At 66.0% G+C, this 56,842-nt stretch carries 49 protein-coding genes (2 of these 49 only partly in view); 25 read left to right on the top strand and 24 right to left on the bottom strand.

Annotated elements, in window-relative coordinates; genetic code table 11:
- The 6 genes from AC2EAL_RS06190 to AC2EAL_RS06165 all read left to right on the top strand — a co-directional run.
- Positions 1-738: the 3' portion of a KpsF/GutQ family sugar-phosphate isomerase gene (locus tag AC2EAL_RS06190; RefSeq protein WP_484723292.1), read on the top strand. The gene continues 225 nt to the left of window position 1, outside the view; 738 of the gene's 963 nt are visible here — the last part of the coding sequence; its start codon lies off the left edge, out of view; the stop codon is at positions 736-738.
- Entirely contained in the window at positions 735-1,343 is a 609-nt protein-coding gene (gene lptC / locus AC2EAL_RS06185) for an LPS export ABC transporter periplasmic protein LptC (RefSeq protein WP_484723291.1), read from the top strand. The genes AC2EAL_RS06190 and lptC overlap by 4 nt, the downstream gene beginning before the upstream one ends.
- Positions 1,344-1,365: 22 nt before the next feature.
- Positions 1,366-1,851 carry an LptA/OstA family protein gene (locus tag AC2EAL_RS06180; protein WP_484723290.1) on the top strand — a complete coding sequence of 162 codons (486 nt, stop codon included), beginning with the start codon at positions 1,366-1,368 and terminating at the stop codon, positions 1,849-1,851.
- Positions 1,851-2,624, top strand: coding sequence for an LPS export ABC transporter ATP-binding protein (lptB, locus tag AC2EAL_RS06175; protein WP_484723289.1), 774 nt, complete (start codon positions 1,851-1,853; stop codon positions 2,622-2,624). Before AC2EAL_RS06180 ends, lptB begins: the two co-directional genes overlap by 1 nt.
- A 227-nt stretch (positions 2,625-2,851) precedes the next feature.
- On the top strand, positions 2,852-3,427 hold the full coding sequence (hpf, locus tag AC2EAL_RS06170) for a ribosome hibernation-promoting factor, HPF/YfiA family (protein ID WP_484723288.1): 576 nt from the start codon (positions 2,852-2,854) through the stop codon (positions 3,425-3,427).
- A gap of 33 nt (positions 3,428-3,460) precedes the next feature.
- Positions 3,461-3,925 (top strand): PTS sugar transporter subunit IIA, encoded by a 465-nt coding sequence (locus AC2EAL_RS06165; protein ID WP_137109794.1) that lies wholly within the window; start codon positions 3,461-3,463, stop codon positions 3,923-3,925.
- A 154-nt stretch (positions 3,926-4,079) separates the two neighbouring features.
- Here the strand turns inward: AC2EAL_RS06165 and AC2EAL_RS06160 are convergent, their stop codons facing one another.
- From AC2EAL_RS06160 to cysQ, 7 genes are all read right to left on the bottom strand, one after another.
- Positions 4,080-5,468, bottom strand: coding sequence for a nodulation protein NodH (locus AC2EAL_RS06160; RefSeq protein ID WP_484723287.1), 1,389 nt, complete (start codon positions 5,466-5,468; stop codon positions 4,080-4,082).
- Entirely contained in the window at positions 5,469-7,166 is a 1,698-nt protein-coding gene (locus AC2EAL_RS06155) for a DUF5927 domain-containing protein (protein ID WP_484723286.1), read from the bottom strand. It lies immediately after the preceding gene.
- Positions 7,163-8,173, bottom strand: coding sequence for a glycosyltransferase family 2 protein (locus AC2EAL_RS06150; protein WP_484723285.1), 1,011 nt, complete (start codon positions 8,171-8,173; stop codon positions 7,163-7,165). Before AC2EAL_RS06150 ends, AC2EAL_RS06155 begins: the two co-directional genes overlap by 4 nt.
- 31 nt (positions 8,174-8,204) lie before the next feature.
- Entirely contained in the window at positions 8,205-9,296 is a 1,092-nt protein-coding gene (locus tag AC2EAL_RS06145; RefSeq protein ID WP_484723284.1) for a glycosyltransferase family 2 protein, read from the bottom strand.
- 2 nt (positions 9,297-9,298) lie between these two features.
- Positions 9,299-10,195 (bottom strand): UTP--glucose-1-phosphate uridylyltransferase GalU, encoded by an 897-nt coding sequence (gene galU, locus AC2EAL_RS06140; RefSeq protein WP_484723283.1) that lies wholly within the window; start codon positions 10,193-10,195, stop codon positions 9,299-9,301.
- A gap of 176 nt (positions 10,196-10,371) precedes the next feature.
- Complete coding sequence (locus AC2EAL_RS06135) at positions 10,372-11,163, bottom strand: 3-deoxy-manno-octulosonate cytidylyltransferase (protein ID WP_484723282.1); 792 nt, start codon at positions 11,161-11,163, stop codon at positions 10,372-10,374.
- Complete coding sequence (gene cysQ / locus AC2EAL_RS06130) at positions 11,160-11,948, bottom strand: 3'(2'),5'-bisphosphate nucleotidase CysQ (RefSeq protein WP_484723281.1); 789 nt, start codon at positions 11,946-11,948, stop codon at positions 11,160-11,162. The genes AC2EAL_RS06135 and cysQ overlap by 4 nt, the downstream gene beginning before the upstream one ends.
- A gap of 110 nt (positions 11,949-12,058) precedes the next feature.
- Between cysQ and AC2EAL_RS06125 the strand changes: the two genes are divergently transcribed.
- The gene (locus tag AC2EAL_RS06125) at positions 12,059-12,883 is read left to right on the top strand and encodes an ABC transporter permease (protein WP_484723280.1); all 825 of its coding nucleotides are present in this window, start codon (positions 12,059-12,061) and stop codon (positions 12,881-12,883) included.
- Between the two features lie 90 nt (positions 12,884-12,973).
- On the opposite strand, the gene AC2EAL_RS06120 is transcribed toward AC2EAL_RS06125, so the two are convergent.
- From AC2EAL_RS06120 to ytfQ, 5 genes are all read right to left on the bottom strand, one after another.
- Complete coding sequence (locus AC2EAL_RS06120; protein WP_484723279.1) at positions 12,974-13,696, bottom strand: FadR/GntR family transcriptional regulator; 723 nt, start codon at positions 13,694-13,696, stop codon at positions 12,974-12,976.
- A gap of 34 nt (positions 13,697-13,730) precedes the next feature.
- Positions 13,731-14,690 carry a galactofuranose ABC transporter, permease protein YjfF gene (yjfF, locus tag AC2EAL_RS06115; RefSeq protein ID WP_484723278.1) on the bottom strand — a complete coding sequence of 320 codons (960 nt, stop codon included), beginning with the start codon at positions 14,688-14,690 and terminating at the stop codon, positions 13,731-13,733.
- The gene (locus AC2EAL_RS06110; protein ID WP_484723277.1) at positions 14,687-15,727 is read right to left on the bottom strand and encodes an ABC transporter permease; all 1,041 of its coding nucleotides are present in this window, start codon (positions 15,725-15,727) and stop codon (positions 14,687-14,689) included. Before AC2EAL_RS06110 ends, yjfF begins: the two co-directional genes overlap by 4 nt.
- Positions 15,724-17,244 (bottom strand): sugar ABC transporter ATP-binding protein, encoded by a 1,521-nt coding sequence (locus tag AC2EAL_RS06105; protein ID WP_484723276.1) that lies wholly within the window; start codon positions 17,242-17,244, stop codon positions 15,724-15,726. The genes AC2EAL_RS06110 and AC2EAL_RS06105 overlap by 4 nt, the downstream gene beginning before the upstream one ends.
- A 107-nt stretch (positions 17,245-17,351) precedes the next feature.
- Entirely contained in the window at positions 17,352-18,323 is a 972-nt protein-coding gene (gene ytfQ / locus AC2EAL_RS06100; RefSeq protein WP_484723275.1) for a galactofuranose ABC transporter, galactofuranose-binding protein YtfQ, read from the bottom strand.
- Positions 18,324-18,811: 488 nt separating this feature from the next.
- Here ytfQ and dnaK point away from each other — a divergent pair, with 488 nt between their 5' ends.
- The 12 genes from dnaK (at position 18,812) to AC2EAL_RS06040 (ending at position 31,779) form a co-directional block, all read left to right on the top strand.
- Positions 18,812-20,719: a molecular chaperone DnaK gene (gene dnaK / locus AC2EAL_RS06095; RefSeq protein WP_484723274.1), complete on the top strand. Its 1,908-nt coding sequence runs from the start codon at positions 18,812-18,814 to the stop codon at positions 20,717-20,719.
- 72 nt (positions 20,720-20,791) lie between these two features.
- The gene (dnaJ, locus tag AC2EAL_RS06090; RefSeq protein WP_484723273.1) at positions 20,792-21,940 is read left to right on the top strand and encodes a molecular chaperone DnaJ; all 1,149 of its coding nucleotides are present in this window, start codon (positions 20,792-20,794) and stop codon (positions 21,938-21,940) included.
- 132 nt (positions 21,941-22,072) lie between these two features.
- The gene (radC, locus tag AC2EAL_RS06085) at positions 22,073-22,837 is read left to right on the top strand and encodes a RadC family protein (RefSeq protein ID WP_484723272.1); all 765 of its coding nucleotides are present in this window, start codon (positions 22,073-22,075) and stop codon (positions 22,835-22,837) included.
- Between the two features lie 27 nt (positions 22,838-22,864).
- On the top strand, positions 22,865-23,542 hold the full coding sequence (locus AC2EAL_RS06080) for an HAD family hydrolase (RefSeq protein WP_484723271.1): 678 nt from the start codon (positions 22,865-22,867) through the stop codon (positions 23,540-23,542).
- Positions 23,539-24,486, top strand: a complete 948-nt coding sequence (locus AC2EAL_RS06075; RefSeq protein ID WP_484723270.1) for a sugar-binding transcriptional regulator — start codon at positions 23,539-23,541, stop codon at positions 24,484-24,486. The genes AC2EAL_RS06080 and AC2EAL_RS06075 overlap by 4 nt, the downstream gene beginning before the upstream one ends.
- Positions 24,487-24,590: 104 nt before the next feature.
- On the top strand, positions 24,591-25,901 hold the full coding sequence (locus AC2EAL_RS06070; RefSeq protein ID WP_484723269.1) for an ABC transporter substrate-binding protein: 1,311 nt from the start codon (positions 24,591-24,593) through the stop codon (positions 25,899-25,901).
- A gap of 157 nt (positions 25,902-26,058) precedes the next feature.
- Positions 26,059-26,931 carry a carbohydrate ABC transporter permease gene (locus AC2EAL_RS06065; RefSeq protein ID WP_484723268.1) on the top strand — a complete coding sequence of 291 codons (873 nt, stop codon included), beginning with the start codon at positions 26,059-26,061 and terminating at the stop codon, positions 26,929-26,931.
- Between the two features lies 1 nt (position 26,932).
- Positions 26,933-27,763, top strand: coding sequence for a carbohydrate ABC transporter permease (locus AC2EAL_RS06060; protein WP_484723267.1), 831 nt, complete (start codon positions 26,933-26,935; stop codon positions 27,761-27,763).
- Between the two features lie 7 nt (positions 27,764-27,770).
- Positions 27,771-28,760: an ABC transporter ATP-binding protein gene (locus AC2EAL_RS06055; RefSeq protein WP_484723266.1), complete on the top strand. Its 990-nt coding sequence runs from the start codon at positions 27,771-27,773 to the stop codon at positions 28,758-28,760.
- Complete coding sequence (locus AC2EAL_RS06050; protein WP_484723265.1) at positions 28,757-29,521, top strand: L-iditol 2-dehydrogenase; 765 nt, start codon at positions 28,757-28,759, stop codon at positions 29,519-29,521. Before AC2EAL_RS06055 ends, AC2EAL_RS06050 begins: the two co-directional genes overlap by 4 nt.
- Positions 29,522-29,542: 21 nt before the next feature.
- Entirely contained in the window at positions 29,543-30,313 is a 771-nt protein-coding gene (locus AC2EAL_RS06045; protein WP_484723264.1) for an SDR family NAD(P)-dependent oxidoreductase, read from the top strand.
- A 26-nt stretch (positions 30,314-30,339) separates the two neighbouring features.
- Positions 30,340-31,779, top strand: coding sequence for a mannitol dehydrogenase family protein (locus AC2EAL_RS06040; protein ID WP_484723407.1), 1,440 nt, complete (start codon positions 30,340-30,342; stop codon positions 31,777-31,779).
- Here AC2EAL_RS06040 and AC2EAL_RS06035 read toward each other — a convergent pair.
- From AC2EAL_RS06035 to secA, 3 genes are all read right to left on the bottom strand, one after another.
- Positions 31,776-33,308, bottom strand: coding sequence for a phosphate ABC transporter substrate-binding/OmpA family protein (locus tag AC2EAL_RS06035; RefSeq protein ID WP_484723263.1), 1,533 nt, complete (start codon positions 33,306-33,308; stop codon positions 31,776-31,778). The genes AC2EAL_RS06040 and AC2EAL_RS06035 overlap by 4 nt on opposite strands.
- An 18-nt stretch (positions 33,309-33,326) precedes the next feature.
- A complete protein-coding gene (locus AC2EAL_RS06030) occupies positions 33,327-34,211 on the bottom strand; it encodes a hypothetical protein (RefSeq protein ID WP_484723262.1) in 885 nt (294 codons plus the stop codon).
- A gap of 189 nt (positions 34,212-34,400) precedes the next feature.
- A complete protein-coding gene (gene secA / locus AC2EAL_RS06025; protein ID WP_484723261.1) occupies positions 34,401-37,127 on the bottom strand; it encodes a preprotein translocase subunit SecA in 2,727 nt (908 codons plus the stop codon).
- Between the two features lie 186 nt (positions 37,128-37,313).
- On the opposite strand from secA, the gene AC2EAL_RS06020 reads away from it, so the two are divergent.
- From AC2EAL_RS06020 to AC2EAL_RS06005, 4 genes are all read left to right on the top strand, one after another.
- Positions 37,314-38,156: a peptidylprolyl isomerase gene (locus AC2EAL_RS06020; RefSeq protein WP_484723260.1), complete on the top strand. Its 843-nt coding sequence runs from the start codon at positions 37,314-37,316 to the stop codon at positions 38,154-38,156.
- A 23-nt stretch (positions 38,157-38,179) separates the two neighbouring features.
- Positions 38,180-39,559, top strand: a complete 1,380-nt coding sequence (gene argJ, locus AC2EAL_RS06015) for a bifunctional glutamate N-acetyltransferase/amino-acid acetyltransferase ArgJ (protein ID WP_484723259.1) — start codon at positions 38,180-38,182, stop codon at positions 39,557-39,559.
- Entirely contained in the window at positions 39,556-39,954 is a 399-nt protein-coding gene (locus AC2EAL_RS06010) for a (deoxy)nucleoside triphosphate pyrophosphohydrolase (RefSeq protein ID WP_484723258.1), read from the top strand. Before argJ ends, AC2EAL_RS06010 begins: the two co-directional genes overlap by 4 nt.
- 136 nt (positions 39,955-40,090) lie before the next feature.
- Entirely contained in the window at positions 40,091-41,623 is a 1,533-nt protein-coding gene (locus tag AC2EAL_RS06005) for a DUF2125 domain-containing protein (protein ID WP_484723257.1), read from the top strand.
- Between the two features lie 73 nt (positions 41,624-41,696).
- On the opposite strand, the gene infB is transcribed toward AC2EAL_RS06005, so the two are convergent.
- The 5 genes from infB to AC2EAL_RS05980 all read right to left on the bottom strand — a co-directional run bounded on the left by infB (position 41,697) and on the right by AC2EAL_RS05980 (position 48,011).
- On the bottom strand, positions 41,697-44,276 hold the full coding sequence (gene infB, locus AC2EAL_RS06000; protein ID WP_484723256.1) for a translation initiation factor IF-2: 2,580 nt from the start codon (positions 44,274-44,276) through the stop codon (positions 41,697-41,699).
- Positions 44,273-44,941 (bottom strand): RNA-binding protein, encoded by a 669-nt coding sequence (locus tag AC2EAL_RS05995; RefSeq protein ID WP_484723255.1) that lies wholly within the window; start codon positions 44,939-44,941, stop codon positions 44,273-44,275. The genes infB and AC2EAL_RS05995 overlap by 4 nt, the downstream gene beginning before the upstream one ends.
- 24 nt (positions 44,942-44,965) lie before the next feature.
- Complete coding sequence (nusA, locus tag AC2EAL_RS05990) at positions 44,966-46,576, bottom strand: transcription termination factor NusA (RefSeq protein ID WP_484723254.1); 1,611 nt, start codon at positions 46,574-46,576, stop codon at positions 44,966-44,968.
- 75 nt (positions 46,577-46,651) lie between these two features.
- Positions 46,652-47,257 carry a ribosome maturation factor RimP gene (gene rimP / locus AC2EAL_RS05985; RefSeq protein ID WP_484723253.1) on the bottom strand — a complete coding sequence of 202 codons (606 nt, stop codon included), beginning with the start codon at positions 47,255-47,257 and terminating at the stop codon, positions 46,652-46,654.
- A gap of 127 nt (positions 47,258-47,384) precedes the next feature.
- Positions 47,385-48,011 carry a class I SAM-dependent DNA methyltransferase gene (locus AC2EAL_RS05980; protein WP_484723252.1) on the bottom strand — a complete coding sequence of 209 codons (627 nt, stop codon included), beginning with the start codon at positions 48,009-48,011 and terminating at the stop codon, positions 47,385-47,387.
- A 162-nt stretch (positions 48,012-48,173) separates the two neighbouring features.
- Between AC2EAL_RS05980 and AC2EAL_RS05975 the strand changes: the two genes are divergently transcribed.
- Both AC2EAL_RS05975 and AC2EAL_RS05970 read left to right on the top strand, forming a co-directional pair.
- Complete coding sequence (locus AC2EAL_RS05975) at positions 48,174-49,994, top strand: autotransporter assembly complex protein TamA (protein ID WP_484723251.1); 1,821 nt, start codon at positions 48,174-48,176, stop codon at positions 49,992-49,994.
- Positions 49,994-53,518: a translocation/assembly module TamB domain-containing protein gene (locus AC2EAL_RS05970; RefSeq protein WP_484723250.1), complete on the top strand. Its 3,525-nt coding sequence runs from the start codon at positions 49,994-49,996 to the stop codon at positions 53,516-53,518. Before AC2EAL_RS05975 ends, AC2EAL_RS05970 begins: the two co-directional genes overlap by 1 nt.
- Positions 53,519-53,525: 7 nt before the next feature.
- On the opposite strand, the gene AC2EAL_RS05965 is transcribed toward AC2EAL_RS05970, so the two are convergent.
- The 4 genes from AC2EAL_RS05965 to AC2EAL_RS05950 all read right to left on the bottom strand — a co-directional run.
- Positions 53,526-53,720: a hypothetical protein gene (locus AC2EAL_RS05965; RefSeq protein WP_484723249.1), complete on the bottom strand. Its 195-nt coding sequence runs from the start codon at positions 53,718-53,720 to the stop codon at positions 53,526-53,528.
- Positions 53,721-53,890: 170 nt separating this feature from the next.
- Complete coding sequence (locus AC2EAL_RS05960; protein WP_484723248.1) at positions 53,891-54,562, bottom strand: YjbF family lipoprotein; 672 nt, start codon at positions 54,560-54,562, stop codon at positions 53,891-53,893.
- Entirely contained in the window at positions 54,559-56,658 is a 2,100-nt protein-coding gene (locus AC2EAL_RS05955) for a YjbH domain-containing protein (protein WP_484723247.1), read from the bottom strand. The genes AC2EAL_RS05960 and AC2EAL_RS05955 overlap by 4 nt, the downstream gene beginning before the upstream one ends.
- Before the next feature lie 126 nt (positions 56,659-56,784).
- On the bottom strand, positions 56,785-56,842 hold the 3' end of the coding sequence (locus AC2EAL_RS05950; RefSeq protein WP_484723246.1) for a MarR family winged helix-turn-helix transcriptional regulator. It continues 392 nt past the right edge of the window; only the last 58 of its 450 coding nucleotides appear in the window; the start codon falls outside the window, past its right edge; it ends in the stop codon at positions 56,785-56,787.

Here is a 56,842-nt window from a genome sequence, read left to right as displayed (position 1 = left end):
TTCGTCCACCCCGCCGAGGCCAGCCACGGCGATCTGGGCATGGTGGCCGAAGGCGACGTGCTGATCGTGCTGTCGAACTCGGGCGAGACGCCGGAACTGGCGGACCTTTTGGCCCATGCCAAACGCTTCGGCATTCCGCTGATCGGAATCAGCAGCCGCGACGGATCGACCCTGATGCGACAGGCGACGGTGGGGCTGGTGCTACCCGATGTGCCCGAGGCCTGCGAAAAGGGGATCGTGCCCACCACCTCGACCACGATGACGCTGGCGCTCGGCGATGCGCTGGCCATCGCGCTGATGGAACATCGCGCCTTTACGCCCGAGCATTTCCGCATGTTCCACCCCGGCGGCAAGCTGGGCGCGCGACTGCTGAAGGTGCGCGACCTGATGCATGACGACCCGCCCCTGGTCGACGCGGGCCTGGCGATGGGTGAAGTGCTGGTCGAAATCACCAAGCGCGGCTTTGGCGTCGTCGGGGTGACCGATGGCAAGGGCGATCTGACGGGGATCATCACCGACGGCGACCTGCGGCGGCATCTGGAAGGCCTGATGCTGCACAAGGCGGGCGAGGTGATGACCGCGAACCCGCGCACCATTGGTCCGGATGCACTGGCGGGCGAGGCGCTGGCCCTGATGAACGACCGCAAGATCACCTGTCTGCTGGTCACCGCCCCGGACAGCCGCAAGGCGATCGGCATCCTGCATGTGCATGACTGCCTGCGCGCGGGCGTCGCATGACCATGACCCGGGCCGACACGCATACCCGGGTGGTCGGCTGGCTGAAGGTCGCCCTGCCGCTGGCGGCGCTGGCGATCCTGTCGACCCTGTTCCTGGTCGCGCGCCGCATCGACCCCGAAGCCGCCCTGCCCTATGCCGAAGTGGATGTTCAGGACCTGGCGCGCGAGCCGCGGATGACGGCGCCGACCTATGCCGGCACAACCTCGGATGGGGCGGCGCTGACGCTCTCGGCCGACGAAGCGCGACCGGCCTCGGATGATGCCCCGGCTGTGGCGGTGGCGCTTCGGCTGGACCTTGCCACCCCGGACGGCGGCCAGACCGAACTGGTTGCAGCCGAAGCGCGGATGGACAACACCGCGCGACAGGTGGTGCTTTCGGGTGGGGTGACAGTGTCGACCTCGACCGGCTACCGGCTGGAGACGGCAGAAATCACGGCGCGGCTGGACCGCACCGGGCTGGAAAGCCGATCCCCGGTCACGGCAATGGGTCCGGCGGGCGAAATCACTGCCGACGGCATGAGCTTAAGTCAGGACAACCGGACCCCCGGGGGTTATGTTCTGGTTTTCAAGGGCAGCGTCCGGCTGATATACCAGCCGGGCAGCTGAGACGGCTGCAGAGGTTCGACGCATGGCTTTTCGGCTTGGTTTTCTGGTCCTGACCTTGACGCTGCTGGCGACTGGCGCCGGGGCACAGCAGAAGATCGCCTTTGGCGAGCTGACCCAGGACACGAGCCTGCCGGTGCAGGTGACGGCGGACCAGCTGGCGGTGAACAATGCCGACGGGACGGCGGTGTTCAGCGGCAATGTGCTGGTCGTCCAGGGCGAGATGAAGCTGGCCGCTGGTGAAGTGCGCGTCAGCTATGGGACCGAGCAGAACGACATTCGTGAGCTTGTCGCCTCGGGCGGCGTGACGGTGACCAACCTTGGCGATGCGGCCGAGGCGAAAGAGGCGGTCTATACCATCGACAGCGGGGTGATCGTGCTGTCGGGTGATGTACTGTTGACGCAGGGGCCCTCGGCGATGGCGGGGCAGAAGCTGACGATCAATCTCAAGGACGGGACCGGGGTGATGGAGGGTCGGGTGACCACGACCTTCCAGCCGGGCGGCAACTGATGGCGGTGGCGGCATCCCAACGGCCAGACCTGACCGTGACCGACGGCAGCGCCGGGCTGGTGATCCGCAGCTTGCGGAAAAGCTACAAGAAGCGGCCAGTGATCCGCGACGTCAGCATGGAACTGCGCCGGGGCGAGGTGGTGGCTTTGCTGGGGCCGAACGGGTCGGGCAAGACGACCTGTTTCTATTCGATCGCGGGCCTGGTGATGCCCGAGGGCGGTCAGGTGCTGATCGACGGCAAGGACGTAACCGCCCTGCCGATGTACCGCCGGGCGCGCCTCGGGATCGGCTACCTGCCGCAGGAGGTGTCGATCTTCCGGGGCCTGTCGGCGGAAGACAACATCCTGGCGGTGCTGGAGATCGTGCAGCCCGACCGGCACAAGCGGCGGGAACGGCTGGAGGAATTGCTGAGCGAGTTTTCCATCACCCACCTGCGGCGGACCCCGGCGCTGGCGCTGTCGGGTGGTGAGAGGCGGCGGGTGGAGATCGCGCGCTGCCTGGCGGCCGACCCGAAATACCTGCTCTTGGACGAGCCTTTCGCGGGGGTGGACCCCATCGCGGTCGGGGAAATCCGCCACCTGGTGCATGACCTGAAGGTGCGGGGGATCGGGGTTCTCATCACCGACCACAACGTCCGCGAGACGCTGGAAATCGTGGATCGCGCCTATATCCTGCATGATGGCAAGGTGCTGATGTCGGGCACCACGGACGAGGTCGTGCGCGACGAAACCGTGCGGCGGGTCTACCTGGGCGAGAACTTCCGCATCGTCTAGGCGCCTGCCCGATCTGCGGCAATCGATTCGGTTGACAACTCGCCTTCAGGTGGCGCCAAATGGCTGCAATGAGCGCGTTTCATGCCCATTCGCCCGGCTGGCTTTCTGCGGTGGCTCCACCCGGCAGAGGCAAAGTGACGCGACGTTTTTTCTGCCCGATACCGAAACGACAGACGCGCCGGGGCTGAGGCCCGGGGGCGCCCGTCAGCATGCGAAGAGGAGAGATCATGCGTTACCAGATCAGCGGAAAACAGATCGACGTTGGTGAGGCTCTTCAGACCCATGTGAAGGCGGAACTGGGCGAAGTGGTTGAGAAGTATGCCCAACGTCCGACCGAGTGTGTCGTGGTCTTTTCCCGGGTCGCGCATGAGTATGTCTGCGAGGCGGTGATCCACCTGTCGACCGGGCTGACGGCACAGGCCAAGGGCCATGCCTCCGAGATCTATGCGGCGTTCGAAAGCTGCCGCGAAAAGATGGACAAGCAGCTGCGGCGCTACAAGCGGCGGATCCGCAACCATCACAATCACCGTGCGGGACCGGTTGAATTTGGCGGTGCGGCCTCGTATATCCTCGCCGCAACCGAGGACGCCGAGGAAGCTGAGCCCGAGAGCCTGCAGCCCGTGGTCATCGCCGAGATGGAGACGAAGATCCCTTCGATCACCGTGGGCGAGGCCGTGATGCAGATGGAGCTGGCGGGTCAGAAGATGCTGGTGTTCCGGAACGAAGGCCATGGGGGCGTGAATGTGGTGTATCGTCGGGATGACGGGAACATCGGCTGGATCGACCCTCGCAACAGCAAATAACGCGTCCGCGTGACGCAGGAACAACGCCGATCCATGGAACTTTCCAAGCTAGTTGTGCCGGGTGCGGTCCGCGTCGTCGGGCAGTTCACCTCGAAGAAGCGGCTGTTTCAGGAGCTGGGCGAGATCGCGGCGCAGGCCTACGGGCTGAACGGTGCGGCAGCCATTGACGGGCTGCAGGAGCGCGAGACGCTGGGTCCGACCGGCGTGGGACATGGCATCGCCCTGCCCCACGCGCGGCTGGAGGACCTGAAGGGGATCATCGGGGTCTTCGTACGGCTGGAAAAGCCCCTGGACTATGACAGCGTCGACCGCCAGCCGGTGGACCTGGTCTTTGGCCTGTTCGCGCCGAAGGATTCCGGGGTGGACCACCTGAAGGCGCTGGCCCTGGTCAGCCGGACGATGCGGGACCAGGGTGTGGTGGCGAAGCTGCGGGCGAATTCGGACCCGGCGAAGCTGTATGCGATCCTGACCGAGGCACGGGCGCCGCAGGCAGCGTGATCCTGTCCACGGTGGACAGTCGCTGATCCTTCCGTGAAATCAACAGGTTGGTCGCGGGTGTTAGGGGTTTCTTTACCTGCGCGTTTGGGGCGGCTCGTCGTGCGCTTCGCTTCTCCTCGCTAGCGACGAGGAGACGAAGTCGAACCAGGAGCGGTCACTTGCGCCAGCGTGTGAAGCCGAAGCCCATGTAGTCGCGCTGGTAGGCCTCGGCGGCGGCGGTTTCCAGGGTTTCGTCCCAGATCGAGAGGAGCCCGGCTTCGGCGGGGTCTGCGCTGACCACCGGCGGTGCGACACCCGCCTCGGTGGCAAGGGCGGCGAGGCCTTCGGCAAGGCGGTCTTCGCGCAGCAGGTGGTCAAGCGGCTGGAACCCTGCCATCCCCTGCACCAGCGCGGTTTGGCTGGCGAGGCTGGGGTCGACGCGGGTGCCGGTCTGGCCACCGATGGCGAGGCGGCAGTAGTTCAGGAACACGAGGAAGGCGGCGCGTTCGGCCTGGGGCGTCGTAAAGGGCTCACCCGGCGGCTGCAGCTCGGCCAGGAAGCCGTTGATCAGGATGCGACGGAGGTCCGGTGCTTCGGCCAGGACGATCTTGCGGCGGAAGGCGGCATGGGCGCGCAGCAGGGGATGGCGCAGGACGGTGAAGCTGCGGTGACCGGGGTGCTTGCGCTTCCACTGGCGGAGCGTTTTCTGTTCGAACCCTTCGCTCACCTCGCCAAGGGACGCAAACCAGTCGCGGATCGCGTCCTCGGGGCCGGAGCGGATGGGGAAGAACAGAAGGCCAGCCTCGGACGCGACGGCGTTCGGCACCCCGGCCGCGCGGCGGGGTTCGAAACTGGGGGTGCGGCCAAGACCGAAGACATCCACCGCCGCAGTGGCTTCGGCCAGCGCCTCAGGGGTTTCCAGCTTGTCCTCCAAGGGCCCCGGGTTCTGCTTTTTCAGCGTGTCGTCCAGCGCCTTGAGCCGCGCCTCGACGCCGAGGAAGGCGGCAAGGCCATTGATGACGTCGACCGAGCCGAGGTCTTCGTAATCCAGGTAGAAGGCCGTCTGCCCGGTGGTCTGCAGCGCGTTGAGTATGAGGAGCTGGAAGGCCTGGATGTCCTGCAGGTGCTTGAGGAACTCGGCCACGTCAAAGCGGACCTTTGCGGTCCTCAGCCGCTTGGGGTTGGTCAGCTTCCACTGGTCGGTCGCCTGGGCGATCTTCCAGGAGACGTAGCTTTCCAACGGGTTGCGGGTCAGGATGATCTTGGCGCAGGTCGGGTCGGGCAGCACGTCATCCAGAATGCGCAGGTCGTGGTCGTGGAAAAAGCGAAAGCCCGGCAAGCCTTCGGTTTCCTCGCGCAGTTTGCGCAACAGGGGCCGGGGGTCGCGGTCACGCTCTTCCATCGTGATGCCAAAGAGCTCGGTCCGGTCCTTCTTGCCCATGATGTAGCGGTTGAAGACCTCGCCGTGGCTGTGGACGCCCGGCAGGGTGTTCAGGTTCGCCTCGAGCAGGTTCGACCCGGTGCGCATCTCGGCGAAGACGACGAAGGAGGTGAAGCGCGGCATCTAGCGGACGATCCGGGGGCGGGCGAAGCTTTGTTCGGGCTGGGCCAGTTCGGCATCCGTGGGGAAGTCGCCCATCAGGACCGGGGCCATGCCCTGGTTGCGCAGGTCCTGCAGGAAGCTGCCGAAGCCCTGCAGCTGCACAAGCTGCGGCAGGTCGGCAGCCCGATGCGCGGCGCGGGGGTTCAGAAGGTCGACCAGCTGTTCCAGCGGCTCGGCGGGGTTTTCGATGAATTCGGTCAGCGACCAGATCCGCACCCGGGCGCGGGTTTCGGGGCCGTTCAGTTCCTGGATGAACTCGGTTTCGACGGCTTGCAGGCGGGCGGCTTCGGCCCGGACCTCGGCAGCGCTTTGGCCCGAGCGCCAGAGCGGCACGGCGAAGGCGCCAGAGATCAGGAAGATCGTGGCATTGGGGTCGCTGGCGATGAAAGGGCCGATGTCCTGTTCGTCGGCGGGGCCGAACTGGAAGCACTGGGTCTCGCCCCGGGTGTTCCAGATGAGGTTCGCGAGGAAGCTTTTCGGGTTGTAGTCGCGCAAGGTCGGGCTGTCGGAGAGGCCGCCCTTGAACACGCTTTCCCCGTCGGCGAATTCGACGCGGTCGAAGGCGAAGAGGTGGCCGTGGACCCGGGCGTCGAGCGCGCGGGCGAGCCAGGGCTGGAAGTCGTGGAAGAGCTCGGCAAAGCCCGAGAAGACGCCGTAGGGCGCGGCGGACTGCGTGCCGCCACGGGCGCGGATCGGGAAGCGGCTTTGCATGTAAAGGCCGGGGCGGCCCTTGACGCGGCGCTCGACTGCCTTGGCAAAGAGGCGGTTGATCTTGCCGGGGTTCGGTTCCGCAGCGAGGGCGCGGTCGCCGTCCGGGGTCAGGAAGGTGCGGTAGAGGAGGTCGGCCTGCGGCCAGATCTTGCGGGCGAGGAAGGCGTCGGTCTGGCGCAGAAGGTGCAGGTGGTCGTCGTAGAAGGTGTAGGGCCGGCCCTGGTAGTCGAACTTCGACAGCGTCAGGGAGCGGCTTTCGATCCGGGTGGAGACCTGGCGGACCAGGCTTTGGAAGTAGCTTTCGTCGGGTATCCAGGCGCGCTTGAAGTAGCGGTCGAGCGCGGGGCGGTCGGGGTGTTCCAGGATCGCCTGCAGGGTGGGCCGTGTCAGGCACCACCACTGGCTGCCAAGGTGGGGGACGAGGCCCTTGGGGATCCGGCGGCGAAAGCGGAGAAGGCGCTGCAGGGTGACGTAGCCGTCGAAGAGCCTCCGCTGGCGTTTCCAGGCGAAGGGGAAGCGCAGGGTGAAGCGTTCCTCGTTCAACCCGCCCACGGTCCAGCCGACATCGGCGGTGGTGACGCTTTCGATGAAGTCGGTGTCAGGGTGCTGCTCCAGGTGGGCTTGCAGCGCACGGACCGGGCGGATCGGCAGGCAGGAGCCGGAGGCGAGGAGGATGTGGGAGACAGCGGGGAAGTCAGCGAGCATCCGGGTGCTGGCGTCGATCGTGGCCTGGACGATCCCGAAGGTGCCCCATTCGCAGGGGCTGCGGCGGGAAAAGCGGATGTCGGGCAGGTCGGCGAGGGCGGCGGACAGGGTGTCGAACTCGGCCTGGGGGGTGCGGGCATCGACATGGATCACCACGGGGCAGCCGTGCGAGGCCCAGTGCCGGGCCAGCTGCTCCGCACGGTCCAAGGCGGCGTGGCACAGCATGACGACCCCTAAAGTCACGCCCAGTTTCCTTTCGACATCAGGCCCAGAACCTCTAGCTGACGCCAGTTGACATACTTCTCGCTCCAATTGCACCAGAGATCGCGTTCGCGGGCGATGCCTTCGCGGTAGGCGCGGTATTCGTGGCTTTGAGCGTAGTGTTCCCCGCGCGCGAGTTCTTCGGCGGCCTTGGCAGCGAAGGTATCCAGGAACTTGGCGTGGAGAAGGACGCCCGAGGGGCGTTCGCCGCCCTGGTCGTCGTAGGTGAGGTTCAGGCCGCGCGGCAGAAGCATGTGGGTCGAGGAGACATAGGCGTAGGAGCGGTGCCATTTGACGAGGGGCGTCTTGTTCATCGCGGGCGCGTGTTTCGGGCGGTCGGCGAAGAACAGGCGCGCGCGGGGGCCGCCCTGGATCCAGAGGTTGCGGTACATCGGATTGCGGCTGATGACGTAGTTGCCGCTGTCGAAATACTGGGCGATTTCAAAGGGGTTCTGCCCCTCGCGATAGGGCTGTTCGTGCATCGCGCCCTTGGGGTACATGTCCAGCATCATGGCGCCGAAGCTTTGGGTTTCGGAGCTGTCGAGCCAGTCGGTCAGCGCTCGCAAAGGCCTTGTCTCGCAGAACGGGTAGACAAGGAATTCGTCGATATCGACGGTCAGGCACCAGCGCCCGTGGCCGTGGCTGCGCAGAAGGTGCATCAGCCAGTCCATCCCGAAGCGCGAGCGTTTGTAGCTGTGCTGGGTGGTCCAGACCGAGACGTCGGGCTGTTCGGCCAGGTATTCGCGGCTGCCGTCGTCCGAGCCGTTGTCGACGATCAGGAAGTGGTCGATGCCAAGGCGGCGGTAGTAGGTCAGGAAATACGGCAGCCGGACGCGTTCGTTGCGGACGGTGGAGAAGAGGAGGATCGGCTGCGCGGGCAGGCTGGCGGTGCGGTCGGCGACGGGCGACAGCTGGCGGCGGCGGCGGAAGGCGCGGGCAATCAGGTACTGCCGCCGGGTGCGCAACCGCAGAAGGGTCATCAGCCCCATCCCGCACCTCTGCAGCTGGCGTAACGTCCTGTCATATCCAGCCGCCCCGTGACATCAGGCCCAGTGCCTCCATCTGCCGCCAGCCGGTGTAGCGGGTCGATGCCCGCGTATGCAAGACCGGGTCGGCGGTCAGGCGGTCGTAGTAGGCGGCATACTGGCTGGCATCGGCGAAATGTTCGCCACGGGCCTTTTCCTCGGCCGAGCGGTCGGTGATTTCCGGCAGGAACTTGGTGTGGAGGAGGAGGCCGGAGGTCAGCTCTCCGCCATCCGTGGCGTAGACCTGGTTCAGGCGCGGCGGGAGGAGGGCGTGGGTGGAGTTCACATAGGCGTAGCGCCAGTGCCAGCGGACGAGGGGCGTCTTGTTCAGCGTCGGCGCGCGGCGGGGGTTTTCGGCAAAGAAGGCCCGCGCCCGGGCCCCGCCCTGGATCCAGAGGTTGCGCATCCGGGGCTGTACCTGCACCTGGTAGTTGCCGGCGTCAAACCAGGCGAGATGGTCGATGGGGTTGTCGTCGGGTGGGACTGCGCCCTGCGAGACGGGGCCTTCGGGATACATGTCGACGGTCAGCGCCCCCAGGCTGTCGCGGCCTTGGCCATCCAGCCAGCCGGTCAGCGCGGACAGGGGGCGGGTCTGCCAATAGGGGTAGATGAACAGCTCATCCGCATCCAAGGTCAGGCACCAGTGCCCGTGCCCATGCCGCAGCATCAGCCAGGTCAGCCAGTCCATGCCAAAGCGCGAGGCCTTGTAGCTGGCCCCGGTCTGCCACAGCGAAATATCAGGCTGATCGGCCAGCAAGTCCCCCGATCCATCGGTGCTGGCATTGTCGACGGCCAGGAAGTGCCGCACGCCCAGCGCGCGGTGATGGGCCAGGAAATGCGGCAGGCGGGAGCTTTCGTTCCGCAGGCAGAGGAAGCACAGGATGTCATCCGGGGCGATCTGTGCGGTCCGGTCCACCACGGGCTGTAGCTGGCGGCGCTTGCGGAAGGCGCGCAAGAGCAGCCGTTGGCGGCGGCTGCGCAGTTTCAGCGCCAGAAGCGCCCCGGCAAGGCCGGCGGGTGGATCGACAAGGTCGCCGATGGGACAGGCGTGGGGCAGGCCCCCGGAATGCGGGACCTGGGTCGCCAAGCCTATTGCGCGGCCTTCTGCATCGCGGTCAGGTCGTGCAGGAAGCCTGCGAATTCTTCCCCGAACTCGGGGCGCGACAGGCCGAACGCCACGGTCGCCTGCAGGAAACCGATCTTCGAGCCGCAGTCATAGCGCTGGCCGGCAAAGCGCAGGCCGTAGACGCCGCCCTTCTTTTTCGTTTCCTGCGCGATCGCGTCGGTCAGCTGGATTTCCCCGCCCGCGCCCTGCTTGATCTTGTTCAGGTTGGTCAGCACCTGCGGCGTCAGGATATAGCGGCCGATCACCGCCAGGTTCGACGGCGCGTCGCCCTGCTTGGGCTTCTCGACCATGCCCTTGACCTTGACGATCTGGCCCGCGTCCTCGGCAATGTCGAGAATGCCGTAGCTGGAGGTCTTCTTCGGCGCGACCTCCATGGCGGCGACCATGCAGCCGCCAGTTTCGGCATGCGCCTCGACCATCTGCTGCAGGCAGGGCTTTTCAGCGGCGATCACGTCATCGGGCAGGAGGACCGCGAAGGGTTCGTTGCCGATCAAGCGGCGGGCGCACCAGACGGCGTGGCCAAGGCCCATGGGCCGGTTCTGACGGACATAGGCGATGGCGCCCGAGTCCATGTTGGTGTCTTTCAGAATCTCCAGGAGGTCGGTCTTGTTCTTCTTCTTCAGCTCGGCCTCAAGTTCCGGGGCGTGGTCGAAGTAGTCCTCAAGCGCGGATTTGCCGCGCGAGGTCACGAAGATGAATTCCTTGATGCCGGCCGCCCGCGCCTCGTCGATGGCGTACTGGATCAGCGGGCGGTCGACGAGCGTCATGATCTCTTTCGGGATCGACTTGGTGGCAGGCAGGAACCGCGTGCCGAGCCCGGCGACCGGGAAGACTGCCTTGGTGATCTTCTTGGTTCTCATCTGACGTGTCCTTACCCTGCCGGGTCTTGTGCAATGTTTCGCCAAAAATGGGTTTCGCAGCCGATTCTGACCTTAAACGGGCAGCGCCGCGGCAATATTCGTAAACTGCACCAGTCTTGCGGCTTTCGCACCAAAAAACGACAACCTGAAGACAATCCATACCCCGGCTTGCCCGTTCAGGCTGCATTTCCGGCCAGCATCGACTCGATGATCGGCACGTCGGAGGGGTTGTTCAGCTCCCAGAACTGGCGGCCCTTGGCCTGCACCTCGACACAGAGGACGGGGCGGCCCTGTTCCAGGAAGCGAAGCTGTTCCAGGCCTTCCAGGGTTTCCAGGGGGCCGATGGGCCAGGTGGGATAGGTCTGCAGCGCGGCCGGGCGGTAGGCGTAGACGCCGACATGGTGGAAGACGGGGGTGGGTTCGTCCTGGGCGTAGTCGCGCCCGGTGTAGGGGATGACTTCCTTGGAGAAGTAGAGCGCGCGGCCACCCGCGCCGAAGACGGCGGTGGTGCCACCGACGCGGCCATGGCGGCGGTCGTTCAGGAAGCCCGCGACGGCGCGACCATCACAGCGCAGGACCGGGGTGGCGATGTCGGCCTGGGGGTCTTGGGCGAGGCCTGCGACGAGGTGTTCGACGAACCAGGCGGGGGTCAGCGGCGCGTCGCCCTGCAGGTTCACGATGACGTCGTAGCCGGGGAGCTCTTGGGCCACCTCGGCGCAGCGTTCGGTGCCGTTCCGGGCTTCGGAGGAGGTCATCACGACCTCGGCCCCGAAGGATTGGGCATGGTCGGCGATGCGGGCGTCATCGGTGGCGACGACAACGCGGTCGATCCCCTGGACGGCGGTGGCGGCCTCCCAGCTGCGGCGGATCAGGGTTTTTTCGCCGTCCGGCCCGCGCAGGGTGACAAGCGGTTTGCCGGGGTAGCGGGTGGAGGCGTAGCGGGCGGGGATGGCGATCAGGGTCTTCATTTAAGCGCCACTCCGGGGGCGTAGGCGATGAAGAAGGGGTTGTCCCAGCCGGGCTTGCCATAGGCCAAGGGCTTGTGGTCGTCGAACCGGACGACATGCCCGCCCGCGCCACGCAGGACGGCGTCCCCGGCGGCGGTGTCCCATTCCATCGTGCGGCCAAGGCGGGGGTAGAGGTCGGCCTCGCCCGTGGCGACCAGGCAGAACTTGAGGCTGGAGCCGGCGCTGGTCATGTCGCGGACGGCGAAGCGGGCGATGTAGTCGTCGGTCGCCTGGTCGCGGTGGGATTTGGAGGCCACGACCATCAGCGCGGTGTTGTCGGGGGTGGAGACCTTCAGCGGCGAAAGCGGGCCGGGTGTGGGGCCGAAGGGGCCGGTTTCCTCGACCGACTGGCCGTCGGGCAGGGTGTAGAACAGGCGGTCCTTGGCCGGGGCGTAGACCACACCGCGCAGGGGCACGCCGTCCCGGACATAGGCGATGTTCACGGTGAAATCGCCGCGGCGCTGGACGAATTCCTTGGTGCCGTCCAGCGGATCGACAATGAAGAAGGTGGAGGCGGTCAGGGCATGGCTGGCGGCCTGTTCCTCGGTGATCAGCGGCACGTCGGGGAAGGCCGCGCGGAGGCCCGCAGAGATCACGGCATCGGCGGCCTCGTCGGCCTCGGTCACCGGCGAGGCGTCTGACTTGGCGCGGACCTCAAGCTCGGGGCGGCGGTAGACTTGGAGAATCCGGTCGCCGGCCTGCAAGGCCAACTGGCGCAAAAGCGGCATCAGTTCCGCAAAATCCATGTCCGCTCCTGTGACGATTGATCATCGCTTTGCGCGCCCTTATCCTTCGTCGTCAACGGAACGGCAAGAATTCCTGTTGCAGGATGCCGCACCGAACGAGAGTGAACCGCATGTTCCGCGCCAAGAAGATCGAGCGATCATGGATAAGCCTGGGGTTTGAGACCCTGGAGCTGATCTACCATGCCGGCGTGCGCAAGATGCGCAAGACGCATCACAATGCGGTCCTGGGGCTGTTCATGGCCATCGTCCAGGCGCTGCTGATGCTTCTGGTGATGTACTTCATGATGAGCCTGTTCGGCATGCGCAAGGTCGCGGTGCGCGGCGACTTCATGCTGTACGTGATGTCGGGCGTCTTCATGTTCATGACGCATATCAAGGCGATCGGGGCGGTTTCCGGGGCCGACGGGCCGACCTCGCCGATGATGATGCATGCGCCGATGAACCCGATCATCTCGATCATGGGGGCGGCGCTGGGGTCGTTGTACCAGCAGACACTGGCCGCGGCAGTCATCCTGTTCTTCTATCACACGCTGTGGAACCCGATCACCATCGACCAGCCCGTCGGGATGCTGGGAATGTTCTTGCTGTCGTGGTTCGCTGGCATCGGGATCGGCATGGTGTTCCTGTCGGCGATGCCCTGGCAGCCCGAAGCCATCGGGATCATCCGGACGCTGTATCAGCGCGCCAACGTGATCGCCTCGGGCAAGATGGTGCTGGCCAACAATCTGGCACCGGAACGGCGCAATTGGTTCGACTGGAACCCGCTGTTCCACACCATCGACCAGGGCCGGGGGTTCATCTTCCTGAACTACACGCCGCGCTATACCCACATCGACTACGCGATCTATTTCGCGCTGGTCTGCATGATGATCGGGCTGATGGCAGAATACTTCACCCGCCAATACGCTTCGGCCAGTTGGAACAAGCGGCACTGATACGGGCCGGAAGGGGCATGGGCCCAGCCATAGCCCTGACCACGGCTTTTCCCCACGGAATGGTGTCCCGGCGATACCCCGACTGCGTCGCTATGGTTTCAAGAGTTCGGCCATCCGCGCGGCGGCCTCATCCTGGTCGCCCCGTTCTACCGCGGCGACGAGCGCCTCGTAGTCCGGCGTCCGCGCGGTGCCCAGCCCTTCGTCCGGGGCGTTCAGGTCGGGCGTGAGCTGACCCTTCACGCTGAGGGCGATGCCGAATTCCGGAATGGCCGAAGAGGCGCGGAGAAACGGGTTGCCCGACGCCTCGGCAATCACGCGATGGATCTCGAATTCGGCCAGCGCAAAGGGTTCGGGCTGGTGCAGCATCACGCTGCGCTGGTTAAGCCAGTAGTACAGCAGGCGCACATGCTCGGCCTCGCGGTGGATGGCCGCCTGGCGGGCCGCTTGCAGCTCCAGGCTTTCGCGGACCAGCCGGAAGGCGGCAAGGAAGGCGGGCGAGGGGCCGCTTTCCAGCTTCCAGGTCAGGATCTGCCGGTCGAACAGGTTCCAGCGCGACTGCGGCAACACGCGGGTGCCGACCTTGGCGCGGGCCTCGACCAGGCCCTTGGCCTCCAGCGTCTTCAGCGCCTCACGCAAGACGGTACGCGACACATCAAAGCGGGCCATCATCTCGGCATCGCCCGGCAGGCTGGAGCCGACCGGCATCGCGCCCGAGACGATGGCGCGGCCGACCTCGTTGATGACGTAGGAATGGTAGTTCCGCGCCGCTGGTCGCCCGGAGAGCGTTCGGATCAGGCTCCCGGGTTCGCTCATTGCACCTGGTCCAAGAGATTACGTTCGGCCGTGTCTAGGTTCTTCGAGGCCCGGCCCGGAAGACCAGGCGCTGCAGCACGATGAACATAAACAAAAGCACGCCGACGACAATCTTGGTCCACCAGCTGGAGAGCGTACCGTCGAAGACGATGTAGGTTTGCACCAGCCCCTGCAGCATGACCCCGATGAAGGTGCCCGCGACAAAGCCGTAGCCACCTGTCAGAAGCGTGCCGCCGATGACGACGGCGGCGATGGCGTCAAGCTCTACCCCCAGCGCGTTCAGCGAGTAGCCGGCCGAGGTATAAAGCGAGAAGACCACCCCGGCGAGACCGGCCAGGAAGCCCGACAGCGCGTAGATCAGGATCGTGGTGCGGGCGACAGGAACGCCCATCAGCGCGGCAGAGGTCTCGGAGCCGCCCAAGGCGTAGACGTTCGAGCCAAAGCGGGTGCGGTGGGCCAGAAGGATCGCCAGCGCGAAGACGACCAGCATGATGATGCCCACGACCGTCAGGCGGCCCCCGCCCGGCATCAGGATGTAGCTTTTCTGCACAGCGGTGTAGAAGGAATGTTCGATCCCGATGCTGTCCGGCGACAACACGGAGGCCCCGCCCCGCGCGAGGAACATGCCCGCGAGCGTGACGATGAAGCTTGGCACCTTCAGATAGTGGATCGCCGCCCCCATCAGCGCGCCGAAGGCGGAGGAGACGGTGAGGGCGATGGCGAAGGCGACCAGCGGGTGCAGGTTCAGCCACATGATGAGGACGGCGATCAGCACGGTGGTAAAGCCGATGACCGCGCCGACCGACAGGTCGATGCCGCCCGACAGGATCACGAAGGTCATCCCGACCGCGGCGATGCCGAGGAAGGCGTTGTCGGTCAGGAAGTTACCGAGGACGCGCGTGGACAGCATGTTCGGGTGCTGCAGGACCGCCAGCATGTAGGCGAAGAGGAAAATCAGGGCGGTCGCCAGAAGCGGGCGCAGGCTGCGGTTCATTTTTGCGCTCCGGGAAGGCGGCGGAAGAGGCGGGCAGAGAGGGGCGATTGCAGGACGAGGATCACGATGATGACGGCGGATTTGACCACGAGGTTGAATTCGGGGGAGAAGCCCGAGATCAGGATGCCGGTGTTCATCGCCTGGATGATCATCGCGCCAAGGACGGCCATGGGGATCGAGAAGCGCCCGCCCATCAGGGAGGTGCCACCGATGACGACGGCGAGGATCGCGTCAAGCTCCAGCCAGAGGCCGGCGTTGTTGGCGTCGGCTCCGCGGATGTCGCCCGCGACAATCAGGCCGGAGACAGCGGCGCAGAAGCCCGCGAAGGTGTAGACGATCAGGAGAAGCGCACCCGCCGACAGCCCCGCGAAGCGCGCGGCGGAGCGGTTGACCCCCACGGCCTCGATCAGAAGGCCAAGGGCGGTACGGCGGACGATCAGGGTGGCGGCGATCATCAGGACGGCGGCGATGACGACGGGCATCGGCAGGCCGAGGAAGGACCCGGTGCCGATGAAGATCAGCAGGGGATCGGAGAAGGTGACGATGTAGCCCTCGGTGATCAGCTGGGCGAGACCGCGCCCTGCGACCATCAGGACCAGGGTGGCGATGATCGGCTGGATCTCCAGCACGGTGACAAGGATGCCGTTCCAGAGGCCCGCGACCAGCCCCGCGCCAAGGGCGGCAAGGACGGCGAGCCAGGCCGGATAGCCCGAAGTGACCATGACGGCGGCGACAGCTCCGCTGATTGCCATCACCGCGCCGACGGACAGGTCGACGCCCTTGGTCGCGATGACCATGGTCATGCCGATGGCCAGGATCGCGACGGGCGCGCCGCGGTTCAAGACGTCGATCAGGCTGCCGAAGAAGCGGCCGTCCTGCCAGGTGATGGTGAAGAAGCCGGGGAAGAGAAGCCAGTTGACCATAAGGACAGCGGCCAGCGCGATGACCTGGGGGCGGGTGATGAAGTCCGTCAGCGGGCGCGAGGGCGGCAGCGGCGGTTGGCTGGTGGGCCGGATATCTGCGGGCGGGCGGGTCACGGGCGGGCCTCTTGTGGGGTTCCGGCGATGGCTTGCACGATGGCGTCGGGCGCGATCCGGTCGCCATCCAGTTCCGCCACCATCTCGCGGTCGCGCATCACGACGACGCGGTTGGAATAGGCGACGACTTCGTCGAGCTCGGAGGAGATGACGAAGAGGGCGAGGCCTTCCTCGCGCAGGCGGTTGATGGTGCGGACGATCTCGGCATGGGCGCCCACGTCGATGCCGCGGGTGGGTTCGTCGAGGATCAGGAAGGTCGGGTCGATGGCCAGCCAGCGGGCGAGGATCACCTTCTGCTGGTTGCCCCCCGACAGAAGCTTGACCGGCATGTCGTGGTCGGCGGCGCGGATGTCGAGAGCTTCGGCATAGCGACCGGCGAGTTCCACCTGGTCCTCGCGGTTCAGCGCCTTGAACCAGCCGAGCTTGGCTTGCAGCGCGATGATGATGTTTTCGCGGACAGAGAGGTCGCCGAAGATGCCGTCAAGCTTGCGGTCCTCGGGGCAGAAGCCGAAGCCGGCAGCGACGGCCTGGGCGGGGTTGCGGATGGTGACGGGCTGGCCGTCGACGATGACCTGCCCGCCATCCGAGCCGTCGACGCCGAACATCAGGCGGGCGACTTCGGTACGGCCCGAACCGAGGAGACCCGCGACGCCCACGACCTCACCTTCGTGGACGGAGAGGTCGAAGGGGGCCATGCCCTTGCGGCCGATGCCCTGGAACTGGACGCGGACCTGGCCCTTTGGCCCTCCGGCAAGGGCGGTGGGGTGGTGGTCGAAGGCCACGTCCTTGCCCAGCATCATGCGGACGACGTCGGTGGTGTTCAGCGTGTTCAGCGGTTGGCTCGCGACCTTCTTCCCGTTCCGCAGGATGGTGACGCGGTCGGCAAGGTCGAACACCTGGTCGAGGAAGTGGGTGATGAAGATGACGGCGAGGCCCTTGGCCTTGAGGCTGCGGACGACGTCGAACAGGCGTTGCACCTCGTTCCGGTCGAGGCTGGCGGTGGGTTCGTCCAGGACGAGGACCTTGCCCGACAGCTCCACCGCGCGGGCGATGGCGACGATCTGCTGGACGGCGACGGAGTATTCGGACAGCTCGGCACGGACGTCGATGTCCAGGCCATAGCGCGCCAGAAGTTCGCGCGCCTGGGCGTCGATCTTCTTGCGGTCGACCAGGCCGAAGCGGGTCGGCTGGCGGCCTAGGAACAGGTTTTCCGCGACCGAGCGATTGGGGAGAAGGTTGACCTCCTGATACACGGTGCCGATGCCGTAGCTCTGCCCGTGCAGCGGGTCGCGCAAGTGGATCGGCTGGCCGTCCAGCAAGAGCTCACCCGCATCGGGCTGGTAGGCCCCGGTCAGGATCTTGATCAGGGTCGACTTGCCCGCACCATTCTCCCCCAGAAGCGCGTGGACCTCGCCGGCGTTGGCGGTGAAGTCCACATTGTCCAGCGCGCGGTGCTGGCCGAAGACCTTGACGATCCCCCGCGCCTCAAGCACCGGCGTTGCGGCTGCTTCAGACATTCCCGCCTCCCCCTTCGTTCGGATAACTGTCCGCTTATCCCGCGGATAATGCAATTCCGCCGGGCAAAGCCCCTCAGCTTTGCCCGGCGGCACCTCGGCGAGGAAACCTAGTAACCGAGGCCTTTGCGGCGGTCGTATTCGCCCTGCGGATCGTCGGCGGGGGTGTACAGCTTCGATTCCGTGATGATGAACTTTTCGGGCACGGTGCCCGCGTTCAGGTAGGCGTCGAGCGCGGCGAAGGCCGGGCCTGCCATGTTGGGCGTCAGTTCGACGGTGGCGTTGGCTTCACCGGCGACCATGGCAGCAAAGATGTCGGGTACAGCGTCGATTGACACGACCAGGATGTCCGAGCCCGGCTTCAGGCCGGCGTCCTTGATCGCCTGGATCGCGCCGACGGCCATGTCGTCGTTGTGGGCATAGACCGCGCAGATGTTCTTGCCGCCGTCTTCGGCCTTGATGAAGCCTTCCATGACTTCCTTGCCCTTGGACCGGGTGAAGTCGCCGGTCTGGCTGCGGGTGATGACGAGGTTGGCCTTGCCGGCCAGCGCCTCTTCGAAGCCCTGCTTGCGGTTGATCGCGGGCGAGGAGCCCACGGTGCCCTGCAGTTCGACGATGTTGCACGGCTTGTCGCCGACGGTGCCCGCCAGCCATTCCCCGGCGACACGGCCTTCCTTCACCTGGTCGGACGCAACCGAGGTCAGATACAGGTCTTCCGGCCCTTCGATGCCGCGGTCCAGCAGGACGACGGGGATGTTGGCCTCCTTGGCTTCGGTCAGCACTTCTTCCCAGCCGGTGGCCACGACCGGAGCAACCAGGATCGCGTCGACGCCCTGGGCGATGAAGCCGCGGATCGCCTTGATCTGGTTTTCCTGCTTCTGCTGGGCGTCTGCGAATTTGAGGTCGATCCCCAGTTCGGCGGCAACGGCCTTGGTCACCGAGGTCTCGGCGGCACGCCAGCCGGACTCGGACCCGATCTGCGAAAAGCCGATGACCTTGCCCTGGAGACCTTCGGCATAGGCGACCGAAAGCAACAGCCCGCCCAGTCCCGCGCCAAGCGCGAGAGTCCTGATAAGCTTCATAATTTTCCTCCCGATGGAACTTGGGCCACCTCTCCTCAGGGTGGCTGCGGCGACGTTAGCAAAAGTATTACTATATGCAATAGAATTGTTCCGAGGCGCCTCGAAGAGCCCTGTGACTGGCGACAGGCAATGGCCTGTCCGGTATTCCGCAAGCGATTCCATGGACATGGGAATACCGGGTTTTCGACCGCTGCGCTGCGGCATCAGACGGTACGGCCCCGACCTGGCCGCGAGGGGCGGTTCCGGTTCCAGTGCCAACCCGGGAAAACGAGCAAACCTTCGGCCCGTAGATTTCTGCCACAGTCCCCCGGGATTGCAGAAGATTCGCGGCAATGGCCCTGCGGCAAGAGTTGCAGGCCGGAAAGCGCCCTCCTATATACGCCACACACGGGCGCCAGGCCGCCAGACCTGACGTCTTTAACATGGCAGGGATGCCTTCCAATCCAGGGTCCCCGCCGGAACATCGCCTGAAGTAAAGGGATACACATATGGCCAAAGTCATCGGTATTGACCTCGGGACCACGAACTCCTGCGTCGCCATCATGGACGGCTCGCAGCCCCGCGTCATCGAGAACTCGGAAGGCGCGCGCACGACGCCCTCCATCGTCGGCTTCACGGAAAGCGAACGCCTGGTCGGCCAGCCCGCCAAGCGCCAGGCCGTGACCAACCCCACGAACACCGTCTTCGCCGTCAAGCGCCTGATCGGCCGTCGCCTGGGCGACGCCGAGGTGGAGAAGGACAAGAAGCTTGTCCCCTACAAGATCGTCGACGGCGGCAACGGCGACGCCTGGGTCGAAGTGCGTGGCGACAAGTATTCGCCGTCGCAGGTGTCGGCCTTCATCCTGCAGAAGATGAAGGAAACGGCTGAGTCCTATCTGGGCGAGACCGTCACCCAGGCTGTCATCACCGTCCCCGCCTATTTCAACGACGCCCAGCGCCAGGCCACGAAGGACGCAGGCAAGATCGCCGGCCTCGAGGTGCTGCGCATCATCAACGAACCGACGGCGGCGGCGCTGGCCTATGGCCTGGACAAGAAGGATTCGAAGACCATCGCGGTCTATGACCTTGGCGGCGGTACTTTCGACATCACCATTCTGGAAATCGACGACGGCCTCTTTGAGGTGAAGTCCACGAACGGCGACACGTTCCTCGGCGGTGAAGACTTCGACATGCGCATCGTCCAGTACCTGGCGGACGAGTTCAAGAAAGAGCATGGCGTTGACCTGACGCTCGACAAGATGGCGCTGCAGCGTCTGAAGGAGGCCTCGGAAAAGGCCAAGATCGAGCTGTCGTCGTCCCAGCAGACCGAGATCAACCAGCCGTTCATCAGCATGGACAAGAACACCGGGCAGCCCCTGCACCTGGTGGTCAAGCTGACCCGTTCGAAGCTGGAAAGCCTGGTCGAGGACCTGATCAAGAAGTCGATCAAGCCCTGCATGGCCGCGCTGAAGGATGCCGGTGTCTCGAAGGACGACATCGACGAGGTCGTGCTGGTCGGCGGTATGACCCGCATGCCGCGCGTCGTGGAAGAAGTGACCAAGTTCTTCGGGAAAGAGCCCCACAAGGGCGTGAACCCCGATGAAGTCGTGGCGCTGGGCGCGGCCATCCAGGCCGGCGTTCTGCAGGGCGACGTCAAGGACGTGGTGCTTCTGGACGTGACCCCGCTGTCTCTGGGCATCGAGACGCTGGGTGGTGTCTTCACCCGCCTGATCGACCGCAACACGACGATCCCGACCAAGAAGTCTCAGGTCTTCTCGACCGCCGAGGACAACCAGAACGCGGTGACGATCCGCGTGTTCCAGGGCGAGCGCGAGATGGCCGCCGACAACAAGATGCTGGGCCAGTTCAACCTGGAACAGATCCCGCCCGCCCCGCGTGGCGTGCCGCAGATCGAGGTGACCTTCGACATCGACGCCAATGGCATCGTGTCGGTGAAAGCCAAGGACAAGGGCACGAACAAAGAGCAGGCGATCACCATCCAGGCCTCAGGTGGTCTGTCCGATGCCGACATCGAACAGATGATCAAGGACGCCGAGGCGAATGCCGAAGCCGACAAGGCCCGGAAGGAGCTGGTCGAGACCAAGAACCAGGGCGAAAGCCTGCTCCACTCGACCAAGAAGTCGCTGGCTGAGCATGGCGACAAGGTCGACCCGTCCACCGTCGAGGCGATCGAGCTGGCGATGAGCCCGCTGGAAGACGCGCTGAAGGGCGAGGATGCGGGCAAGATCAAGGGCGCGATCCAGAACCTGACCGAAGCCGCGATGAAGCTGGGCGAGGCGATCTACAAGGCCAGCCAAGCCGAGGGCGGCGACAAGGACGATGAGCCGCGGCCGGTGGATGACGACGACATCGTCGACGCCGACTTCGAGGACCTGGGCAACAACAAGCGGAAGTAAGCCGCGGGAATTCGGGAAAGGGGCGGTCTGGCAACGGACCGCCCCTCCTGAGTTCCATATGGGGATTTTGCCGTGGCAAAGCGCGACTACTACGAAGTGCTCGGGGTCAAGAAGGGTGCGTCGGCCGAAGAGCTGAAGAAGGCTTACCGGACGAAGGCCAAGGAGCTGCACCCCGACCGGAATTCCGACAACCCGCAGGCCGAGGCCCAGTTCAAGGAAGTGAACGAGGCCTATGACTGCCTGAAGGACGAACAGAAGAAGGCGGCCTATGACCGCTTCGGCCATGCCGCGTTTGAGAACGGCATGGGCGGGGGTCCGCGGCCCGGGGCCTATGGCCAGCAGGGCGATTTCGCCAGCGCATTTTCCGACGTGTTCGAGGACCTGTTCGGCGATTTCATGGGCCGGGGTGGCGGTGGTGGCGGGCGGTCCCGTACCCAGCGCGGGTCGGACCTGCGCTACAACCTGCGGGTTTCGCTGGAAGAGGCCTTCACCGGCGTCCAAAAGACGATCCAGGTGCCGACGTCGGTCACCTGCGACACCTGCCATGGCTCGGGGGCGGAAGGCGGGGCAGAGCCCGTCACCTGCCCGACATGCAACGGCATGGGCAAGGTCCGGGCGCAGCAGGGCTTCTTCACCATCGAGCGCACCTGCCACCAGTGCAACGGCATGGGCCAGATCATCAAGAACCCCTGCCGCACCTGTGGCGGCCAGGGTCGGATGCAGAAGGAAAAGCAGCTCTCCGTGAACATCCCGCAGGGGGTGGAGACGGGCACGCGGATCCGCTTGGCCGGTGAGGGCGAAGCGGGCCTCCGCGGCGGGCCGAATGGCGACCTTTACATCTTCATTGAGGTCCGGGAGCACGCGCTCTTCCAGCGCGACGGTATCCACCTGTTCTGCCGGGTACCGGTCAGCATGCCCATCGCGGCCTTGGGCGGTGAGATCGAGGTGCCCACAATCGACGGTGGCAAGGCGCGGGTGAAGGTCCCGGCCGGGGCGCAGTCGGGCAAGCAGATGCGGCTGCGGATGAAGGGGATGCCGGCGCTGCGGTCGTCGAACACCGGCGACATGGTGATCGAACTGGCGGTGGAAACCCCGGTCAACCTGACGACGCGGCAGCGGGAGCTTCTGCGCGAGTTCGAGAAGCTGAGCGAGGAGAACAACCCCGAAAGCTCCAGCTTTTTCAGCAAGGTCAAGGGCTTCTGGGACGGGATGAAGGGCTGACGGGACCGCTCGTCGAAGCCTTCGGCACTCCTCGCTGGGGCCAGTCCGACGAGAAGACGAAGTCGCACGAGGAGGCGTCCGCGCCAGTGCGCGTTAACGCTTCTTCAACCATGACGTGCGCATGATGCCCGCATGGTCAGGTCCTTCAACGAGCCCTTTCTGCCGTTGGTCGCGCCTGCGGGGGATGCCGATGAGGCGGAACCGCAGGCGCTGACCGGGCGGTTGCCGTCCTACATCGCCGACCACCGCCAACGCCTGCGCGACCGCTTCACCCAGGCGGGTGGGGCAGCGCTTCCGGACTACGAGCTTCTTGAGCTGGTCCTTTTCCGCGCGATTCCCCGCCAGGACGTGAAGCCCTTGGCCCGGCTCCTCCTCGACACGTTCGGGGATTTCAACCGGGTCATCACCGCCTCCCCCGCCCGCCTCCAAATGGTCAAGGGCGCAGGCCCCGCGGTCGTGCTGGAGCTGAAGCTGGTCGAAGCCGCCGCACAAAGGATGATGCGGGCGCGGGTGATCCAGAAACCGGTGCTGTCCAGCTGGGACGCGCTGCTCGACTACTGCCACACCACCATGGCGCACCGGGAGACGGAGCAGTTCCGTGTCCTGTTCCTGGACCGAAAGAACGTGCTGATCGCGGATGAGGAACAGGCCAAGGGCACGGTCGACCACGTCCCCGTCTACCCGCGCGAGATCGTCAAGCGGGCCTTGGAACTTAACGCCAGCGCGCTGATCCTCGTCCACAACCACCCCTCGGGCGACCCCACGCCCTCGGATGCCGACCTTTCCATGACCCATCAGGTCAAGGACGCCTGCGAGGCGCTGGGCCTGACGCTTCACGACCACCTGATCATCGGCAAGAGCCGCGAGTTGAGCTTTCGCTCACAGGGCTACCTTTAGCTCACAGGTTGCGCTACGGATTGGCGCATGAGCGAATTCGACCTTGTCATCTTCGACTGCGACGGCGTGCTGATCGACAGCGAGATCATCAGCGCGCGGATGCTCGTGGCCGAGCTTTCGCGCCTTGGCCTGACCATCGACCTGGCTTACGTCGAACGCCACTTCCTGGGCCGGAGCTACCCCGTGGTGATGGAGACGATCCGCCGCGAATTCGGCCTGGACCTGCCGCCCGAGTTCGAGGCGCAGTACCGCGAGGCGCTGCTGGCCGCCTTCCAGCAGGATTTGAAGGTCGTCCCGCATGTCCATGACGTGCTGCAACGGATCGCCGTGCCGTTCTGCGTCGCCACCTCGTCCAGCCCTCGCCGGGTGGAGATGTCGCTGCAACTGGTGGGGCTGACCGATCTGGTGGGCGACCGGGTCTTCACCTCGACGATGGTCGCCCGCGGCAAGCCCGCGCCGGACCTGTTCCTTTTTGCGGCGGAGAGGATGGGGGCCGCGCCGGCGCGGACGCTGGTGATCGAGGACAGCCTGACTGGCCTGCGCGCTGGCCTTGCGGCGGGGATGACGGTCTGGCGCTTTGTCGGCGGCAGCCATCTTGGACCAGAGGCCCCGGAGGAGCCTGAGGACGCCCGCCCGCACCGGAGGCTTGCGAGCTTCGCCGAGTTTTTCCAGATTGTGCCCGGTTTGGGCAGGCGGGCGGCATGAGCGCAGAGCCGACATTGCAGGACGAAGCGGCGCGCGCCGGTTGGTTGTATTACGTGGCCGGGATGACCCAGGACCAGATCGCTGCCGAACTGGGGGTCAGTCGGCAACGGGCGCAACGGCTGGTCAGCCGGGCAATGGCCGAGGGGCTGATCCATGTCCGCTTGAACCACCGGATCGGCGCCTGCCTCGATCTTGAGGCCGCACTGCGCGACCGATTCGGCCTGGACCGGGTGCGCGTCGCGCCGGGGCTTGGGCCCGGGGCCGACCCGGTGCGCGCGCTGGCACCTGCGGCGGCGGCGGAGCTGGAGCGCTTCCTGCGGATGCCGGAGCCGTTGGTCATCGCGCTGGGGACGGGCCGCGCCATGCGGGGCATGGTCGACGCGATGGTCGAGATGGAGGCCCAGCAGCACCGGCTTGTCTCACTTATCGGGAACATCGCGCCGGACGGTTCCGCCAGTTTCTTCGACGTGGTCATGCGGATTGCCGACAAGGTCCGCGCACCGCATTACCCGATGCCCGTTCCTGTCATCAGCCCGACGCCCGAGGAGAACGAGGCCTTCCACCGCCTGCCCCCGGTGCGGAAAGTGGTGGAGTTGGCGAAGGCCGCCGATGTGGTCTTTGTCGGCGTCGGCCAGATGTCGAACGACGCGCCGCTCTTGGCCGATGGTTTCGTCAGCCGCGACGAACTGGATGAGATGCAGGCCGCAGGGGCCGCAGGCGAAGTGGCGGGCTGGGTCTTCGATTCGGATGGGCGCTACCTGGACCTGGGGACGAACCGCCGCACGGGCGGGGTTCGTGTCTCGCAAGGTCTTGATCGGCCATCGATCGGCGTTGCTGCGGGCGCATCCAAGGTTCCGGCGATCCACGGAGCGCTTAAATCTCGTATCATCAATGGGTTGGTCACAGACGAACCCACCGCAAGGGCGCTTTTGGCCCGGCCCTGACCTTCGCAGGTGCGGCGGAAGAGGGGGCTTGACGACTCGTGGCAAGGTGTGAGCATTTACCCACTAGGCGATGATTTGCTCATACGCTGATCAGGGAGGATTACATGACCAAGACGCTGCGCGCCCTTTTGGGTGCAACGGCCCTTGTCACGCTTGCGGGCGTGGCCTCGGCCGAGACCACCATTACCGTCGCTACCGTGAACAATGGCGACATGGTCCGGATGCAGGGCCTGATGGACGACTTCAACGCCAAGCACCCCGACATCAAGGTGGAATGGGTGACGCTGGAAGAGAATGTCCTGCGCCAGAACGTCACGACCGACATCGCCACCGGCGGCGGTCAGTATGACGTCATCACCATCGGCACCTACGAGGTTCCGATCTGGGGCAAGCAGGGCTGGCTGGAAAGCCTGAACGACCTGCCGGCCGACTATGACGTCGACGACCTGCTTCCGGCAATCCGCGGCGGTCTGACCGTGGACGGCAACCTCTACGCCTCGCCCTTCTACGGCGAATCGTCGATGGTAATGTACCGCAAGGACCTGATGGAAGCGGCAGGGCTGACCATGCCCGACGCGCCGACCTGGGCGGACATCGAGGCGGCCGCCAAGGCGATGACCAACAAGGACGCGGAACAGTACGGCATCTGCCTGCGCGGCAAGGCCGGCTGGGGCGAGAACATGGCCTTCCTGACCGCCATGTCCAACTCGTTCGGTGCGCGCTGGTTCGACGAGGCCTGGGTGCCCCAGTTCGACCAGCCGGAGTGGAAGGCCACGCTCGACTTCTACCTGAACCTGATGAACAACTACGGCCCGCCGGGCGCGTCGAACAACGGCTTCAACGAAAACCTGACGCTGTTCCAGCAGGGCAAGTGCGGGATGTGGATCGACGCCACCGTCGCCGCGTCCTTCGTGACCGGCAAGGATTCGACCGTCGCGGACAAGGTTGGCTTCGCGCTGGCCCCGGACAATGGCCTCGGCAAGCGCGGCAACTGGCTCTGGGCGTGGAGCCTGGCGGTTCCGGCGTCGTCGGATGCCAAGGATGCGGCCAAGACCTTCATCAACTGGGCGACCAACAAGGACTACCTCGCGCTCGTCGCGTCGAAGGAAGGCTGGGCGAACGTTCCTCCGGGCACGCGGACCTCGCTCTACTCGAACCCCGAGTATGCGGGCATCCCCTTCGCCAAGATGACGATCGACTCGATCAACGCGGCTGACCCGAATGCGCCGACCGTGAAGCCGGTCCCGTATGTGGGCGTCCAGTTCGTGGCCATCCCGGAATTCCAGGGCCTGGGCACCACGGTGGGCGAGATCTTCTCGGCGGCGCTGGCTGGCCAGAAGACGGCTGACGAGGCGCTGGCCGAGGCGCAGGCCGCGGTTACCGAAGAGATGAAGGCCGCGGGCTACATCCAGTAACAACGAGCCCGGGGGCCAAGGCCTCCGGGATCACCTTCGGCTTGCGGCCCCGGACGGGTCGCAAGCCACCCTTTCACAAGCGAAACCCGTATCAGTGCTTGCGCGGCCCCCGTCGGGACCGCACCCTTTCGTCATCGGAAGCCCGGGGAGGCCGACCATGTCCACGCAATCGAGCCGCCTGGCCGCCCGCATGATGGTGGCGCCTTCGGTGGTCCTCCTGCTGATCTGGATGATCGTGCCGCTGGCGATGACGCTGTACTATTCGTTCCGGCTGTACCGTTTGCTGTCGCCAGACCGGACAGGCTGGGTCGGGTTCAACAACTATCTGTGGTTCTTCAACTCGCCCGACTTCTGGCTGGCACTGTTCAACACGCTGGCGCTGGTGGGCGGCGTGCTGGTCATCACCGTGGTGCTGGGCATCCTGATCGCATTGCTGATCGACCAGCCGGTGAAGGGTCAGGGCATCCTGCGGATCCTCGTGATCGCACCCTTCTTCGTGATGCCGCCCGTGGCCGCGTCGATCTGGGAGAACCTGTTCATGCATCCGCAGAACGGGTTGTTCGCGGCCGTTGCGCGGGGCTTCGGGATGCAGCCGATCCTGTTCCTGGAGCAGTATCCGATGTGGTCGGTCATCGGGATCGTCAGCTGGGAGTGGCTACCGTTCGCAACGCTGATCCTCTTGACCGCACTGCAGTCCCTGTCGTCAGAGCAGCTGGAGGCCGCCGAAATGGACGGAGCCGGCCCCTTCAGCCGCTTTCGCTATATCACCCTGCCGCACCTGACGCGGGCGATCACCGTCGTGATCCTGATCCAGACGATCTTCTTGCTGGGGATCTTCGGCGAGATCTTCACCACCACCCAAGGGGGGCCGGGGTCGGCGTCCACTACACTCCCCTACATGATCTTCAAGCAGGCCATTGCCGCCAAGGACATCGGGCGCGCCGCAGCCGGGGGGATCATCGCGGTGATCCTGGCGAACATCGTGGCCTATTTCCTGATGCGCGGCCTTGGCCGGAACCTGGAGAACTGAGATGGCCCGCGCACTCTCCCCCCGCCGCATGTGGATCACCACCGCCGCCGCCTGGTTCGTGGCGCTGCTGATCTTCTTCCCGGTCCTGTGGATGATCCTGACCAGTTTCAAGACCGAACCCAGCGCCGTCGCCATGCCGCCGCAGTTCCTGTCGGCCGACTGGACGCTGGAGAACTATGCCGAGGTCTGGGCTCGGTCGGACTATCCGCGGTTCTTCTGGAACTCGGTCGTGATCTCGGTTGGCTCCACTCTGCTGGGCCTTCTGATCGCCATCCCCGCCGCCTGGGCGATGGCCTTCGTGCCGGGGAAGAAGACCAAGGACCTTCTGATGTGGATGCTGTCGACCAAGATGATGCCCGCCGTGGCGGTCATGATCCCGCTGTACCTCTTGTTCCAGAGGATGGGCCTGATCGACACCAAGATCGGCCTGGTCGTAGCACTTATGCTGATGAACCTGCCGATCATCATCTGGATGCTCTACACCTACTTCAAGGAAATCCCTGGGGAAATCCTGGAGGCGTCCCGCATGGACGGGGCCACGCTCTGGGGCGAGATCATCTATGTCCTGACGCCGATGGCGCTGCCCGGCATCGCCTCGACCATGCTCCTCAACATCATCCTCGCCTGGAACGAGGCGTTCTGGACCATCGTTCTGACCACCACCAAGGCGGCCCCTCTGTCGGCCTTCATCGCCAGCTTCTCGGCGCCGCAGGGCTTGTTCTACGCGAAACTTTCGGCGGCCAGCGCGATGGCGATCCTGCCGATCCTGATCCTGGGCTGGTTCAGCCAGAAGCAACTCGTCCGCGGCCTGACCTTTGGCGCGGTGAAGTGAGGACATCATGGGCAAGATCCAACTGACCAAGGTGCGGAAGGCGTTCGGCGAGGTCGACGTCATCCCCGGCATCGACCTGACCATCGAGGATGGCGAGTTCGTCGTCTTCGTCGGGCCATCAGGTTGCGGGAAATCCACCCTCCTGCGCCTGATCGCGGGGCTCGAGGACACGACCAGCGGGGTGATCGACATCGACGGCAAGGACGCGACGAACCTGCCGCCCGCCAAGCGCGGTCTGGCTATGGTGTTCCAGAGCTATGCCTTGTACCCGCACATGACGGTCCGGAAGAACATCGCATTCCCGCTGAAGATGGCGGGGATGTCGCACGAAGAGCAGGACAAGCGCGTGGAACGGGCGGCGAAGGTCCTGAACCTGTCGAACTACCTGGACCGTCGTCCGGGGCAGTTGTCGGGTGGGCAAAGGCAGCGGGTGGCCATCGGGCGTGCCATCGTGCGGGAACCGGCGGCCTTCCTGTTCGATGAGCCCTTGTCGAACCTTGACGCCGCCCTGCGGGTGGGGATGCGGCAGGAGATTTCGGAGCTGCACCAAAGCCTGAAGACCACGATGATCTACGTGACCCACGACCAGGTCGAAGCCATGACAATGGCCGACAAGATCGTGGTCCTGAATGCCGGTCGGATCGAGCAGGTCGGCGCTCCGCTTGAACTCTACAACCATCCGCGCAACCTGTTCGTGGCGGGCTTCATCGGCAGCCCCAAGATGAACTTCATCGAAGGGGCCGAGGCCGCGAAGCACAATGCCCATACCATCGGCGTGCGGCCCGAGCATATCTCGGTCGGCGACGGGCCGTGGGAAGGGGTCGTGGGCCTGTCGGAGCACCTCGGCTCGGACAGCTTCCTCAAGGTCGCGGTCGAGGGGATCGGCACGCTGACCGTCCGCGCGCCGGGGGAAATCAACGCCCACCACGGCGACCGGGTGCGGCTGGCCCCGGCCGGGAAGATTCACCGCTTTGACACGAATGGACTGGCACTATGAGACTTGCAGGGAAAACGGCGCTTGTAACGGGCGGCGCACGGGGCATCGGGTTGGCCTTCGTCGAGGCCTACCTGCGCGAAGGGGCGCGGGTGGTGATCGCCGACGTTGGCGGCGCTGGGGCAGCTGCGGCGAAGCTGGGCGAAAAGGCGCTGGGGATCACGATGGACGTGACCGACCAGGCGTCGATCGATGCGGGCGTGAAGGCGGCGGCGGACTGGGGCGGGGGGATCGACATTCTGCTGAACAACGCGGCGATCTTTGATCTGGCACCCATCGTCGACATCACGCGGGAAAGCTATGACAAGGTCTTTGCGGTCAACGTCGCGGGGACGCTGTTTCCGCTGCAGGCGGTGGCCAAGGTGATGATCGCGCAAGGTCGGGGCGGCAAGATCATCAACATGGCCTCACAGGCGGGCCGCCGGGGTGAGGCGCTGGTGGGGGTCTATTGCGCCTCGAAGGCTGCGATCATCAGCCTGACGCAGTCGGCAGGGCTGGACCTGATCAAGCACAAGATCAACGTGAATGGCATCGCCCCTGGCGTGGTCGACACCCCGATGTGGGACGCGGTCGACGCGTTGTTCGCGAAATATGAGGGGAAACCCCTGGGACAGAAGAAGAAAGAGGTCGGCCTTGCCGTGCCCTATGGCCGCATGGGCCGGCCCGAGGACATGACCGGGGCGGCCGTGTTCCTCGCGTCCTCGGATGCCGATTACATCGTCGCCCAGACGTTGAACGTCGACGGCGGCAACTGGATGAGTTGAGGGGAGCGACGGAGCCACGCCATGTATCTAGCCCGATTTCGACTTGACGGAGAGACGGCCCTCGTCACCGGAGCGGGACGGGGTATTGGCCTGGCCTGCGCCGAGGCCTTGGGAGAAGCGGGCGCGCGGGTGATCGTGCTGGAGCCCTCGCTTGCAACGGCAGAGGCGGCAGCCGAGATCTTGGGCGCAAAGGGCATCGATGCACAGGCCGTGAGCGGAGACGTGACGGATGCCGCCGGGCTGACTGCGCTGGCCGACCGGCTGGCGTCCGACAGGCCGGTTTCGATCCTGGTCAACAACGCCGGCATCGCGAATTCCGGCATCTCGGCAGAGGATTTCACCGACGCCGACTGGGCGCGGATGCAGGGGGTGAACCTCGACGGCGTGTTCTATGCCTCGCGGGCCTTTGGGCGGCACATGATACAGGCCGGGCGCGGGTCGATCGTGAACCTGGGGTCGATGTCGGGAACGATCATCAACCGGCATCAGCCGCAGACGGCCTACAACGTCTCCAAGGCAGCGGTTCACCACCTGACGCGCTCGCTTGCCACCGAATGGGCGGCGCATGGGGTGCGCGTGAATGCCGTGGCGCCCACCTACATCGAGTCCGACATGACCCTGGCCAATCCGGCGAACCTGCCCCGCGTTCCCGCCTGGATCGCCGACACGCCGATGGGCCGTCTGGGGCGCCCCGACGAAGTGGCAAGCGTCGTGCTTTTCCTTGCTTCACCTGCGGCCAGCCTGATGACCGGCGCGATCATTCCGGTCGATGGCGGCTTCACGTGCTGGTAGTGCATCCGAGAACGGAGTCCGAGATGATGTCCAAGCCAATGGCCGCGGTCGAAGGTCCCGCCTATGACCGTTCGAAACTCACCCCCGGCATCGTTCATATCGGGTTGGGCAACTTCCACCGGGCGCATATGGCCGTCTACCTGGACGACCTTTTCGGCATGGGCCTGAACCACGACTGGGCGATCCTCGGGGCCGGGGTGCGCGAGGGCGATGCCCGGATGCGTGAGGCGCTGAAGGCGCAGGACTGCCTGTCGACGGTGATCGAGCTGGACCCTGCGGGCAAGTCCGCCCGGCGGGTGGGGTCGATGATCGACTTCCTGCCGGTGGAGGCTGATAACGCGGCGCTGATCGCAGCGATGGCGCGGCCGGAAATCCGGATCGTCAGCCTGACGGTGACCGAGGGCGGCTACTTCATCAATCCTGCGACGGGGCAGTTTGACCCCTCGCACCCCGAGATCGTGGCGGACGCGGAGAACCCGCACCGGACGGCCTTTGGCGCGATCATCGCGGCGTTGAAGGCTCGGCGTGCGGCGGGGGTGGCTCCGTTCACGGTGATGTCCTGCGACAACCTGCCGGGGAACGGGCATGTGACGAAGGCGGCGGTGGTGGGGCTGGCAGGGATCAAGGACCCGGCGCTGGCCGACTGGATCGCGGCGAATGTGGCTTTCCCGAACGGGATGGTGGACCGCATCACTCCGGCCACGGGTCCGCGCGAACGGGCGATGGCGGCGGCCTTTGGACTGGGGGATGACCCGGTCCCGGTGACCTGCGAGCCGTTCCGGCAGTGGGTGCTGGAGGACAATTTTCCGGCCGGCCGCCCGGCGTGGGAGAAGGTGGGGGTCACGCTGACGCCCCACGTCCACAATTTCGAGATGATGAAGATCCGCATCCTGAACGGCGGGCACGCGACGATTGCCTATCCGGGCGGGCTGATGGACATCGAATACGTCCACGAGGCGATGGCGAACCCGCTGATCCGGGGGCTTCTCGACAAGGTCGAGGTGAACGAGATCATCCCCTATATCCCGCCCGTCCCCGACACCAACCTGGGCGACTACTACCGGCTGATCGTAGAGCGGTTCAGCAATCCCGAAGTCGCGGATACCGAGCGGCGGCTGTGTCTGGATGGGTCAAACCGGCAGCCGAAGTTCATCGTGCCCTCGATCCGCGATGCGCTGGCGGCGGGCGGGTCGGTGGAGGGGCTGGCCTTGGTGTCCGCGATGTGGTGCCGGTATTGCTATGGCGAGACGGACAGCGGCACGGTGATCCCGCCGAACGACCCGGACTGGGATGCCCTCGTGGCCCGGTCGAAGGCCGCGAAGGCGCGTCCGGCGGCCTGGCTGGAGATGACGACGGTCTATGGCGACCTGGGGCAGGATGCCCGCTTTGCCGGGGCGTTCGAGCGCTGGTTGAACCGGCTGTGGGCGGTGGGGACGCGGCAGACCCTGACCGAATACCTCGCCTAAGGCTGGGGTTCGGGCGCGAGGGTCGGAGAGGTTCCGGGCGGCGCGAAGTCGGGGACGACCCATAGTTCTACCCGGCGGTTCAGCTGACGACCGATGGCGGTTTCGTCGCAGGCCATCGGCAGCGCCTCGCCAAAGCCTTCCACCACCGGCATCTGCGCAGGCGACAGGTCGGGGGCAACAACCGCCAGTTCCTGCGCCACCTTGGCCGCGCGTTCGACCGACAGCGCGAGGTTCGCATCAGCCGCCCCCGAACCATCGGAGAACCCGGCCAGCACCAGCTTTTCATCGCGGAACTGACCGGAGGCGATCAGCTGGGCCAGGTCCTCCAGACTGTCCTGCGACACTGCGTCCAGCGTGGACGAGCCGTCCTCGAACCGGAAGGTGAAGGACAGCCGGTCCGCCCCATCCATGATTCCCGCCAGCCGCTTGAGGTCTTCCAGCGTCACATCCTCGCCCGCGCCCTGGATCGCATTCAGGAGCCGCAGCCCGTCGGCCGTCATCGGCTGGCGCGAGGCTGAACGGTCGATGAACCCGGCCGTCGCCACCGCTTCGCCCGAGGCCGGGGTGCGCAGGAAGGCGATGAATTCCCGCGTCAACAAGGGCAGCCGCCGCTTTGCCGCCAGAAGCGACACCGGCAGAGACAGCGGATAGTCCCCGGCCTTGATCGCCAGCGTGTTCGGCAACAGCGGAAAGCCGCAGCTGTCGGTCAGGGGCATTCGCCGCGCTGGAACAATCGCCGACCGACCGGTAAGCGCGATGGCCCAGGGGTCCTTGGCCACTGCCTCGGCCAGGCTGGCAAGGTCAGGGTGCACCACATCGGCCGCACCGATCTGACCCAGCCGGTCCGCCAGCGCCTGCTGCAGGTCAGTCCCCGGATCAAGCGCGTGCACGACCAGCGGCATGTCCGGGCCACCGATCTGAGCCCAGCTGTCGACCTCTCCGGCCAGGACGCGGGCCAGATCGACGGTCGAGATTTCCGGCGTCGGATTGTCCGGAGCGACGATGACGACCATTGCATCCATCGCCAGGGAATGCGCGCGCAGGTCCGGCTCGCTGCGGAAGGACAGCTTCAGGTCGGCGTCCCCGGCCTGCACCGCCGCGGTCGCGGCCTCCGGGTCCATCGGCTGGAACGAGACATCGGCCAGGTCCTGCCGGGTGGCCGGGTCCAGGATGCGGGCTGCGTACCCGTCACCCGGCACGGGTTCGTAGATCAGGCCGCGCGCGTCGGCGAAGGCCTGGATCATCGGCGGCAACAGCGCCGCGGCATCCGGCGCGCCGACCACGCGGATCACCGCCTTGGGCGCGACCAGATCGGGACAGGCCGGGCCTTCGCAGATCACACCCTCGCCATCGACGGTGAGAAGGCCATAGCTGGTGTCGATCCGGTAGAATTCGCCGTCATAGCCCTGCAGGGTTCCGGTCAGCACGATGCCGCCTTCACGCGCCACCAGGGTGATATCCTGGGCGGCAGCGGACTCACCTACGAACGCGGCAACGCACAGCGCCGCCAGCCCTGCCTTCACACCCATCTACTGCCGTTCCGGACCTTACTTCGGAGCGGCGAGTTTCAGGGCAGGCGCAAGATTCTTCAACATGAGAATGTCGCCGACGGTGCCGCACAGCGGAACCGCGACCATTTGTTCCTGCACGGTGACCTGTCCGGCTGCAGAATAGATCGTGCCAAGGCGCAGGGTCTGGCCGCAGGAGGCCGGGGTGATGCGCAATTCGCCGGTCAGGTCGACCGCGCCCAGGTCCTTGCCCGGGACGGAGTAGACGCTGGCCATGACCGGCGACTGGACGTCGGAGACGCCTAGCGAGATCACCTGCCGGGTTCCGTTCGTGAACGAGGCCGGGGTGCCGACCAGCACCATGTCGCCGTCCGTCGCGCGCAGTTGCAGTTCGGTCGGCCATTCCCAGGCGATGGCATAGCGGGTGTAATCGGCAACCTCGGGCACCCGGATCTTGCCCAGGACCAGGCGGGCATCGGCCAGATAGACCGCCACCATCGCATCGGCCTTCAGGGCGGGAAGCAGAACGCGAGCGCTGCCGCTGGGTTCGGTGCGGGCGGTGAAGGACAGGCCGGAATGCCGGACGATGATCCGTTCGTTCCGGTTGCAGGGTGCCGACAGCGACATGAGGATCATTGCCCCCGGCGCGGTGGTCAGGTCCATCCGGGGCCGGCAGTGATCGCCACCACTGGGCTGGGTGGTGGCCGCAACAGGGGTGATGCTGACCACGTCGCCAATCGCATGGCCCGAATGACCTGCCAGCGATGCAGACTTCGGCACCATGCCAGTGCCCGCCATGACAACCGTCGTATCGGACGATTCGGGAAGCCCGCTCTCGACCATAAGCAGGGGTTGCTGCGCCGACTGCCCCTTGCGGCTTTCAGCCGTATGCGCAGCAGCGAAGGCAACCGCTGCAGCGGCCACGATACGTAGAACCTTTTTGCCCCAAAGCATGGCAGTGCCCCGGTACGAGAATCGCACCGTTTACGGCTAGGGGGCAATCAGGGCGGAGAAATGGCATTAATTGGGTCGCCTTGGGGTTTGCTTGGAAAAGGACATGAAAACGCCGCGTCAATCGACGCGGCGCCAGAATCTTGTCCTGCTTTATGATGCTTACGCGATGCGTCCGTGACAGTGCTTGAACTTCTCGCCCGAGCCGCAGGGGCAGGGATCGTTGCGGCCCGGATTGCCCCAAGTGGAGGGATCGGCCTCGTCAAAGCCGGCAAACCGGGTGCCTGCTGTCGCTGCCGGGGCTGCCACCAGGGTTGCGGCGGCGGCTGCAGGTGCGGCCGACTTTTCGGCGGCGGCCTCTTGCGCGGCCAGCATCTGCCGCATCACCGCTTCCTGCTCTTCCTTGGTCACCGGACGGATGCGCGACAACTGCTGGGTGGTCTGCTCTCGCAGCGAGTTCAGAAGACCTTCGAACAGCTGGAAGGCTTCGGTCTTGTACTCGTTCAGCGGGTCGCGCTGCGCATAGCCGCGGAAGTTCACCACGGACCGCAGGTGTTCCAGCCTAAGCAGGTGTTCGCGCCACTTGCTGTCGATGGACTGGAGGAGCACCTGCTTTTCGATGGTCTGCATGGTCGAGGCGCCGAACTGTTCGGCCTTTTCGGCCATCATCTTGTCGGAGGCTTCGATGATCCGGTCCAGGATCACCGCCTGATCCACGCCTTCCTCGGCGGCCCAGGCGGCGATGGGCAGGTCCATGTTCAGCATGTCGCGGACGGAAGCCGTCAGCGCGTCAGTATCCCAGGCGTCCGGGTAGGACTTGGGCGGCATCGCAAGGTCGACGAGGTCCTCGACCAGCTGGTGGCGCATATCGGCGGCGACGTCGCCGACGTGGTCGGCCTGCATGATTTCCATCCGCTGCGAGAAGATCGCCTTGCGCTGGTCGTTCATCACGTCGTCGAACTTCAAGAGCTGCTTGCGGATGTCGAAGTTGCGGCCTTCGACCTTGGCCTGCGCCTTTTCCAGCGACTTGTTGACCCAAGGGTGGACGATGGATTCGCCTTCCTTCATGCCCAGCGTCGACAGGATCTTGTCCAGCCGGTCCGAGCCGAAGATGCGCATCAGGTCGTCTTCGAGGCTAAGGAAGAACGCCGACCGCCCCGGGTCACCCTGGCGGCCCGAACGGCCGCGCAGCTGGTTGTCGATCCGGCGGCTTTCGTGGCGCTCGGTCCCCAGGACGAACAGACCCCCGGCCTGCTTGACGGCCTCTTCCTCGTCCTTGTGTTCAGCCTCGATCCGGGCACGCAGGGCGACGTGGTCGCCCTCGGGGTCCGCCGCGATGGCCTCCATGATCTTGAACTCGACGTTGCCGCCCAGTTTGATGTCGGTGCCGCGGCCCGCCATGTTGGTGGCGATGGTCACCGCGCCCAGCTTGCCCGCGTCGGCGACGATCTTGGCTTCCTGTTCGTGCTGGCGCGCGTTCAGGACGGAATGCGGGATGTCTTCCTTCTTCAGAAGCGCGGACAGCTGCTCCGACTTCTCGATCGAGGTGGTGCCGACAAGGATCGGCTGACCCTTTTCATGCGCTTCCTTGATGGCCTTCAGGATGCCGTCGTACTTTTCGCGGGCCGAGCGGAAAACCTGGTCATGTTCGTCGATCCGGGCGACGGGGCGGTTCGTCGGAACCTCGACCACGCCCAGCCCGTAGATCTCGCGGAATTCCTCGGCCTCGGTTGCGGCGGTGCCGGTCATGCCGCCGAGTTTCTCGTACAGGCGGAAGTAGTTCTGGAAGGTGACGCTGGCATAGGTCACGTTCTCGGGGTTGATCTTCACCCCTTCCTTCGCCTCGATGGCCTGGTGCAGCCCGTCCGACAACCGCCGGCCCTTCATCATCCGGCCAGTGAATTCGTCGATCAGCATCACTTCGCCGTTCATCACGACATACTGCTGGTCTTTGTGGAACAGCTTGTGCGCCCGAAGCGCCTGGTTGACGTGGTGCACGATAGAGGTGCTTTCCGCGGAGTAGAGGTTCTGCCCTTCCGGCAGGATGCCCGCCTGGCGCAACAGGTCCTCGATCACGTCGTTGCCCTCTTCCGTCAGGGTCACGCCGCGGGTCTTTTCGTCGATCGCATAGTGTTCCGGCTGCAGATGCGGGATCACCTTGTCGACAGCGGTGTAAAGCGGGCTGCGGTCCTGGCTGGGGCCCGAGATGATAAGGGGCGTCCGCGCCTCGTCGATCAGGATCGAGTCGACCTCGTCGACGATGGCATAGTAGTGCCCGCGCTGCGCCATTTCTTCCAGCGAGGCTTTCATGTTGTCGCGCAGGTAGTCGAACCCAAGCTCGTTGTTCGTCGCATAGGTGATGTCGGCGCGGTAGGCCGCCATCTTCTCGGCGTCGGGCTGGTGGGCATAGACCACGCCCGTCGTCAGCCCCAGGGCCGAATAGACCTTGCCCATCCATTCCGCGTCGCGCTTGGCCAGGTAGTCGTTCACCGTGACGACATGCACGCCCCGCCCGGTCAGCGCGTTCAGATAGGCGGCGAAGGACGCCATCAGCGTCTTGCCCTCGCCCGTCTTCATCTCCGAGATGTTGCCCTGGTGCAGGAACATCGCGCCTTTCAGCTGCACGTCGAAGGCCCGCAGCCCCAGCGCGCGACGGGCGCCTTCACGGCAGTTGGCAAAGGCTTCCGGCAGGATCGCTTCCAGGCTTTCCCCGCCTTCCTGCACCCGCTTCTGGAACTCACGCGTCTTGGCGATGATGCCTTCGTCTGTCAGCGCCTGGTATTCAGGCTCCAGCGCGTTGATCTGTGCCACCACCGGGCGGACGGACTTTACCTTGCGGTCGTTCGGCGACCCGAACACCTTCCGCGCGAGCGATCCCAGTCCCAGCATGTTTTCTCCGTGGGCGGCTTCTGACAGCATCGTGTGGCTCAGAGACTTGCCCGCCCCGACGGCCTTCCATAGAAGGGCCAGAGAGTGACCGGACGGCCCCGTCCCACGCGACTGTCGCGATGTAAGGGGGATGCCGGGGATAGTCAACGAGAACGGGCCGGGCGCCCCGATCAGGAGATGGTGAAAATGACGAAACGTTCAGGCTTCTGGTCGGTTCTGGCGCTGACGGCAGTTCTTGCCGGACCCGCGCTTGCCGAAGGCGAAACGGCGGACACCGTGGTAGCCACGGTCAATGGTACGAAGATCACCCTGGGCCACATGATCGCACTCCGCGAAACGCTGCCGCCGGAATACCAGCAGCTGCCCGATGACGTGCTGTTCAAGGGCATCTTCGAACAGCTGATCCAGCAGGAAGTGCTGGCCCAGTCGGTCGCAGATCTGTCGCCGCGGTCGCAGGCATTGCTGGACAACGACAAGCGCGGTCTGGTCTCGGGCATTGCCATCGAAGGGATCGTGAAGGAAGCGGTGACCGATGCAGCGCTGCAGGCGGCCTATGACGCACGCTTCCAGGGCGCAGAGCCGCAGACAGAATACAACGCTGCGCATATCCTGGTGGAAACCCAGGAAGAGGCGAACAAGATCAAGGAAGAACTGGCCGGCGGGGCGAATTTCGCAGAAGTCGCCAAGGCCAAGTCGACCGATACCGGATCGGGAGCCAATGGCGGCGATCTCGGCTGGTTCGGGCTTGGCATGATGGTCAAGCCGTTCGAGGATGCCGTCGTCGCTGCCAAGGTGGGCGAGGTGTCGGGTCCGGTGCAAAGCGAATTCGGCTGGCACCTGATCCTCGTCAAGGAAACCCGGGTTGCCGAACAACCGACGCTGGACCAGATGCGTGACGAACTGGCCGCCGAGGTCGAGGACGCCGCGATCACCGCGAAGATCGATGAGCTGACCAAGAGCGCCACGGTTACGCGTGAAGGCGAGGCGCTGGATCCCGCGCTGTTGAAGAACACCGGACTGATCGACTGATACCCCGAACCCGGAGGACCGCGATGGCAAAGACCGACTGGAAGGCCGAAGCGAAGGCGCTGAAGAAGAAGGTCCGCAAGCTGAAGGACCAGGTCACCGCCGCCGCCGGTCCGGTGGCCGAGGCGGTGCAGGACGCGGTGGGGGATGTGGTCAAGGCGGCGAAGAAGGCTCTGAAGCCGGTCTCGCCCTTGGCCCCGGAAAGCTTTCCGGTCCTGCCTGCGATCAAGGGTGCCGAGTTTGCCGCGGTCGAGGCCGGGGTGCGCTATCAGAACCGTAAGGACGTAATGCTGGTGCGCCTTGCCCCGGGGACCACGATGGCCGGGGTGTTCACCCGCTCCTCGACCCGGTCGGGCTGCGTGCGGGATTGCCAGGCGAAGCTTGCCATGAAGGTCCCGGCCGATGCGGGGGCGGCGATCATCGTGAACTCGGGCAACTCCAACGCCTTCACCGGCAAGGTCGGGGATGAGGCGGTGGCCGCCGTGACTGGCGCCGTCGCCGAGGCACTGGGGGTTCCGGCATCGCGGGTATTCTCCTCGTCGACGGGCGTCATCGGTGAGCCGCTGCCGTTCGAGAAGATCACCGCGAAGGTTCCCGACCTGGTGGCCGCGCTGACGGAAGACGCGGTGGAAATGGCCGCGCAGGCGATCATGACCACCGACACCTTCCCCAAGGGCGCGGCGGCCACGGTGCAGGGAGAGGGCGGGACGATCCACATCTCGGGCATCGCCAAGGGTTCGGGCATGATCGCGCCCGACATGGCGACGATGCTGGTCTACATCTTCACCGATGCCAAGATCGGGGCGAACCAGCTGCAGAAGATGATCTCGCGCAATGTCGATGCCACGTTCAACTCGATCACGGTCGACAGCGATACTTCGACTTCGGACACGCTGTTGATCGCCGCCACGGGCCAGTCCCCGGCGGCGGAACTGAAAGGCCCGACGCTGAAGGCCTTCGAGACCGCGCTGCATGGCGTGATGCGCGACCTTGCCCTGCAGGTGGTGCGGGATGGTGAGGGCGCGACGAAGCTGGTCGAGGTGCGCGTCACCGGCGCGGCCTCGGACGAAGACGCGGCCAAGGTGGCGTTCAGCATCGCCAACTCGCCGCTGGTGAAGACCGCCGTCGCGGGGCAGGACCCGAACTGGGGCCGGATCGTCGCCGCCGTGGGCAAGTCCGGCGCGCAGGCGGACCGCGACAAGCTGACGATCCGGTTCGGCGATATCCTGGTGGCGCAGAATGGCTGGCGGAACCCGGACTACAAGGAAGCCGACGGCGCGGCATACATGCAGGGGCAGGAACTGGTCTTTGCCGTCGACCTTGGCCTGGGCAAGGCGAAGCGGTCGGTCTGGACCTGCGACCTGACCGCCCGCTACGTCGAGATAAACGCCGACTACCGGTCGTGAAGACGATCCTCGTCTCTGCCGTCGCCCTGATCGACCCCGACGGGCGGGTCCTTCTGGCCCAGCGGCCCGCGGGCAAGTCGCTCGCGGGGCTGTGGGAGTTTCCGGGCGGCAAGGTCGAACCTGGGGAAACCCCCGAGGCCGCACTGATCCGCGAGCTGAAGGAAGAACTGGACATCGACACCTGGGCCTCGTGCCTGGCGCCGCTGACCTTTGCGAGCCATACCTACGAGGATTTCCACCTTCTGATGCCGCTGTTTGCCTGCCGCCGCTGGCAGGGGACCGTCCGGTCGCTGGAGGGGCAGGAGCTGGCCTGGGTCAAGCCGAACCGGCTGCGCGACTATCCGATGCCGCCCGCCGACCTGCCGCTGATCCCGATCCTGCGCGACTGGCTGTAGACCTGTCCAGCGTGGACAGAATACCGGCTTCAATCTTTCCAAGCACTTGCAAGTCCGGATTCAGGACTCGTTAAGCTCTTGACGGCAGCCTGTGGGCAAGGCGACTCTGCGCGCGCCGCCTCTGGAAGGACCCGACATGACCCCGATCCGCGCCGCGTTCCTGAGCCTGAGCCTGACCGCCCTGCCCGCCGCCCCAGGCCTTGCGCTGACGGCCGAGGAGGTCTGGGCCGATTGGACGCGGCTGGCGCGCGAGGCCGACCTGACCATCGCCGCCACCACCCGACGCGAGGGGGACCGGCTGGTGGTCAGCGGGATCCGCATTCCGCTGGGCCCGCCCGGCGAAAGGGTCGACCTGCAACTGGACCGGATTGAGTTGCAGGACCTGCCGGATGGGCGCGTTGCCGTGCTGCTGCCGCCGCGCTTTCCGGTCACCATCGAAGGCCCAGGCGACACGGGGCCCGAGCGGGTGGTCCTGTCGGCCTCGGCCCCTGCCCTGTCGCTGGTGGTGTCGGGCATCGGCCAGACCGCAGCCTTTGACCTGACGGCGCCGAGCCTGGCGCTGACGCTGGACCGGGTCGAGCCGCCGCAACCCGAAACGGTCGAGGCGACGATGGCGCTGGCCGATCTGGTGGTCGCACACAAGATGGACCTGCTGGCCGACACGCAAGAGCTTGCGACCACGGCAAGCCTGGGCGCGCTGCGGGGCGAGGTGCGGTTCGACGACGGCAAGGAGGAACGCGGCACGATCACCTTTGACCTCGCGGGGATGACCGGAGCAGCGACAGCGGTCCTGCCGCCCGGCTTTGTGCCCGATCCGGCGAACCCGGACCAGCCGCCGCCGGAAGTGGCTGATTTCCTTGACCTTCTGGCACAGGGGCTGCGCCTGTCGGGCGAAGCGACGGTCTCTGGCTTTGCGATGAAGGCCGACCTGACCGAATCGTCCGAGGGCGGCCTGGTCGACATGACGCTTGAATCCGGCAAGGTGTCCGCCGGGCTGGACCAGACGGCGGCCCACTACGAGATCGCGCTGGGCAAGATGGGCATGACCGGGCGGGACCTGCCTGACCCCGAGCTTTCCAACATCGAGATGAGCCTGAAGGATGCCGGGTACGGCGTGTCAGTCGGGATCGGCGACCTTGTCTCGCCCCAGGACGCGCGGTTCTGGGTGCGGATGACCGAGCTGACGCTGCCGCCGGAAGCCTGGGCCGAGGCCGACCCGTCGGGCGCTTTGGGGTCGGGGCCGATTTCCTGGGCGCTGGAGGTGACGGCGCGCTATGCGCTGGGGGCCGAGATGCTGCAGCCGGGTTGGGAGCCGGTGCCGGGGGCTTTTCCGCCGATGGACCTGATCGAGGTCGCGCTGAAAGAGCTGGCCTTCACCGGCGCGGGTATCCGTGTCGGAGGGTCGGGGGCGCTGGGGTTCGACGAAAGCGATGTGGTGACGTTCGAGGGTCTGCCTGCACCCGAGGGCAAGCTGTCCTTTTCCGCCGAAGGGGTGAACGGTCTGATCGACCGGCTGGTGGCGGCGGGCATGATCCCCGAGGACGAGCTGGCGGGCTTGCGGATGGGCCTGATGTTCATCGCCAAGGCCGGGCCGACGCCGGACAGCCTGGTGTCAGAGCTGGAGTTCCGCGACAAGGGGTTCTTCCTGAACGGGATGAAGATCCGCTAGGTCCCGCGCCCACTGCACTGGACAAGAAAAAAGCCGGGACAAAGCCCGGCTTTTTTCGTGATTTTTCAACGGGTCACTCCAGCGTGCGCTGGATTTCTTCGCGTTCGAAGATTTCGATGACGTCGTTCTGACGGATGTCCTCGTAGTTCTCGAAGGCCATGCCGCATTCCTGGCCCGAGATGACTTCCTTCACCTCGTCCTTGAAGCGTTTCAGCGTCTTCAGCGTGCCTTCGTGGATCACCACGTCGTCGCGCAGCAGTCGCACGCCAGCCGACCGGCGGGCAACGCCTTCGGTGACCAGACAGCCGGCCACCTTGCCGACGCCCGAGACCTTGAAGACCTCGAGAATCTTGGCGTAGCCGATGAAGTTCTCGCGCACTTCGGCCTTGAGGAGGCCCGAGGCGGCGGCTTTGATGTCATCGACCAGGTCGTAGATGATCGAGTAGTAGCGGATCTCGACGCCCTTCTGGGTGGCCGAGGCCCGCGCGGTTGCGTTCGCACGGACGTTGAAGCCGATGATCGGGGCCTTCGAGGCCTCGGCCAGGGCCACGTCGGTGTCGGTGATGGCACCCACACCCGAGTGCAGCACGCGGACGCGGACCTCGTCGTTGCCGATCTTCTCCATCGCCTGGACGATGGCTTCGGCAGAACCCTGGACGTCGGCCTTGATGAGGATCGGCAGTTCGGCCACCGACTGGTCGGCCTTGGCCTTGGCCATCAGCTGTTCCAGCGTGGTCGCAGCGCCAGCCGCAGCCCGCTTGTCCTTGGCGGTCTTGATCCGGTAATCGGCGATCTCGCGGGCCTGCGCCTCGGTCTCAACGACGTTCAGCGTGTCACCGGCGGAGGGCGTGCCGGAGAGGCCAAGCACTTCCACGGGGACCGAGGGTCCGGCCTCGGTGATGGTCTCGCCCTTGTCGTTGATCAGCGCGCGGACCTTGCCCCACTGTTCGCCGACGACGAAGATGTCGCCCTTGCGCAGCGTGCCGTTCTGGACCAGCACCGTGGCGACAGGACCCCGGCCGACGTCAAGCTTGGCTTCGATCACCGCCCCCGACGCCGCCCGGTTCGGGTTGGCGCGAAGCTCAAGGACCTCGGCCTGCAGCGCGATGGCTTCCAGGAGGTCGTCAAGGCCGAGGCCGGTCTTGGCCGAAACCTCGACGTCCTGCACGTCACCGGACATGGCTTCGACCACGACTTCGTGCTGCAGCAGGTCGGTGCGCACCTTGGTCGGGTTCGCCTCGTGCTTGTCGATCTTGTTGATCGCCACGATCATCGGGACCTTGGCGGCCTTGGCGTGGTTGATCGCTTCGACCGTCTGCGGCATCACGGCGTCATCTGCCGCGACCACCAGCACCACGATGTCCGTCACCTGAGCCCCGCGCGAGCGCATGGAGGTGAAGGCCGCGTGGCCGGGGGTGTCGAGGAAGGTGACCAGCTGGCCGTTCGGAGTCTTCACCTGGTAGGCGCCGATGTGCTGGGTGATCCCGCCGGCTTCGCCGGTGACGACGTTGGTCTTGCGGATCGCGTCCAAGAGCGAGGTCTTGCCGTGGTCGACGTGGCCCATGATCGTGACGATCGGCGGGCGGGTCAGCAGGTCGTCGTCCTTGTCCTTGACGGTGTCGATGACCTGTTCGACGTCAGCGTCCGACACGCGGACAGCCTTGTGGCCGAATTCCTCGATCACCAGTTCCGCGGTGTCGGCGTCGATGGCCTGGTTCATCGTGACCATCATGCCCATCTTCATGAGCGCCTTGACCACGTCGGCGGCCCGTTCGGCCATGCGGTTGGCAAGTTCGGAGACCACGATGGTTTCCGGCAGCTGCACGTCGCGCACCTGCTTTTCGGCCTTGTGGCCAAGACCCAGCGCCTTGGCGCGGGCCTTTTCCTGCTTGCGCTTGATCGCGGCCAGGCTGCGCTGGCGGCCGCCTTCGTCGCTGATGGCGTCCGAGAGCGTGAGCTTGCCAGAGCGGCGGCCTTCATCTCCGCCACGCTTGGCGCCACGGTCGGCGCGGTCGTCCTTTTCGCGGTCGGTCTTGCGCGGGCTGAGGCCGGGCTTGGCCGCAGCGGGACCACGGGCTTCTTCGGTCGCGGCCGGGGCAGCGGGTGCAGGACGTTCGCCAGGCTTGGCGGTGGCGGGTGGCGGCGTGGTCGACCGTGCGCGGGTGCCCAGCACATCGGCCTTGCGGGCCTCGGCAGCGGCAACCTTGGCGGCGGCTTCGGCCTTGGCGGCACGTTCCTCTTCCTCGGCCTTCTGGCGTAGGGCTTCCTCGCGGGCGCGGTCCTCGCGTTCCTTCGCCTCGATCTCGGCGCGACGCTGGGCGCGCTCTTCCTCGCGGGCCTTGTCCTCTTCCGCGCGGCGGGCAGCATCCTCGACCTCACGCGCCTTGGCGGCACGCAGAGCGGTCAGGCGACGCTCCATCTCGGCGTCGGAAATGCCGGCGGGGCGTTTCGACGGATCGCCAAGCCCGGTCGGCGCCGAGCCCGTGCCAGCGCCCGGCGCCCCCGGTTTCACCGGAGTGGGCACCACAACGCGCTTGCGTTTGGTTTCGACCACGACGCTCTTGGTCCGGCCATGGCTGAAGCTTTGCTTCACCTGTCCGGGACGGGGGGCGCCCCCAAGGCCAAGAGGTTTCTTGCCGTCAGTATCGCTCATGCGTTCTTCGTATCCTTCATGGCGGTCGTACCGCCGTCATCCCCGCCCGACTGATTTGGCACCTGAAAAGTCAAATGCCCCCGCAGTCCGGCGAGTTTTGCCGCTTCCTCTACAACACGTGTCCTGAGTCCACCAGCGGCAAGCGCGGCGTGTATCGCACGTTCGCGCCCGAATGCCAAACCGATTTCCCCAGCCGAAAGGCAGCCGACAAAGCCGTTTGCGCCATCAGGCGCGTGCAGCTTGGTCTTGCCCCGTTCCGACCCGTCGCTGGCCTGGATCAGCGTCGCCGCCTGCCCCTTGACCAGCCAGTCCTTCACCTTCTCGTAGCCCGTCACCGCCTCACCGGCCTTGCGGGCCATGGAAAGGAGGTCGACCGTCCGTTGCAGCACCAAACGCTCGACCAGATCGGCGAGCCCCTCGGGCGCTTTCACCGGCTGGCGCGCGGCGCGGGAGAAGAGGTTCTTCTTGACCGCTTTGTCGATCGCCGTCCGATCCGCCGAGACATAGATGCCCCGGCCCGGCAGTTTCCCAAGCACGTCCGGGACGATCTGACCGTCAGGTCCCGCGACAAAGCGGACGAGGCCCGCCTTTGGCTGGCTTTCCCCGGTCGCAATGCACTTGCGTTCCGGATCGTCCCGTTCTTTTTCCCGGCCGCCGCGCGTCATTGCGCGTAACCCCGAGGCCTGAGATCAGGCCTCGGCCTCCTCGTCTTCGGCAGCCTCGTCGGCGGGCTGCTCCAGTTCCGTCGGGTCGACCCAGCCCAGCATCACGCGGGCGGTCATGATCAGGGTCTGCGCTTCCTCAAGCGACATGTCGAACTTTTCCAGGACCCCTTCGTCCTTCTTGCGCTGGCCGTTTTCCGTGGTCCAGCCGCCGGCCAGTTCCCAGTCGGCGCAGGTGGCGAAGTCTTCCAGCGTCTTGATCCCGTCTTGGGCCAGCGCTTCCAGCATCTGGGGCGTCAGGCCTTCGAAGTTGACGAGGCTGTCCTCGACCCCCATCGCGCGGGCGTTTTCCATTGCCTTGGCGTTGGCGGCCTCCAGGTAATCGCGGGCGCGGGCCTGAAGTTCCGCCGCCGTATCCTCGTCGAAGCCGTCGATGGACAGAAGCTCGTCGAGTTCCACGTAGGCGACTTCTTCCAGGTTGGTGAAGCCTTCGGCGACCAGAAGCTGGGCCATCATCTCGTCAACGTCGAGCGAATCCATGAACAGCTTGGTGCGTTCGGCGAATTCGGCCTGACGGCGCTGCGATTCTTCGGCTTCGGTCAGGATGTCGATGTCGAGACCCGTCAGCTGCGACGCCAGACGGACGTTCTGGCCGCGACGACCGATGGCGAGCGAGAGCTGTTCATCGGGGACCACGACCTCGATCTTCCCGGCCTCTTCGTCGAAGACGACCTTGGAAACCTCGGCCGGCTGCAGCGCGTTCACGAGGAACGTGGCAGTGTCCTGGTTCCACGGAATGATGTCGATCTTTTCGCCCTGCAGCTCGTTCACCACGGCCTGCACACGGCTGCCGCGCATACCGACGCAAGCGCCGACGGGGTCGATGGAGTTGTCGTAGCTGATCACGGCGATCTTGGCGCGCGAGCCCGGGTCGCGGGCGACGGCCTTGATCTCGATGATGCCGTCATAGATTTCCGGCACTTCCATCTTGAAGAGCTCGGCCATGAACTGCGGGTCGGTGCGCGACAGGAAGACCTGCGGGCCGCGCGGTTCGCGGCGCACGTCCTTGATGTAGCAGCGGATACGGTCGCCAATGCGGTAGGCTTCGCGGCCGATCTTTTCGTTCCGGCGCAGGATGCCTTCGCCACGGCCGATGTCGACGATGACGTTGCCGTATTCCTCGCGCTTGACGGCGCCGTTGATGATGGTGCCCTTGCGGTCCTTGAATTCCTCGAACTGGCGGTCGCGCTCGGCCTCGCGGACCTTCTGCAGGATCACCTGCTTGGCCGATTGCGCGGCGATGCGGCCGAGGTCGACGGGCGGAACCTCGTCGATGACCTCATCCCCGATCTGGGGGTCGGCGAGGTAGGATTTCGCCTGCTTCACAGTGATCTGCGCGTGGTGGTTTTCGATCAGGTCATCCTCGGTCACCGTGCGGACGCGGGTGAAGGAGGCGCGGCCGGTCTTGCGGTCGATCTTGACGCGGATGTCCATCTCGGCCCCGTAGCGCGACTTGGCGGCGCGGGCGAGGCTGTCCTCCATCGCCTGGATCACCAGGTCGGGGTCGATCATCTTTTCGCGGGCCACGGCTTCGGCGGTCTGCAGAAGCTCCAGCTGGTTGGCGGAGGTGATTGCCATGGGTCCTACTCCCTAATTTCTCAGTGGTCGCGTGATTGGCGAGGAAAACCGGTTCCCACTTTTCCTCATCACGCTTCAGTGTTTCGTCTCTGGGGCCGGGTCTTCATCCTCGTCCCCGTCAATTTCCTCGATCTCGTCGAACTGGCCCTCGGTGGGCTCGGCCACCTTCTTCTGGCGCAGCATTTCGGCGATCAGTTCGTCGGTCAGGATCAGCTTGGCGTCGGACAGCCAGTCGAACTGGAGGCCGATGGTGACCTCTTCGCCGGAGTCCTCGATCGTGATCAGGACTTCCTCGCCCTCGACCCCGGCCAGATCGCCCTTGAAGCGGCGGCGGCCGTCGATCAGTTCCGTGGTCTCGATCCGGGCTTCCCAGCCCTTCCACATCTCGAAGTCCTTGAGGCGCGTCAGCGGCCGGTCGATCCCGGGGGAGGAGACTTCGAGGACGTAGTTGTCCTCAAGCGGGTCCTCGACGTCCAGGACGGCCGAGACGGCGGTAGAGATATCGCCGCATTCGTCCACGCCGATGCCGCCATCGGGCCTGTCAGCCATGATCTGCAGGACACGCGTCTTGCCGCCCATCAGCCGCAGGCGGATGAGTTCAAAGCCCAGGCCTTCGATCACCGGCTGGACGATGTCCGCAAGGCGACGGTCGATGGCGGTCTTGGCGACGAGATCGGTCATCAGGTTCCAGAAACAAAAAAGCGGACCCAGCGGCCCGCCCGTGACTTTCGGTAGCTTCAGGTTTGGACCCTGAAGCAGCTGTTGAAGGGCATATAGGCCCCTCTCCCTGAGTCTGCAAGGGAAAGTGTCAGAGCCGGCGGAACCGCATCACCAGCCCGCGGTCCTGCGCGTGGGGGTGGTCCTTGCCTTCGTAGATCGGGATGTCATGCCATTCGACCGGGGTGATCCGGCCATGTGCCACCAGCCGTGCGAGTTCCGAGCCGAAGCCCGCCCCGTCCAGCACCGGCCCGATGGTGCCGCAGACGAAGACGGCACCCGGACGGGTGATGCGCAGAAGTTCCGGAAAGCATTCCGGGCCGACATGGCCGTGGGTGAAGGTGCCGCAGCTGACAATGGCGTCATAGCTCGCGTCGGGGATCGCCAGCGTCTTGGTCAGGTCGCCGAGGATGAGGGTGCGGTACAGGCCCTTGGGCCGCGCGACCTCAAGCATTTCCGGCGTGATGTCGAGCGCATCGACAGTCAACCCGCGCAGGTGTTCGGCGACAAGACCGGTGCCCGCGCCGATGTCCAGGATTTCCGCCTGTGTCCCGACACTTGCGGCCAGGATCGCGGCAATCTCGCGCGGGGCGATGTAGCCCCAAGCGGCGCCGAAGCTTTCGTCGTAGGTCGCGGCCCAGGCACCGTACATCCGGCGGGCACCGTCGGGACCGTCGATCTGGTAGGCGTCGTCGAGATCATAGCCGTCGTCGGTCATTTGTCGCCTCCTGCTTTGGCGCAGACATGCCGCGTGCCTGTCACAGTGGGATGACGGGCCGGTAACGGGAACTCAACTTTGCCCATCCGGTTTCACCCTGATTGAAGGGGTCGGCACAAGCTGCGATAGTCCGGCGAGGTGCTGCCAAAGGGGTATGTCTGAATGAGGTCGGGTCGCAGCCTGTGGCGCATCCGGGGGGCCGTTGCTGCAGTGCTGCTTGGCCTTGCGGTCGGTCAGGCGCAGGCGCTGGACCGGCTGGATTTCGCCGTGGCGGGCGGGTCTGACGCGCTGGTCGATGCGGTGCAGGAGGCCTCGATGCTGCGGTCGTTGCAGGCGCAGGGGCAGACCGATCCGCAGGACCTTCTGGCCGCCGCGCGGTCGGACTATGCGCGGATCCTGGCGGCACTTTATGCCAAGGGTCATTATTCCGTGACGGTCAGCATCCGGATCGACGGACGCGAGGCGGCGGACATTCCGGCGCTGGAAGCCCCGGGCGCGGTGTCGGCGATAAGGGTGGAGGTCGATCCGGGCAAGCCGTTCCGCTTTGGCCTGGCCCGCGTTGCTCCGCTGGCCACGGGGACCGAGCTGCCGAAGGGGTTCCGGCAGGGCGAGATTGCGGAAAGCGGGGCAGTGCAGGCCGCCGTGGGGGCAGCCATCGGTGCCTGGCGCGACGCGGGGCATGCCAAGGCTTTCGTCACCGGGCAGGAGGTGGTGGCCGACCACGCGGCGCGGCGGCTGGAAGCCGATGTCCGGCTGGACCCCGGCCCGCGTCTGCGCTTTGGCCGCTTGGAGATCACCGGCGCGGAACGGATGCGCGAACGGCGGATCCGCAAGATCGCGGGCCTGCCCGAGGGCGAGACCTTCAGCGACGCCGAACTGCGCCGCGCGGAAACCCGGTTGCGGCGGACGGGCATCTTTGCCTCGGTCGCGCTGACCGAGGATGACCAGATCACCGCGCCGGACCTTCTGGGCGTGACGGCGACGGTCGTCGAACAGAAGCCTCGCCGCTATTCGCTGGGGGTCGAGGTCGCCAGTCTGGACGGGGTGTCGCTGCAGGGCTCGTGGCTGCATCGTAACCTGTCGGGCGGGGGCGAGCGGCTAGAGGTCAAGGGCGATGTCACGAACATCGGGTCGGGCGAAAGCGGCATAGACTATCGGGTGGGGGTGACGCTGGACCGCCCGGCCACCCTGTCGCCGGACACGACGGCCGGGCTGGGCTTCAGCTATTCGCATGAAGACGAGATCGACTATCAGCTGGACGCGGTCAGCTTTGGCCTGCGGTTCAGCCATGTGTTTTCCGACCAGCTGACCGCGCGGCTGGGACTGACCTATGACTATCAGGATGGGCGTGACCCGGGCGGCGCCTTCACGTTTCGCAACCTGTCCCTGCCCTTCGGCGTGACCTGGGATCGCCGGGACATCGCGAACAACCCGACCAGCGGTTTCTATCTGGATGCGACGGCAAAGCCGTTCCTGGGCTTTGGCACCACCGGGTCGGGCCTGCGGACGACGGTGGACGGGCGGGTGTTCCGCAGCCTGGGCGAACCGGGGCGGTTCGTGGTGGCAGCGCGGGTGCAAGCCGGGGCGGTCTTCGGTCCTGACCTTTTGGAGACGCCGCGCAGCGATCTGTTCTTCTCGGGTGGGGGCGGCACGGTGCGGGGGCAACCCTACCGGTCCCTGGGCGTTGCCGTGACGCGCGGCTTCGGGCCGCAGTTCCAGATCGGCGGCAAGTATTTCCTGGCCGGGTCGCTGGAACTGCGGGCCAAGGTGACGGACCGGATCGGAGCGGTCGGCTTTGTCGACTGGGGCAGCATCGGGATCGACGGGTTCGGCGGCGATCTGTCCAACGCGCATGCCGGGGCCGGGTTTGGCCTGCGCTATGACACCGGGCTTGGGCCGATCCGGCTGGACATCGCCGCGCCGATCAGCGGCACGACCGGCGACGGGGTGCAGATCTACGTCGGCCTGGGGCAGTCGTTCTGATGCGGCGCGCGCTGGTTCTTGCCCTTTGCCTGCTGGGCCTGCCCGCCGTGGCGCAGGAGGACGAGCGCGACTATCTGACGGCTTTCCTGGAAGACACGCTGTCGGACGTCGGGCGTACCGTCACCGTCACGGGGTTCGAGGGCGCGCTATCGTCGCAAGCCACGATCGAGCAGCTGACCATCGCCGACGACCAGGGCGTCTGGATCACGCTGAACGGGGTCGTGCTGGACTGGAGCCGGTCCTCCCTCTTTGCCGGAGAGGTCGCGGTCAGCGAGCTTTCGGCGCGCGAGATCATCGTGGCGCGTGCGCCGGTCGCGTCACCGGACGCGGTGCCGTCGCCCGAGGCGCAGGGCTTCAGCCTGCCAGAGCTGCCGGTATCGATCACCATCGACCGGCTGGCGGCCGACCGGATCGAACTGGCGCCAGAGGTGCTTGGGCAGGCGGTGATGGGGACGCTGGAGGCCTCGGTGCAGCTTGCCGGGGGCGAGGGGGAGGCCGAGCTTGACCTGCTTCGCACCGGCGATGGGCCTGCGGGGGAGATCCGGCTGGATGCGTCCTACGCCAATGCAACACGGGCGTTGAACCTGTCGCTGAGCGCCGAAGAGGACGCGGGGGGGCTGGTGGTCAGCCTGCTGGACGTGCCGGGCGCCCCCTCGGCCAGGCTGACGGTCGAGGGCGAGGGGCTGATCGACGATTTTCGCGCCGACATCGCGCTTGCGACCGATGGCGCTGACCGGCTGCAAGGCGCGGTCACGCTGCGGGCCGAGGATGCCGGGTATCGGCTGGGCGCGGACCTGACGGGCGATCTGGCGCCGGTGCTGGCGCCCGAGCTGGTGGATTTCTTCGGGACTGAAGTTGGCCTGAAGCTGGATGCCTGGCGGAGCGCGGCGGGGCGGCTGGTCATCGACCGCTTCGACATTGCGGCGCGGTCGCTGGCGCTGTCGGGTTCGGCTGAGATTGCGGGCGACGGTTTGCCGGTTGCGGTCGATGTGACCGGCACCCTGGCCGCGCCCGACGGTGCGCCGGTGGCGCTGCCCTTCGTCACCGACACCCGGGTTACCCGCGCGGATTTTCGGCTGACATCGACGCAGGGCGATGCGGACAGCTGGTCGGCCTCGTTCCAGGTCGAGGGGCTGGACCGGCCCGACCTGCAATTGGACCGGCTGGAGCTGGACGGGTCAGGCCGGATCGGGCGGACGAGCGCGGGGAAAAGCTTTGGCGGAACGCTGCGCGCCCGGACTTCGGGTCTGGTTCCTGCCGACCCGGGCCTGGCCGAGGCGCTTGGCCCGGCGGTTGCGGCCGGGATGCGGTTCCACCTTTTGGAAGGCTCTGGCGCGCTGCAGTTGACCGATATCCGGCTGGATGCAGCCGGGATGACCGCGACGGGCGCGATCCGGGTCGAGGGGTTGGACAAGGCCCTTCTGGCCACCGGCAGGCTTGCGCTGGATGTGACGGACTTCGCCCGCTTTTCCCGCCTTGCAGGCCGCGATCTGGGCGGCGCGGGGCGGCTGGAAATCGCCGGATCCGCCAGCCGCCTGTCGGGGTTCTTCGACACCGAGATCGGCTTTACCGGCTCCGGCCTTGCCATCGGACAGGCTGAGGTCGACCGCCTGCTGGCGGGGGAGTCGGTCCTAAAAGCCTCGATCCGCCGGGATGAGACCGGCACCTCCCTGCGCAGTCTGACTGTCGCGGCGGATGGGCTGAACGCCAAGGCAAGCGGGAGGATATCGTCGACAGGGTCGGACCTGACCGGAACCGTCAGCCTGGACGACCTTGCCGCGCTGGGGCCAAAATTTCGGGGCGCGGTGGCGCTGGACTTCGGCTTTACCGGAACGCCCGAGGATGGCGCGATCACTCTGGCAGGCCGGGGACAGTCGCTGCGGATCGGCAATCCCGAGGCAGACCGGCTGCTGGCCGGGGAAAGCGTGCTGGAGCTGGACCTGGGGCTGAAGGACAGCGTGGTGCAGATCCGGTCGGCCCGAGTGCAGAACCCGCAGCTGTCGGCGACGGCGAAGGGTGAGATCAGCGGCGACACCCGCAAGGTCGAGCTGGATGCGCGGCTGGCGAACCTTGGGCTGATTGTGCCCGAAGTGTCGGGGCCACTGACCCTGGCGGGCACGGCGGTGCAGGGGGCGGCGGGCTATACGCTCGACCTGCGGGCCGGGGGGCCGGGTCAGATTGCGGCGCGGATCGGCGGGACGGTGGCGAATGACTTTGGCCGGGGCGATCTGGCGATCAGCGGATCGGGCGAGGCGGGGATCGCCAATCTGTTCGTCGCGCCCCGGTCGGTGTCGGGTCGGATGGGCTATGACCTGCGGCTGACCGGGCCCTTCGCGCTGCGGTCCCTTTCGGGCCGGGTCACCCTGTCGGACGGGCGCATCGCCGACCCGGGCGTTGGCCTGGCGCTGCAGGATGTGCAGGCCATCGGCCAGTTGAGCGATGGAACCGTGCAGCTGTCGGCGACCTCGGGCCTGACCTCGGGCGGCAGGTTGCGGGTCGATGGGCCGATCCGGCTGGACGGGGGCCGGAATGCCGACCTGACGATCACGCTGGAAAGCCTGCGGCTGTACGACCCGGAACTGTACGAGACGCGGGTCAGCGGTACGCTTGCCTTGCGCGGGCCGCTGGCGGGCGGGGCGCAGCTGACCGGCGCGTTGGCGCTGGGAGAGACCGAGGTCAACGTCCCTGCCTCGGGCTTCAGCTCGGCCGATGCTTTGCTGGAGGTCCGGCATGTGCGGGACGCAGCGGCAGTGCGCGACACACGGCGGAAGGCGGGGTTGCTCGCGGCGATTGCCGGGTCGACGGGGGTGTCCTCCGGGTCGGGCGGCGCCATCGGGCTCGACGTGACCATCTCGGCCCCCGCGCGGGTGTTCGTCCGGGGCCGGGGGATCGACGCCGAACTGGGGGGCGAGCTGCGGCTGTTGGGGACGACGGCGGATGTCCGACCTTCGGGCGGGTTCACGCTGATCCGGGGGCGGATCGACATCCTGGGCCGCCGCCTGGTGCTGTCGCGCGCCGATCTGGTGCTGGAGGGGAGCCTGGTGCCGCAGATCACCGTGGTCGCCGATACCGAAAGCGACGGGATCGTCAGCACGGTCACGGTCGAGGGCCCGGCGGATGATCCGCAGGTGACCTTCGCCTCCTCCCCCGAGCTGCCGCAGGAAGAGGTGCTGGCGCGGCTGTTGTTCGGGCGGGGGCTGGACAAGATCTCGGCCCTGCAGGCGGCGCAGCTGGCGAATGCCGTGGCGGTGCTGGCCGGTCGCGGCGGGTTGGGGCTGGTCGGCAACCTGCGGCGCAACTTCGGGCTGGACGACCTGGACATCACCACCGCCGAGGATGGCACTGCGGCGCTGAAAGCCGGGAAGTACATCTCCGACAATGTCTATACCGAGATCGAGATCGACCAGGAGGGGAAGTCCCAGATCAACCTGAACCTCGACTTGCGCGAAGGGCTGACGGTCAAGGGCAAGCTGGGCGCAGATGGGCAGACCGGGATCGGCGTCTATCTGCAGCGCGACTACTAGGGCCCGTTCACTCGTCTTCCGGGCCGCACATCACCACGCAGATGAACAGTGGCACCACCAGAAGCGGCAGCCAGCCCTTGCTGGTCGGCGGCTCTTCGGTGACTTCGGGCGGCGGTTCTTCAACCACCACGACCGGACCACCCGCCTGCGCCGATTGGGCGAGGCAGGCGGCACAAAGCGCCGTGGCGATCAGCGTTTTCACGAGAACCCCGCAGAGATGATCCGTTGACCATAGTCTAGTCCAAAGCGGACTAAAGCGCAGTTAATGGATGGCCTGAAGGAGCGGTAACCCGCAAACTGCGCGGATTCTGCATCAACTTGCGGCTTTGGAAGCGCCCGAACCCCGATGGAATGGCCGAAACGCCGAAGGTGTCAGTCGATGACCTGTTCGAATTCCAGATAAGCCACGCCAGCGCTCGCCCACTGCCGCGATTTCCGAATCATGTCGCCCTCGATCCAGAAGTCGTTGGTCAGCGTGCTGTTCGGGCGGGTGCAGGTCTCGGTCACATGCAGGGTATCGTGCGACTTTTCGACGATCTCGATCGTCTCGCGCCCGATCGTGGCGACAGTGCAGTCGTAGGTCCGCCGCGTTCCGGCGTCGTCGGGGCCGAGGAAGTAGTAGATGCGCTGATAGGGTTCGCCGCCCTTCAGCTGCGCCAACGCGGGCGCCTGGGCGGACATCAGGTCGAACATCACGCCGCGGGTCTGGATCAGCACGCCATCGCGCAGCGAAAAATTCGCCTGACCCTGTGCGGTCCAGGTCACGACGTCGCCCTTGGTGTCGACGATGGTCAGGAAGGCATCCTGTCCCAGCGCCTGGGACTTGACCCGCAGGATGGGCTGGCCCGCAGCGGCCAATTCCTTGCGCCCGAGAGGGGCGGCGGCCTGCGCGGGGGCTGCGCCCTTCTTGCCCTTGGCGAGCGTCGCCTTGGCCATCTGGCCGACCGCGGCGACAACCGGATTGGCCGTGCCCTTGTCGTTGCCACAGGCCGCAAGCACGGCAAGGGCCGCGACGAGTGCGGCAGCCCGAGGTAAGGTCTTCACCGCCAGACCCTTCCCCAGTCGGGATCAAGCCCGTTCACATGGTAGTCCCGGATCGATTCGTAAAGCCGCCCGCCGACATCGACCCGCGCCCCGCCATCGCCCGACCCCGGCCGCAACGTCATGCCAAAGCCGCGGCGGGTTTCAGTGCCCAGCGCCCAGTTGAACGGGATGGTGAAGCGGATGCCCTTGTCAAAGCCCGACTCGCCGAAATCCTCGGCGCTGACATCGGTGACGGTGGCAAAGGCGCCGACCTTCCAGCCGTTGGCGAAGACCCGGTCGACCGAGACGGTTGCGCCCACGTCGCCGGCCAGATACCGGCCCACATCCAGCTGGCCCAGGAAGCCATTGCCGAAGTCGTAGTAGGCCGAGACATGGCCAGTTACGACATCATAGTCGTATTCGCCAAAGCCGAAGCCGCCATCGGTATCGCGCTGCATGGTGTAGTTGAGCTCGGCCCCGAGAGCGAGCTGGCTGTCGACCGGCTTCCACAGCACCTCACCCGAGATGCCGCCGTGCATCCGTTCCAGATAGCCGAGCGTGACGCGGGAATAGATGTTCTCGGCCGGGCGGGCGTACCAGCCGAGCGTCAGCCGTTCCAGCGCCGGGTCGCCAAATTCGGTGTAGCGCGAGCCATCGGTCCGCACATGCGGCAGCGGCGAGGTCGACGGCCCGCCGGGGTCGATGTTGGTGGCCAGCTGCTTGTAGACCGAGCCCGACAGGACCCAGCCGGGGGCAATGTCATAGGTCCCCGAGAGCCGCAGGCCGATGTCGCCCTTGGCCGGTTCGGACAGGCGCAGGGTGGGGCGGAGGCTCCAGGTGAACTTGGGATACAGGCCTTCGTCGCCCAGCGCGTAGGCGGGGGTCGGACCGGCATCGGTCACTGTGACGCGTTCGCGCAGCAGCGAAGCGTTGTCGGCGGAATATTCCAGCCCCTCAAGGTCGCTGCGGCGAATGGTGACCTTTGACGCCCCGATGCCGTTCACGACGGGCACGATCTCGAACACCTCGACCGAGGCGGGCATCACATGGCTAAGGGCACGCGCGGTACGGCCGATGGCCTGAGCTCCCGCATCGATCCGGCCGTTGCGGATACGGACCTGGACGGTGGTGGCAGTATAGGCCAGGTCTTCGACGGCGATCCCGTCGGCGGCCAGCCGCTTTGCCAGGTTCTTGCGCAGGATCGGGCCGGCATCGGCCTGGGTCACCCAGCCGCCGTCATAGGCATCAGGGTCCGCCGACCGCGCCGGGCGTGCCTTGACCGGCACGGGGGCCGCGCCGGTCACGCCACCGGCCAGGCGGCTTTTCGGATCAAGGATGATGTGGAAGGTCAGGCCGACTTCGGAGCCATAGAGCGAATAGACCCCGAAGCGCATGTTCGGGCCGCGCTGGTATTCAAACCCGAAGTTGAACGGGCTGTCGCGTTCGATCAGGCCGCGGGTGTCGTCTTCCAGTGTGTAGGCGTCCGACGAGTATTCGCCCTTGAAGGTCCAGGTATCGCTGATCTTGTATTCGACCCCGGCGAAGGGGGCGGCATCGCCCCGGAACCATTGGTCGGCGTTGGGCGTCCCGGTGGGGCTGACCGCAGGGCGGTCGCCGAAGGGCTGGCCGATGCTGCCATCGCTGCCGAGACGCCCCCAGCCAAGACCCGCCGTCACCTTCAGTCTGTCGCCGAAATTCTTCGTCGCCGCGACGTATTCGGATGCAAACAGCCCCTGGCCGGTCAGGTCCTGCAGGCCGATTGTCACCGCGGGGCGGTACTTGCCTTCCTTCAGGATCTGATAGCGCAGGTCGATGCTGCGGTCGGATTCCTCGCCATCGCCGGGGATGATCGCGTCCCAGTCGCGCCAGGTCTGGAAGCGGTAGGACCCCGAGAGCCGTTCGCTGAACTGGAAGCTGAGCGTGGTGCGCGAGACCGAGCCGATGACCGAGGTGCTGAACGAAAAGGTCGCGTCCTTCTGCGCCTCGCCCGAGGGCATGTCGATGATGCCGGTCGCGCCGTTGATGTTCAGGGTTGCGGGGCCTTCGGCCAGGACCGGGGCCGAAAGGGCCGTGCTGGCAGCGAGGAAGGCAAGCAGGAAACGAGGCGAATTGTGCATGGAGACCGGACCGCAGCTGTCGGGACAGTCTATGCGGGGATAAGGTGGACAGGGCAAGGGGCTTTGGGGCGCGAAGGGCGCAAACCCTGTGCATAACCCATGGTGCCGCGCACCTGATATAGTGCTTCAGCCGCCGTCGCCTTCCAGGCTGATCCGCAACTCGCGCAGCACGGACAGAAGCGCG

The organism is Tabrizicola sp. T74 (assembly GCF_057219935.1).
This window is presented reverse-complemented; position numbering and strand designations above follow the sequence as displayed.

Bases quoted from the DNA above. Each gene is read 5' to 3' on its own strand.
- AC2EAL_RS05970 (WP_484723250.1), top strand. From the start codon at position 49,994: ATGCGGCGCGCGCTGGTTCTTGCCCTTTGCCTGCTGGGCCTGCCCGCC.
- yjfF (WP_484723278.1), bottom strand. From the start codon at position 14,690: ATGAACCGCAGCCTGCGCCCGCTTCTGGCGACCGCCCTGATTTTCCTC.
- AC2EAL_RS06060 (WP_484723267.1), top strand. From the start codon at position 26,933: ATGGCCCGCGCACTCTCCCCCCGCCGCATGTGGATCACCACCGCCGCC.
- cysQ (WP_484723281.1), bottom strand. From the start codon at position 11,948: ATGGATTTTGCGGAACTGATGCCGCTTTTGCGCCAGTTGGCCTTGCAG.
- AC2EAL_RS06180 (WP_484723290.1), top strand. From the start codon at position 1,366: ATGGCTTTTCGGCTTGGTTTTCTGGTCCTGACCTTGACGCTGCTGGCG.
- AC2EAL_RS05955 (WP_484723247.1), bottom strand. From the start codon at position 56,658: ATGCACAATTCGCCTCGTTTCCTGCTTGCCTTCCTCGCTGCCAGCACG.
- nusA (WP_484723254.1), bottom strand. From the start codon at position 46,576: ATGGCAATCACCTCCGCCAACCAGCTGGAGCTTCTGCAGACCGCCGAA.
- argJ (WP_484723259.1), top strand. From the start codon at position 38,180: ATGGCAAAGACCGACTGGAAGGCCGAAGCGAAGGCGCTGAAGAAGAAG.
- AC2EAL_RS06050 (WP_484723265.1), top strand. From the start codon at position 28,757: ATGAGACTTGCAGGGAAAACGGCGCTTGTAACGGGCGGCGCACGGGGC.
- AC2EAL_RS06045 (WP_484723264.1), top strand. From the start codon at position 29,543: ATGTATCTAGCCCGATTTCGACTTGACGGAGAGACGGCCCTCGTCACC.
- secA (WP_484723261.1), bottom strand. From the start codon at position 37,127: ATGCTGGGACTGGGATCGCTCGCGCGGAAGGTGTTCGGGTCGCCGAAC.
- dnaK (WP_484723274.1), top strand. From the start codon at position 18,812: ATGGCCAAAGTCATCGGTATTGACCTCGGGACCACGAACTCCTGCGTC.
- AC2EAL_RS06075 (WP_484723270.1), top strand. From the start codon at position 23,539: ATGAGCGCAGAGCCGACATTGCAGGACGAAGCGGCGCGCGCCGGTTGG.
- infB (WP_484723256.1), bottom strand. From the start codon at position 44,276: ATGAGCGATACTGACGGCAAGAAACCTCTTGGCCTTGGGGGCGCCCCC.
- AC2EAL_RS06105 (WP_484723276.1), bottom strand. From the start codon at position 17,244: ATGTCTGAAGCAGCCGCAACGCCGGTGCTTGAGGCGCGGGGGATCGTC.
- AC2EAL_RS06005 (WP_484723257.1), top strand. From the start codon at position 40,091: ATGACCCCGATCCGCGCCGCGTTCCTGAGCCTGAGCCTGACCGCCCTG.
- AC2EAL_RS06040 (WP_484723407.1), top strand. From the start codon at position 30,340: ATGTCCAAGCCAATGGCCGCGGTCGAAGGTCCCGCCTATGACCGTTCG.
- ytfQ (WP_484723275.1), bottom strand. From the start codon at position 18,323: ATGAAGCTTATCAGGACTCTCGCGCTTGGCGCGGGACTGGGCGGGCTG.
- lptB (WP_484723289.1), top strand. From the start codon at position 1,851: ATGGCGGTGGCGGCATCCCAACGGCCAGACCTGACCGTGACCGACGGC.
- hpf (WP_484723288.1), top strand. From the start codon at position 2,852: ATGCGTTACCAGATCAGCGGAAAACAGATCGACGTTGGTGAGGCTCTT.
- AC2EAL_RS06020 (WP_484723260.1), top strand. From the start codon at position 37,314: ATGACGAAACGTTCAGGCTTCTGGTCGGTTCTGGCGCTGACGGCAGTT.
- AC2EAL_RS06065 (WP_484723268.1), top strand. From the start codon at position 26,059: ATGTCCACGCAATCGAGCCGCCTGGCCGCCCGCATGATGGTGGCGCCT.
- AC2EAL_RS06035 (WP_484723263.1), bottom strand. From the start codon at position 33,308: ATGGGTGTGAAGGCAGGGCTGGCGGCGCTGTGCGTTGCCGCGTTCGTA.
- AC2EAL_RS06165 (WP_137109794.1), top strand. From the start codon at position 3,461: ATGGAACTTTCCAAGCTAGTTGTGCCGGGTGCGGTCCGCGTCGTCGGG.
- AC2EAL_RS06150 (WP_484723285.1), bottom strand. From the start codon at position 8,173: ATGGGGCTGATGACCCTTCTGCGGTTGCGCACCCGGCGGCAGTACCTG.
- AC2EAL_RS06080 (WP_484723271.1), top strand. From the start codon at position 22,865: ATGAGCGAATTCGACCTTGTCATCTTCGACTGCGACGGCGTGCTGATC.
- AC2EAL_RS05980 (WP_484723252.1), bottom strand. From the start codon at position 48,011: ATGACCGACGACGGCTATGATCTCGACGACGCCTACCAGATCGACGGT.
- AC2EAL_RS05995 (WP_484723255.1), bottom strand. From the start codon at position 44,941: ATGACGCGCGGCGGCCGGGAAAAAGAACGGGACGATCCGGAACGCAAG.
- lptC (WP_484723291.1), top strand. From the start codon at position 735: ATGACCATGACCCGGGCCGACACGCATACCCGGGTGGTCGGCTGGCTG.
- radC (WP_484723272.1), top strand. From the start codon at position 22,073: ATGGTCAGGTCCTTCAACGAGCCCTTTCTGCCGTTGGTCGCGCCTGCG.
- AC2EAL_RS06055 (WP_484723266.1), top strand. From the start codon at position 27,771: ATGGGCAAGATCCAACTGACCAAGGTGCGGAAGGCGTTCGGCGAGGTC.
- rimP (WP_484723253.1), bottom strand. From the start codon at position 47,257: ATGACCGATCTCGTCGCCAAGACCGCCATCGACCGTCGCCTTGCGGAC.
- AC2EAL_RS06120 (WP_484723279.1), bottom strand. From the start codon at position 13,696: ATGAGCGAACCCGGGAGCCTGATCCGAACGCTCTCCGGGCGACCAGCG.
- AC2EAL_RS06135 (WP_484723282.1), bottom strand. From the start codon at position 11,163: ATGAAGACCCTGATCGCCATCCCCGCCCGCTACGCCTCCACCCGCTAC.
- AC2EAL_RS06070 (WP_484723269.1), top strand. From the start codon at position 24,591: ATGACCAAGACGCTGCGCGCCCTTTTGGGTGCAACGGCCCTTGTCACG.
- AC2EAL_RS05975 (WP_484723251.1), top strand. From the start codon at position 48,174: ATGAGGTCGGGTCGCAGCCTGTGGCGCATCCGGGGGGCCGTTGCTGCA.
- AC2EAL_RS06160 (WP_484723287.1), bottom strand. From the start codon at position 5,468: ATGCCGCGCTTCACCTCCTTCGTCGTCTTCGCCGAGATGCGCACCGGG.
- AC2EAL_RS06125 (WP_484723280.1), top strand. From the start codon at position 12,059: ATGTTCCGCGCCAAGAAGATCGAGCGATCATGGATAAGCCTGGGGTTT.
- galU (WP_484723283.1), bottom strand. From the start codon at position 10,195: ATGAGAACCAAGAAGATCACCAAGGCAGTCTTCCCGGTCGCCGGGCTC.